This is a genomic window from Neobacillus niacini NBRC 15566 (assembly GCF_001591505.1).
Lineage (GTDB): Bacteria > Bacillota > Bacilli > Bacillales > Cytobacillaceae > Neobacillus > Neobacillus niacini.
In genome coordinates, this window is the sequence record NZ_BCVA01000015.1 from 57,672 (window position 1) to 108,897 (window position 51,226).

The 51,226-nt window shown below is 40.1% G+C and carries 35 protein-coding genes (1 of these 35 running past the window's edge); 32 read left to right on the forward strand and 3 right to left on the reverse strand.

Going from position 1 to position 51,226, the window contains the following annotated elements; all coding sequences use genetic code 11:
• Together BANA01_RS13535 and BANA01_RS13540 are read left to right on the forward strand one after the other, a co-directional pair.
• A protein-coding gene (locus BANA01_RS13535) for a Gfo/Idh/MocA family protein (protein ID WP_034673834.1) crosses the window boundary here: on the forward strand, window positions 1-55 show its 3' portion. It extends 1,025 nt beyond the left edge of the window; 55 of the gene's 1,080 nt are visible here — the last part of the coding sequence; its start codon lies off the left edge, out of view; the stop codon is at window positions 53-55.
• A 46-nt stretch (window positions 56-101) separates the two neighbouring features.
• Window positions 102-980 (forward strand): sugar phosphate isomerase/epimerase family protein, encoded by an 879-nt coding sequence (locus BANA01_RS13540; protein ID WP_034673836.1) that lies wholly within the window; start codon window positions 102-104, stop codon window positions 978-980.
• 647 nt (window positions 981-1,627) lie between these two features.
• Here the strand turns inward: BANA01_RS13540 and BANA01_RS13545 are convergent.
• Both BANA01_RS13545 and BANA01_RS13550 read right to left on the reverse strand, forming a co-directional pair.
• Window positions 1,628-2,749 carry an ABC transporter permease gene (locus BANA01_RS13545; protein WP_235847138.1) on the reverse strand — a complete coding sequence of 374 codons (1,122 nt, stop codon included), beginning with the start codon at window positions 2,747-2,749 and terminating at the stop codon, window positions 1,628-1,630.
• A 2-nt stretch (window positions 2,750-2,751) separates the two neighbouring features.
• Entirely contained in the window at window positions 2,752-3,681 is a 930-nt protein-coding gene (locus BANA01_RS13550; RefSeq protein WP_034673838.1) for an ABC transporter ATP-binding protein, read from the reverse strand.
• 235 nt (window positions 3,682-3,916) lie between these two features.
• Here BANA01_RS13550 and BANA01_RS13555 point away from each other — a divergent pair, with 235 nt between their 5' ends.
• Window positions 3,917-4,420 carry a DoxX family membrane protein gene (locus BANA01_RS13555; protein WP_034673840.1) on the forward strand — a complete coding sequence of 168 codons (504 nt, stop codon included), beginning with the start codon at window positions 3,917-3,919 and terminating at the stop codon, window positions 4,418-4,420.
• Between the two features lie 60 nt (window positions 4,421-4,480).
• On the opposite strand, the gene BANA01_RS13560 is transcribed toward BANA01_RS13555, so the two are convergent.
• Complete coding sequence (locus BANA01_RS13560) at window positions 4,481-7,603, reverse strand: glycoside hydrolase family 84 protein (RefSeq protein ID WP_034673843.1); 3,123 nt, start codon at window positions 7,601-7,603, stop codon at window positions 4,481-4,483.
• 429 nt (window positions 7,604-8,032) lie between these two features.
• Between BANA01_RS13560 and BANA01_RS13565 the strand changes: the two genes are divergently transcribed.
• The 29 genes from BANA01_RS13565 to BANA01_RS13695 all read left to right on the forward strand — a co-directional run bounded on the left by BANA01_RS13565 (window position 8,033) and on the right by BANA01_RS13695 (window position 51,006).
• Complete coding sequence (locus BANA01_RS13565) at window positions 8,033-11,050, forward strand: endo-beta-N-acetylglucosaminidase (protein WP_052106308.1); 3,018 nt, start codon at window positions 8,033-8,035, stop codon at window positions 11,048-11,050.
• Window positions 11,051-11,311: 261 nt separating this feature from the next.
• Window positions 11,312-14,008, forward strand: coding sequence for an alpha-mannosidase (locus BANA01_RS13570; protein WP_034673845.1), 2,697 nt, complete (start codon window positions 11,312-11,314; stop codon window positions 14,006-14,008).
• Between the two features lie 12 nt (window positions 14,009-14,020).
• The gene (locus BANA01_RS13575) at window positions 14,021-15,346 is read left to right on the forward strand and encodes a glycoside hydrolase family 125 protein (protein WP_052106309.1); all 1,326 of its coding nucleotides are present in this window, start codon (window positions 14,021-14,023) and stop codon (window positions 15,344-15,346) included.
• Between the two features lie 37 nt (window positions 15,347-15,383).
• A complete protein-coding gene (locus BANA01_RS13580; protein WP_034673847.1) occupies window positions 15,384-16,004 on the forward strand; it encodes a YesL family protein in 621 nt (206 codons plus the stop codon).
• Window positions 16,005-16,051: 47 nt separating this feature from the next.
• Window positions 16,052-17,932, forward strand: coding sequence for a beta-N-acetylhexosaminidase (locus BANA01_RS13585; protein WP_034673850.1), 1,881 nt, complete (start codon window positions 16,052-16,054; stop codon window positions 17,930-17,932).
• Window positions 17,933-17,963: 31 nt separating this feature from the next.
• Window positions 17,964-21,074, forward strand: a complete 3,111-nt coding sequence (locus BANA01_RS13590) for an alpha-mannosidase (RefSeq protein WP_034673852.1) — start codon at window positions 17,964-17,966, stop codon at window positions 21,072-21,074.
• Window positions 21,075-21,254: 180 nt separating this feature from the next.
• Complete coding sequence (locus BANA01_RS13595; protein WP_034673854.1) at window positions 21,255-22,184, forward strand: ABC transporter permease; 930 nt, start codon at window positions 21,255-21,257, stop codon at window positions 22,182-22,184.
• Window positions 22,185-22,333: 149 nt separating this feature from the next.
• Window positions 22,334-23,266, forward strand: coding sequence for a carbohydrate ABC transporter permease (locus tag BANA01_RS13600; RefSeq protein ID WP_034673868.1), 933 nt, complete (start codon window positions 22,334-22,336; stop codon window positions 23,264-23,266).
• Between the two features lie 24 nt (window positions 23,267-23,290).
• Complete coding sequence (locus BANA01_RS13605; RefSeq protein WP_034673855.1) at window positions 23,291-24,745, forward strand: ABC transporter substrate-binding protein; 1,455 nt, start codon at window positions 23,291-23,293, stop codon at window positions 24,743-24,745.
• Window positions 24,746-24,804: 59 nt separating this feature from the next.
• Window positions 24,805-26,607, forward strand: a complete 1,803-nt coding sequence (locus tag BANA01_RS13610; RefSeq protein WP_063253506.1) for a sensor histidine kinase — start codon at window positions 24,805-24,807, stop codon at window positions 26,605-26,607.
• The gene (locus BANA01_RS13615; RefSeq protein WP_063253507.1) at window positions 26,600-28,105 is read left to right on the forward strand and encodes a response regulator transcription factor; all 1,506 of its coding nucleotides are present in this window, start codon (window positions 26,600-26,602) and stop codon (window positions 28,103-28,105) included. Before BANA01_RS13610 ends, BANA01_RS13615 begins: the two co-directional genes overlap by 8 nt.
• 43 nt (window positions 28,106-28,148) lie before the next feature.
• A complete protein-coding gene (locus BANA01_RS13620; protein WP_034674111.1) occupies window positions 28,149-29,561 on the forward strand; it encodes a glycoside hydrolase family 1 protein in 1,413 nt (470 codons plus the stop codon).
• Between the two features lie 65 nt (window positions 29,562-29,626).
• Window positions 29,627-30,532: an ROK family protein gene (locus BANA01_RS13625; RefSeq protein ID WP_034674109.1), complete on the forward strand. Its 906-nt coding sequence runs from the start codon at window positions 29,627-29,629 to the stop codon at window positions 30,530-30,532.
• A gap of 184 nt (window positions 30,533-30,716) precedes the next feature.
• Window positions 30,717-31,952: an MFS transporter gene (locus tag BANA01_RS13630; protein WP_052106322.1), complete on the forward strand. Its 1,236-nt coding sequence runs from the start codon at window positions 30,717-30,719 to the stop codon at window positions 31,950-31,952.
• A gap of 21 nt (window positions 31,953-31,973) precedes the next feature.
• Entirely contained in the window at window positions 31,974-32,108 is a 135-nt protein-coding gene (locus tag BANA01_RS30595; protein ID WP_268875084.1) for a hypothetical protein, read from the forward strand.
• Between the two features lie 17 nt (window positions 32,109-32,125).
• Complete coding sequence (locus BANA01_RS13635) at window positions 32,126-32,767, forward strand: endonuclease/exonuclease/phosphatase family protein (RefSeq protein ID WP_052106321.1); 642 nt, start codon at window positions 32,126-32,128, stop codon at window positions 32,765-32,767.
• A 104-nt stretch (window positions 32,768-32,871) separates the two neighbouring features.
• Entirely contained in the window at window positions 32,872-33,765 is an 894-nt protein-coding gene (locus tag BANA01_RS13640) for an ROK family protein (protein ID WP_034674107.1), read from the forward strand.
• Window positions 33,766-33,786: 21 nt separating this feature from the next.
• A complete protein-coding gene (gene manA, locus BANA01_RS13645) occupies window positions 33,787-34,731 on the forward strand; it encodes a mannose-6-phosphate isomerase, class I (protein ID WP_034674105.1) in 945 nt (314 codons plus the stop codon).
• Between the two features lie 237 nt (window positions 34,732-34,968).
• Window positions 34,969-35,091 (forward strand): hypothetical protein, encoded by a 123-nt coding sequence (locus BANA01_RS30600; protein WP_268875086.1) that lies wholly within the window; start codon window positions 34,969-34,971, stop codon window positions 35,089-35,091.
• A 1,118-nt stretch (window positions 35,092-36,209) separates the two neighbouring features.
• Entirely contained in the window at window positions 36,210-37,268 is a 1,059-nt protein-coding gene (locus tag BANA01_RS13650) for a LacI family DNA-binding transcriptional regulator (RefSeq protein WP_034674101.1), read from the forward strand.
• A 250-nt stretch (window positions 37,269-37,518) separates the two neighbouring features.
• Entirely contained in the window at window positions 37,519-38,670 is a 1,152-nt protein-coding gene (locus BANA01_RS13655) for a Gfo/Idh/MocA family protein (protein WP_034674099.1), read from the forward strand.
• Window positions 38,671-38,780: 110 nt separating this feature from the next.
• The gene (locus BANA01_RS13660; protein WP_082799518.1) at window positions 38,781-39,677 is read left to right on the forward strand and encodes an ABC transporter permease; all 897 of its coding nucleotides are present in this window, start codon (window positions 38,781-38,783) and stop codon (window positions 39,675-39,677) included.
• A gap of 37 nt (window positions 39,678-39,714) precedes the next feature.
• Window positions 39,715-40,572, forward strand: a complete 858-nt coding sequence (locus tag BANA01_RS13665; RefSeq protein ID WP_063253512.1) for a carbohydrate ABC transporter permease — start codon at window positions 39,715-39,717, stop codon at window positions 40,570-40,572.
• A 15-nt stretch (window positions 40,573-40,587) separates the two neighbouring features.
• A complete protein-coding gene (locus BANA01_RS13670) occupies window positions 40,588-42,204 on the forward strand; it encodes an extracellular solute-binding protein (RefSeq protein ID WP_063253508.1) in 1,617 nt (538 codons plus the stop codon).
• Window positions 42,205-42,297: 93 nt separating this feature from the next.
• Window positions 42,298-43,167, forward strand: a complete 870-nt coding sequence (locus BANA01_RS13675) for a metallophosphoesterase family protein (RefSeq protein WP_063253509.1) — start codon at window positions 42,298-42,300, stop codon at window positions 43,165-43,167.
• A gap of 76 nt (window positions 43,168-43,243) precedes the next feature.
• Window positions 43,244-43,885 (forward strand): YesL family protein, encoded by a 642-nt coding sequence (locus BANA01_RS13680; RefSeq protein ID WP_063253510.1) that lies wholly within the window; start codon window positions 43,244-43,246, stop codon window positions 43,883-43,885.
• Between the two features lie 667 nt (window positions 43,886-44,552).
• Complete coding sequence (locus tag BANA01_RS13685) at window positions 44,553-47,219, forward strand: endo-beta-N-acetylglucosaminidase (RefSeq protein WP_235847139.1); 2,667 nt, start codon at window positions 44,553-44,555, stop codon at window positions 47,217-47,219.
• 215 nt (window positions 47,220-47,434) lie between these two features.
• Window positions 47,435-49,189, forward strand: a complete 1,755-nt coding sequence (locus BANA01_RS13690) for an ABC transporter ATP-binding protein (RefSeq protein WP_063253514.1) — start codon at window positions 47,435-47,437, stop codon at window positions 49,187-49,189.
• Between the two features lie 8 nt (window positions 49,190-49,197).
• Window positions 49,198-51,006 carry an ABC transporter ATP-binding protein gene (locus BANA01_RS13695; protein WP_063253511.1) on the forward strand — a complete coding sequence of 603 codons (1,809 nt, stop codon included), beginning with the start codon at window positions 49,198-49,200 and terminating at the stop codon, window positions 51,004-51,006.
• The last annotated feature ends 220 nt before the right edge of the window (window positions 51,007-51,226 follow it).

The following is a 51,226-nucleotide window of genomic DNA, read 5'->3' on the forward strand; positions in this document are numbered from 1 at the left end:
GTCTAGTGAAACAGGTAAGGAAATCACATTTGATCGATCAAATGTGACCATATAGAGGTTTCGTCGAAAAGGAATTAATTTTGGGATGAGGTGAATGGTTCATGAAGTTAGCAAACAAAATTGGAATTATTGTTGATAGTCTTCGGGTGCCAGTACGTGAAGGTCTAAAACTGGCAAAGGAGATGGGCGCGGATGGCGTTCAAATTTATGCTGTTGATGGGGAGATGGCCCCGGAAAATTTAACTGCTGCTGCGCGACGTGATTTAAAAGACTATATCTCTTCATTAGGGTTAGAAATATCGGCACTTTGCGGCGACCTCGGGGGACACGGATTTCAAGATAGCGAAATGAATCCGCAAAAAATTGAGAAATCAAAGAGAATCCTAGATTTGGCTGTTGAATTAGGAACCAATATTGTTACTACCCATATTGGAATTATCCCGGAGGATCCTGCCTCTCATGTATATGAATCGATGCAAAAGGCCTGTGAGGAATTAGGCGTATATGCCAAAAGCTTATATGCTTATTTTGCGATTGAAACAGGTCCGGAAACGTCCTTACGACTGAAGACATTTTTGGATACTCTTAGCACCAATGGTGTTTCCGTCAACTTTGATCCAGCGAATATGGTCATGGTAACCGGGGATGATCCTGTTGAGGGGGTTAAGCTTTTGAAGGATTATATCGTTCATACTCATGTAAAGGACGGGGTTAGGAATAAACCTGTAGACCCGCGTGATGTTTATGGCGCACTCGGTTATGGCGGCGGAGTGGACCATGAGCAAATTTCCAAGATGGTAACCGAAGGAGAATATTTCCGCGAGCTTCCGTTAGGCGAGGGAAAGGTTAACTTCCCAAGCTATTTCGCTGCCCTTCAGGAGATTGGTTATCAAGGCTACTTAACGATTGAGAGAGAAGTAGGGACGAATCCCGTTCATGATATTCGTGAGGCGATTACCTTTATCCGGAGATTTAAATAATAGACATTAAAAAAGGAAGGGAATTCCCTTCCTCAGGCTGTCGGAAAAGTCCTCGACAGACACTTTTGCGCTGCTGTTTTCTTATATAGATGCGTACGATTTGTCCTCAGACTCTGGATTGAGGACGAATCATTCTAGTGGAGCGTACGATTTGTCTTCAAGACCCTAGAATTGAGGACAAATCCCGTTGTCGGAGCGAACGATTTGTCCTCAAGACCTTGGATTGAGGACAAATCCCGCAGTAGGAGCGAACGATTTGTCCCCAAGACCCTAGATTGAGGACAAATCCCGCAGTCGAAGCGAACGATTTGTCCCCAAGACCCTAGATTGAGGACAAATCCCGCAGTCGGAGCGAACGATTTGTCCCCAAGACCCTAGCTTGAGGACAAATCCCGCTGGCGGAGCAAACGATTTGTCCCCAAGACCCTAGCTTGAGGACAAATCCCGCAGTAGAAGCGAACGATTTGTCCTCAAGACCCTAGCCTGAGGACAAATCCGCAGTAGGAGCGAACGATTTGTCCTTAAACAGCACGTACAATATTTAATAAAAATCGATAGTTCAGACTCAGGAAAAATAAAAAGACGCCGAGACAAATCCACTTTCTCGACAATTTGAGGAAGGGTATCCCCTTCCTTTTTCCAATCCATCACCTAGCAGCAACGATCGATTTTCTTTTATACAGCCAAGACCCAAGTAAAAAGGTAATAACTCCCCAGATAACTAATACTCCAATCCCAAACCATAGTGTCCCCGAAAGCACACCTGTCTCATAGACCATACTATCACGCAAGCCTTCTGCAAAATAGGTGAGCGGCAGGATATTGGATACTGGCTGCAGCCAATCCGGCATTGTTTCAATCGGAAAGAACACACCGCTTAAAAACATCATGAGGAAGCTGACAATGTTTGCTACTCCCATATAAGCATTTTGTGTACTGCTAAAAGAAGAAATAAAGTAACCTAATGCATTAAAGGAAAGTGCTCCTATTAAAAAGATGATCGTCAGGCTGAAAAAATTGATGTAGAGGTTTGCCCCAAAAATAAAAACCCCAATGAGTGACAATAACAGAATCTGAATAATACTGAATAACAGCCGCATCACCATATCACTTAGACCGAAAATCCCCATTTTTGCGGGTGTCATCCGCAGCCTTTTGATCAATCCTTTGCGGCGCATTTCCACTAAATCAACCATACCAAACATACCGCCCTGGGCAATCGACAGGGCAATCATCCCGGTTAACAGAAAATCTGTATAGTCCAATTCATTTGTACTAGCCGTAACCGATTCAAATTGAATGTCATAGGTCGGGGTTGCACCAACCGCCGACAGGTTTGCCTGCTGAACAATTTTATCAAGAATCGCTGATAGGGCTTGGGTTGTTACCCCTTGTTCATCTTCTTTGTTTACGACCAGTACGAAGGAGGTGTCTTCTGCGGATTCAGGCAAGACGATGGCCGCATCCACTTCTTGGTCTTTCACCCATTGCTCGGCAGTGCTGCGACTAACCGGTTCGCCCGATTTAACATCCAGAATAGGAAGTTGATTAATCTGGGTTAACAGCATTTCTGAAGCAGGATTTGGATTATCTGCTACAATGGCTATTTCAGACTGAAATTCATCATCAGAGCTGCCGCTAAAAATAACCATGAAGATGACCATTAGAATGACGGGGAAAAAGATCCCCCAAAACCATGCTTGTTTTTCGCGAAGGGTTAATTTTAATTGCGCAGCGAACATTTTTTTAAATTGATTGAAATTGTTCAAGCCTAATCCCTCCATTCCTTCCCTGTAAAAGCAATAAAGACATCTTCGAGACTCATTTCACGGATGGAAACCTGTTCGACTTGGTATTCCTTTTCCTTTGTGAATTTGAACAAATCCAACAGCGTATCCTCAGGTTTGATCGCCCATAACTTTAATGCTGCTCCATCTTGCTCGGTACGGGAGACTGAGGTAAGCTGGTTCGCAAAGGTGTCTGCTTCTTTAGCTGCTTTCTCCCCATCCAGAAAGGCTAATCGTATTTCTCGCTCTTTTGTAAGTTTTTCAATAAGGGCGGAAGGTGTATCGATAGTCACGATATTACCTTGGTCCACAATACATACACGATCGCTCAGTTTTTCTGCTTCTTCCATATAATGTGTGGTTAAAATAGTCGTTTTACCTAACTTTTTTAGTTCGAGGATGATATCCCATATGTGACGGCGTGCCTGCGGGTCAAGACCAGTAGTCGGTTCATCAAGGAAAATAATGTCAGGGTCACTAATCATCGCCAGTCCAATCGCAAGCCGTTGGCGCTGACCGCCTGAAAGTTTTTTTACTTGATTTTTACGATGTTCGGTTAAGTTGATAAGTTGAAGAATATCTTCCGTTGGCCTTGCCTTTTCGTAGAAAGTAGCAAAAAGATCTAAATTTTCTTCTGGTGTTAATAAATCAAACATTGCACTAGATTGCGGTTGAACGCCAATTTTCATCTTTATCGCAACTGCATGTTGTCCCCAGTTCATGTCCCCAAAGCGGATTTCACCATGGTCAGGTATTACCAAGCCTTCAATCATTTCCAGTGTAGTCGTTTTTCCTGCTCCATTTGGCCCAATGATGGTGAATACTTCTCCCGCCTCTACAGAAAAGCTAATGTCCTGAACAGCCTTGATTGATCCGAATGATTTTTGTAAGTTTTTCACTTCTAGAACGTTCATTTCGTCTCCTGCCTTTCCTTGCACCTACGGACTATTGCCCTGTTTTTCTATATGTTCTATTTAAGGAAATCATTCGAACTTTATGCTAAATTGCTGTGGTTCAGTGCTGTTCAACATTCTGCCATATCATTTCAAACAAACTGTGAACTTAACACTATACCCATGTTACTAATTGCCAAAATCCAATATAGTGTAAGTATAAAGAACAAGTAAATTTTGAAAGGCGGAATGACTTATGTTTAACACCTTTTTAAGAGAAAATAAAATCTCAGCAGCGATCTTAACTATTCTTCGTTTATACCTTGGCTATGCTTGGTTCACAGCAGGTTATCATAAAATTACAGGCGGATTTGACGCTTCAGGATTTCTGAAAAATGCAGTAGCGAATCCAGTAAAGGGTCCAGATGGCAACATGGTGTACAGCTGGTATGTAAGCTTCTTAGAAAACTTTGCGTTACCAAACATTGATGTGTTTAACTTCATCGTTCCTTGGGGCGAACTATTAATCGGTTTAGGGCTTATGCTTGGATGTTTAACAACTGCAGCTATGTTTTTCGGTCTAGTAATGAACTTCTCTTTCTTCTTAGCCGGAACTGTATCTCATAATCCAACAGACATTTTCTTAGGCTTCATCATCTTGACAGCAGGCTTCAACGCAGGTAAATATGGTTTAGACTACTGGGTAGTACCATTTATCAACAAAACTGTTAGAAAAAATAAAGCAAAAGTAGCAGCCTAACTCTAGGCAGCAAAAAGACGATTCGAATCACCCTCGAATCGTCTTTTTTTACTGAATAGCTTATTTTTTATCTACTTTTATTTCATAAATAGCTGGGTTTTTTCCTTCCGGCCATTCAATCTTTAAATCTAGCACAGGTGGGATATGATCCGTTGAGAAAAATTGGTAACCGGAATCAATGGTACCAAGCTTTCTCCAACCTGTTACAGTTCGTACAGAAACTTCACTGCCTGATAAGTCGTTTGGATTTTCTAAAATAGTAATCCCCGTTACAGTCTTTTCTGCCTCCCCAATATGATAAAGAATTTCACCAGCTTCTGTTCCTGCGGGTTTGAACTTCGTATTGAGATTGCCATCGATTAGATAATCCTTGGTATTTCCGTTTGTATTTGCTGCAGTGGTTAAAATTGTTGGATTATTGACCTCAGGGTAATACTTGCCATCATTGATGACCAATTCCTGCATCCGCACCCACTTATCTGAACCAACCTTTGTTCTTGTCATCTTAAATCTTAAGTACTTGATTTTTTGGTCTAAATCTCTGACTTCTTTTGCTCGGTATGGGGATTCGTGCTGGTCAAATATCGCTTCGGCCAAGTCTGCATTTGATGCTTCACCCTCATTTGGCCCATCTTGACTGCCAAAGGTCATGACGGTCGTCCAATCATTACCATCTAATGACGCTTCTAGAATAGCGTGCCTTGGGAAATCATGCTCACCCTCATTAATTACTGCTTTTAGGCTATTAAGTGTAATTTCTTGACCCATATCGTAGGTAATATACTTGCCGGCTGTTTGACTATTCTTAAACCAACCAGGCGTATTGAAATCGCCATCAAAGAGGTCAAGCGGGTTTTCTACACTCGTATAATTTGTATCTTTGACGGATTTAGGTTCAACCTCAAAGGAAGTTACAGTTAGACGATCTAAAGTAAACTCTACGGGCTTTGCTTGTTTATTAAGCAGCCTGATATATCTGGCATCAGCGAGAGAAGCGTCGCTTTTTACCTTCTCCCACTTTAAGCCATTTAAGGATGTTTCTAGTGTTAATCTTTTTACAGTAGGAGCTTCAATATCAATAATATCTTTCACTCTGCTTAATTTTACGCCTAGGTATTCACCTTTGTTTAGCGTAATTGAACCAGCCGCATTAATGGAAGTGGTTGTCTTGTTTTCTGTTAGTTCAACGTTTTTGTACGCTTCTACATTCGTAAAGATACTTGCTGTTGTTTCTGCCTCCTGAAGTTCCAGCAGTTGTGCAACCTTTGGTGAAATTTTAGACTCTAAGTTATCGGTAAATGGCTGCAATCTCTTTTTAGCTGGTTTTGCTTTCATCGTGCCGCTTAATAATGGACGATCATAGTCCAAGCTTTGCTGGCGTAGAGCCGTTGCTTTTGCAAAGTGATTCCAGGTGTCTGATTTATTTCCTTTTTCAATGGCAAGGTCTGTTTTAATAAACTCGATGTCAGCTAATACCATGTCTCTTAACGCATTGACAAATGGCGCTAACTCTTCCTTTAACTTTTCATTCTTTGTTTTTGCTAAAAATTCGTTAGCGGCGTCAGCAATTATCTGGAGCTGTGCAATTGCTTCTGGTGCAACGTCCTTTAATGATTCCGCGTTATTCACTTTAGATGTAATAGAATCTAACAAACTCCTAATATCTTCACTCTCTGACAGTTTAAGCCCATTAGGATCGGCATCGGACATATGTTTTGCTAAGATATGAAACTCTTCTGCTGCATCTGGTTCGATATAGTGAAAGCTATCCTCCCAGCTTTTTTGTGCGTCAAACTTTTCTGTATTCCACGCATAATCAGCAACAGCGAAGATGGCGATTTTTGAAGCTTCTGCTTCCTGCATTGGGTTAGTCACAGCACCAGCGAGATTTTTAATCCCAGTCTGAAGCATTTCCCCTTTTCCTAAAAACACCCGTGACATATCGACATCATTAACAGGCCAGTTGAGCCAGAATAATGGATCTCGTCTTGTGACACCATTATTACTTCTGTTCTTAAATGTATCAATGGTCGACTGGACAATCGGGGCACAGGTCGTCGAACCAGTCCAGAAAATTTGTATATTTTCATCAAATCCCTTTTCATAGGCATTCAGCTCCGCAGCATTCCACGCCCAGCTGGAATTATAGCTTGCCGGACAATATAGAATATCATAAACATCGCCTTTTGCCTTTGCCCATTGGGAGACAGCATTCATCAATTGGACCACATAATCAAGTGGCAGATTTCCAACGTCATCACCTAAAACACCAAATTGACGTACTCCCACATCATATAATTGATCAAATTTTGTAAGCATTTTTTCTGTATTTTCCGGAAGTAGGTTCATAGCGGCTTGTTGCCCTTGTGTTCGAGCGATATGTGCCACCTCTCCTAATGGGGAGATTGTCCAAACAAAACGAGTTTTTGTCTCATTCCCTACTTGAGCCATTTCGCCAATTTCAGCTAACATTTCTGCTGGATAAGGCTCTCCCCATTTTTCTCTATGATACGGGTCGTCCTTTGGTGCAAAAACATAGGAAGTTGCCTTAAATTGACCGCCAAACTTCATGAGTGACATACGGTCCTCATTGCTCCACGGAATTCCGTAGTAGCCTTCAATAAAACCTCTGATTTCTGTATTGGCATAGTCATTAATAGTTAATTGCCGGACAACCTTGTCAGGGGATTGTGCCAGGATCGCGTTTAATGTCACCACACCATAGAAGCTTGCGTCTGTGTCTTTACCTAGAATTGTGATCGCATTCTCTTGAATGTCTAATTGGTAGGCATCAATTTTTGAAAAATCGCTGCCCTCGCTATTTGTATTTGCTGCTGCATAGGAATCTACTGGACCATTTGAGCCTTTTGTTCCTACTAAAATATTTATTTTATCATCTGCTGGTTCGGTCCCACTTTCGGGGGCAGCATAGCCATTTTGCTTAAAAATCGTTTCTACTTTTTTTCTTGTAACGGAATCTATGGTGTTGTCGTAAATGACTTGAATGGTTTTGTCTAATGTAAGAGAGCCTTCATGGTAGGTTATATCTTGGGGTAAAGGGTATATTTCATATTCCACAGGTGAATCCTCCTGTGCTGCTGCAGTAAAGGTGCTCATGCTCATTACGGTTGAAAACAACATGGTAAAAATGATGGATAAATGGAGCCAAAACTTGGTTTTCAAAAACGTTCCCCTCTTTCTTTTGAAATTTTAAGCCTATGTTTTTCTGCCATCCTCCTTTTATTTTTTATATTTTGGTTGTTTGCTAGAAAATAAAAAGGCACAGAAAACTCACGAGAGATCCTCTCGTTCTGTTTTCCATGCCTAGTATAATCCAGTCACATGAAACCAAATATATACCACAATTCTAAAACGCTTACATCATAAAGGTCAATACATTTCCTATATTTGGTAATAAAGTACCACAAAGAAAAATCCAAGTAGGTGAAAAGGATTAACTGATATTCTAGCAACTATCATCACCCCAATTTGCTTCTTTAATTTAGACAGCAAATCTATTAATACTCCACTATTATAAAAATGGACCGAATTTTATAATAATTGGAAGTGCTTCCATAATTGAGGGGCAATAAATGTTAGAGGAGGAGCAATATGAGAAGAAAAGGAAATAAGTTGTACAGCCGCATTTTATCTGCATCGGCGGCAATTATGTTACTTGGTTCAATGGGTGCGCCTGGGGCAGAAGCCGGTGTTAACGGGGATGGAACAGTCGTGGTCAATGAGAACTATGCGGACAAGCTTAGTCTAAAGCCGCTGGCACCCGCTTTCAACGTGGATTCAATCATGAAATGGTCTCCTGAAAATGATCCTGATGCAGAATTGAACCGCGCCAGCGTCCCTTTAAACAAGGACCGATTCAAAGGAGGTCAGATTAATCCATTAGCCAATCCAAAGGCTGGTATCACCTCTGCAGCAATCACAACGTGGAATCATGATGAAGCGAGTTCGGTAGGCAGTAATGACTTCAATGTATACGCTTTCGATAACTGGCAGCTGCTAGATTCTTATATTTACTGGGCAGGAACAAATGAAGGGATTTTCGCCATCCCTACACCAGATATTGTGGATGCGGCTCACCGAAATGGAGTGCCTGTTTATGCAACACTTGGATTTCCATGGGGCAGATCAGCGGAAGGACTTGCTGAAATAGAAAAGTTTACAAAGCAGGCTTCTGACGGAAGTTTTCCGGTTGCAGACAAGATGATTGAAGTAGCCGAGTATTTTGGATTTGATGGATATTTCTTTAACCAAGAAACGTATGGTGTAAATCAGGAAACAGCTATACGCATGAACGAAATGATGCGCTATATCAAACGGAAATCAGAACTTCAGGTCAGCTGGTACGATGCCCAAGACAATACCGGAAATGTCAACTATCAGGATTCCATCAACAGCCAAAATGACATGTATGTGAAGCCTGCAGAGGACGGGGAATACGCCGTTGATGAGTTCTTTTTAAACTATAACTGGAATACCAGTAAGATTCAAACAACCGTTGAAACAATGAATAGTCATAATCGCAACCCTTTTGACGCGTATGCAGGTTTCGAAATTCAGCAGAATTCTTATAATACAAAGATTAACACGGAAGCACTGTTGGATGATCATAAACAGCCAAAGGTTTCCATCGCTCTTTATACACCAAACTCAACAATGGGGCTGGCGGAAAATCCAGCTGACTTCCACGAAAAAGAAAAAAACCTCTGGACAGGACCGCAGGGTGACCCGACCCTTGCAGATGATTCTTCCGATTGGAAAGGAATGGCTCGGTTTGTGACCGATTCGTCCGTAATTCAGGAAATGCCTTTCACCACAAACTTTAATAGCGGCCATGGAAAACAATACTTTGTGAATGGAAAAATCGCTAGTAATCTTGAGTGGAACAATCGCTCTATCCAGGATATTATGCCAACCTGGCGTTGGTGGATTCGCAGTAAAGGCAGCACAATGAATGTATCCTATGATTTTGAAAAAGCATACAACGGTGGTAATTCGCTGAAATTTAGCGGTACGCTCGAGGCCAACTCCGAAAATGATACGATGCTTTACAGCACCAAACTGCCGCTTACCGACAGTACAAAGGTCCGAGTTGTCTACGAAAATCAGTCAGGTGCAGATGTTTTGCTTGGTGTAGCATACAGTGAAGATTATTCGCAGGATAATATGAAATATTATTCACTACCAGCTACAGAAAAGGGCTGGCAGACTGCCATCGTTGATTTGGGAGAAGAGGCAGGAAAGACAGCGTATGCGGTAAGTCTAAAAATTAGTAATGCTGAAAAACTTGAAAACTATGCTTTTCATTTAGGTCAGCTATCCATTTATGATTCAGCTGAAGCAGTTTTATCCAAACCAGCAGATGTGAAAATTTTAGAAGAAATGACGATGTCAGCATTTGAGGCGGAAGCACGTCTAAGCTGGACTGAGCAGAAGAACGTATTGCATTACGAGATCTACCAAGAGAATGCCGATGGGGTGGAAACACTCTTAGGCGTTACACCAAATAACTATTTCTACACACCAAATATTACCCGGACAAATGAAAACGCTTCGAGTGATAATCGCACATCCATAAAAGTTGTGCCGTTAAATCAAGATTATGTACGAGGTGAAGCTGCTGTTGTTGACTTTGATTGGAAAATGGGTACGGATGCTACGGAGATTGAACAAAACCCAACCTCTGAGAATGTTGTTCTTGGCGCGCAAGTAACAGCTGTGTCCGCAGAAAATGATGCTGAGCCTGCTGCGAAAGCATTAGATGGAACAGCAATCGGTAATAGTAAGTGGTGTGCAACAAATGCAAAGACTGGTTATATGACGATTGATATTGGTGAGGAGAAAACAATTAAACGCTGGCGCGTCGAACATGCTGAGTCTGGCGGGGAAGCAAGTAATATGAACACCGTTGATTTCGAACTGCTTTATAAAAATGACAACGGGGATTGGGTCAGTGCAAAAAGGATTACAGATAATACGAAGGCTGTGACCGATATTGTTTTAGACCAGCCTATCACGGCTAGGGAGTTTAAACTACAGGTCTACAATAGTGGTACTTCTCCTTGGGGCGCGATTCGAATCTATGAATGGCAGATGTTTGAAAGTGATGCGCTTCCAAGAACGGAAAATATTATGATGCATTTTGCAAATGCTGAAAATAATACTGGTGCAAATGACCAAGTAACCATTGACAGAGTTCAGCAGGGACAAACCGTTAGATTATATAGCTCCTTGGAAGCAAAGAATGTTCTAGCAGAAAAGACTGCTGATAAAGACGGAACGATTTCCTTCGATCAGTTGGATTTTGGACTTGAAGGCGGCAGAGTCTATTATACGGTTCAAAACGAAGGTGAGAGAGAAAGTCTAAGATTCAGCACAGCTTACTTGAATGAAAAGGTAACGGAAGTGATTCTTCAAATCAATAACCTTCCTGCTGTTGCTGATTTGACGTTAGAGAATAAGGATGTTGTCAATGACTGTAAAGTTGCCTACAACAAGCTTCACCCAACATTAAGAGAACAGGTTGCTAACTATGATACCTTGGTTAAAGCGATGAATCGTATACAGGAATTGAAAAAGGATTTTAATAATGGAAACAAAAAAGAAGAATAACGGGAAGCTCTGAAACTCATATTCTTCTTACACCAAAAGGGTCTCGTTTTTCACTGTAACAATGCAGTGGAAAACGGGACCTTTTTAATAGATCATTCATTTTATGGATTAATTTTATATCGACTGTAATAACTTTATGACTTGCCGACATTCTATTGCTGTTTACGTCCGGTTTTCTTATTGTAAGTACTAGAAGTATTTTATTTATTAATAATGACAGCGTTTTCGCATTATGAAAATCGTTAAAGGAGTGGAAGTCTCGTGAACAAGACAGCCCATATTATATCTCATTCCCATTGGGACAGGGAATGGTACTTACCTTTTGAGAAACACCGCTATTATTTCATACAGCTTATGAATAATCTTATTGAACAGTTCAAAAAAGAAGGAAGCGGCTTTCAATCGTTTCATCTAGATGGCCAAACGGTTCTGTTAGAGGATTATTTCGCGGTTCACCCGGAGAATCGGGAAATTGTAAAGCAATTAATAGAAGAGAAAAAGCTTCATATCGGTCCTTGGTATGTACTGCAGGATGCGTTTTTAACAAGCTCCGAAGCAAATGTCAGAAACCTGCTGATTGGTATGAATGATACGAAGGCCTATGGACATTTTTCAAAAATAGGTTATTTTCCAGATACTTTCGGTATTTATGGGCAGGCACCGCAGCTTTTAAAGCAAGCGGGGATTGACACAGCTGCCTTTGGAAGAGGTGTGAAGCCGACCGGCTTTAATAACACGGTATCAGACGTTCCTGACTATGAATCACCTTATTCCGAAATGATTTGGAAATCACCTGATGGATCAAGTGTTTTAGGCATTCTTTTTGCCAATTGGTATTCCAATGGAAATGAAATCCCGGTGGAGGAAGAGGAAGCGAAAGCGTTCTGGGATAAGAAGCTCCAAGATGCTGAAAAGTATGCTTCAACGAATCAGTTATTGTTTATGAATGGCTGTGATCACCAGCCGCTGCAAAAGAGTATTCCACAGGCGATTGAAACGGCATCTGCCCTATATCCAGATTATCAGTTTAAGCATTCTAGTTTTGATGAATATACTGAAGCGTTAAAACAAGTATTGCCTGAGCAGCTGCAAGTAATCGAAGGGGAATTGCGCAATCAGCGGACAGATGGCTGGTCCACCCTTGTAAATACTGCATCAAGCCGTATTTATTTGAAGCAAATGAATCACCACTGTCAAACACTTTTGGAAAAGAACGCAGAGCCGCTGGCGGCCATGGTCGCTTTAGCAGGTGGTGCATACCCGAGGGAATACATCCGCTTTATGTGGAAATCACTGATGAAGAACCACCCCCATGACAGTATTTGCGGCTGCAGTGTCGATGAAGTCCACCGTGAAATGGTGACTCGTTTTGAAACTGTAGCGCAAATGGGAGAGGTATTTGTTGAGGAAAATGCAGCTACGCTTGCACAAACAGTGGATACTTCACAGACACCTGAAGGCGGTATTCCGCTAGTAGTCCTGAATACGACCGGATGGGAGAAAAATGAAGTTGTTTCACAAGTAGTCGATTTGGAAAAAGTGTATTTTTCACAAATGCACTTTGAAGATATTCCCGTTTATTTGCAGGATAAACCAATGGCGGGATACAAACTGGTTGATGGTGAAGGCAGAGCGGTTGACTATCAGCTTGAAAGTCCTGCCGTCGAATTTGGCTATGACTTACCAGATGATAAATTTCGTCAGCCGTTTTTTGCCAAACGTGCAAAGGTTTCTTTTTTCGCAGAAGGAATTCCTTCATTTGGTTTTAAAACATTCTACCTTGTGCCAGGTGCCAAAGAAAAAGAGCAGGAGTTTGTGTCTTCTCAAGAAACCCAGTTGGTAATGGAAAATGAATATGTTCATCTACAGTTTCATGAAGATGGCAGCTATGACTTAATGCATAAAGATACCGGTGAGTCCTTCCATCGTCTTGGAATTTACGAAGACACTGGTGATATTGGTAACGAATATATGTACAAGGAAGCTAAGGGGCTTGAGGCTATCACAACAAAGGGTGTACCAGCGGAATTTAGATTCCTAGAAAGAAGTACACTCAGAACAGTTTTAGAGTTTAAGCACAAATTATTGATACCGGTTTCTGCAGATGATCGCTTAGCAATGGAACGAAATAGGCTTATTTGGCATAAGGAAAGAGAAGCCGGAAGATCGGACGAAATAACAACAATCACCTTGCAAACGGTTGTCACACTGGAAAAGGGAATGAAGGGTCCAGCATTTAAGTTGACGATGGACAACCAAGCAACCGATCACCGTCTGCGTGTCTTGTTCCCAACCGGTTTACAGACCGATACACACAAAGCTGACAGTATTTTTGAAATTGTAACCCGCCCGAATACGCCAGAGAAGGAATGGGAAAATCCGAGCTTTTGTCATCACCAGCAGCGTTTTGCCAGCCTAGCGGATGAAGAAATAGGATTAACCGTAGCGACAGATGGTCTGCAAGAATATGAAATTCTCCCGGAGAATGGCACCATTGCAGTAACCGTGCTCCGTTCGACAGCAGAACTCGGGGACTGGGGTTATTTCCCTACACCTGAAGCACAATGCTTAGGAATGCAAACAGCAGAATGGCAAGTGCTGCCGCATGAAAAAGATGTTATAGAGTCGCAGGCATATGTCGATGCGTATCAATACAAAGTGCCGCTCGTAGCTGTTCAGACAAGCGTCCATAAAGGTGATTTACCTTTAACATATCAGTTTGTTCAAACAGAGTCCAATGGACTGGTATGGACATCAATGAGAATAGCGGAAGAGCATGATGATGTAATAATTCGCTGGTTTAATCCAGCCGAAGAAGAGGCGAATCTTAAGGCTGATATCAAGGATTATGAATCCTTTAAGAGTAACATCCTTGAAGAAAAAACAGACGATACCCAAGATTCATATGAAGTAGGAAAATATGAAATCATCACACTGGGTTTTCAGAAAAAGAGATAGGAGCGGAAAAAAATGACGACAGTAATTCCTGAATCCATGCAAAAACTGATTCAACATGTAAAAGAATTTTTTCCAGAGGATGAAAAATTACAGCACATGTTCGAGCAATGTTTTGTAAATACGTATACCACTACGTTGAAGAAACAAGAAGATGGGAAGACATTCGTGATTACCGGGGATATCCCGGCGATGTGGCTGCGAGATTCAGCCGCACAGGTAAGACCTTATTTACTGGCTGCTGAAGAGGATGAAGAAATGGCTTCGCTGCTTGAAGGGGTAATTCGCCAACAGTTTGATTTTATCTTACATGACCCGTATGCCAATGCGTTTAATCAAACAGCAAATGGGAAGGGCCACCAAACGGACCTGACCAATATGACACCGCATATTTGGGAGCGGAAGTATGAAATTGATTCCTTGTGCTATCCCATACAGCTTGCCTACCTATTTTGGAAGTCAACAGGACGCACGACTCTTATAAATGACACGTTCAAACAGGTAATGGAAACGATCATTCATGTATGGCGGACAGAGCAGGATCATGAAAATCTTTCACCTTACCGCTTTGAGCGTACGGATTGCCGCCAGTCTGATACGTTAATCCGCGAGGGCAAAGGAGGGCGAGTTGTTCCAACAGGGATGACGTGGAGTGCTTTCCGTCCAAGTGATGACGCCTGTACTTATGGCTACCTTGTCCCCGCTAATATGTTTGCCGTAGTGGTCTTAGGGTATGCAGCGGAAATGTGTGATGTTCTTAAGGAGGCAGCATTGAAAGAAGAATGCCTAAAGCTTCGTGAAGAAATTCAAAAGGGTATTGAACAGTACGCTAAGCTGGACCACCCGATTCATGGAGACATGTATGTATATGAAACGGATGGAGAAGGAAGAGTGAATGTAATGGATGACGCCAATGTTCCGAGCCTGCTTGCAGCCCCTTACTTAGGCTATCTTCCATATGATGATCCGGAGTATTTAAACACACGGTCCTTCCTTCTAAGCAGGGATAATCCCTACTATTACGAAGGAAAATATGCAAATGGAATTGGCAGTCCGCACACTCCTGACCATTATATTTGGCATATCGCGCTGGCGATTCAAGGAATGACCACAACGAGTGAAGAAGAAAAACAAGAAATTTTAGCTTATTTTAAACAAACAGACGGCGGTACCAATTTTATGCACGAAGGCTTTAATGCCGATTGCCCTGAAGAATTTACCAGAGACTGGTTTGCCTGGGCAAACACGATGTTTAGTGAATTTGTTTTAAGTTTAACTGGGAAAGCAGTGAAAGGCAGTCCGCTTTATGACCAACTAATGAAAAGCCATAGTAATCTATAAAAATAGTCAAGTTCATACTTTGAAAGGGTGATGGATCATGAAAAAAGTTCCATGGATGATAGTTGTTTGTGAATGGATCTGGAGGGCAATCTTGGCAAATCTATACTGGGTTGCCTTTACCATCCTTGGGTTAGGGGTCTTTGGCTTTTTTCCAGCATCCATTGCCCTGTTTACCATTGTCAGAAAGTGGCTAAGGAAAGATAGTGATATACCTGTCTGGGCGACGTTTAAGCAAGTTTATTTTAAAGAATGGAAAAGAAGCAATAAAATAGGCCTTGTTTTTTACAGCATTGGCCTTTTTCTCTTTATTGATATTCGCATTACAGAGCAAGTCATGACAGGGATTTTTGCTAGTTTTCTATTAATCATTTTATATATCTTAGTATTTGTCTTTCTATTGGCTGTTGGTAATTTCCTTTCGCTTTATGTCCATTATCAACTCTCAACGAAAGAATATATAAAACAATCCTTTCTATTTACCTTAACGGGGTTACCATCCACGATATGGATCGGAGCAGGGTTATTTGTTATTGGCATGCTTTTACTTAGGATGCCAGGCTTACTTCCGTTTATTTCTGGAGTTGCTCCTGCATATTGGATGATGAGAGTCAACTTGATTCGCTTTAACACGCTTGAAAAAAGAATGTCTCTTTCTTAGGGACGCACCGTACTTGTTATAAAAATGAAACGAAATGAGGGAGAGAGATGAAACTTCACTTAACCGGTGACGTAACCTCCATTGCCGAAGGGCTTAATCTTGTAATAGAGAATATAACGGTTCAACTTTCAGAGGATGGCTATCCAGTACATGTGAAACAGCGAAAGGGTCCATTGCATGTTATGAATCACAATGGCCAGGCGGAAATTAGCTATGAAAAGCCTATTCACTTTTTTCGCGGCTTAGGATTATTCCTTGAACATTTTAGTAAAGAGGAAGAGTTTGACTTATCAGAGAATCCACAGTTTACAATGAGCGGTGTTATGTTGGATGCGTCTAGAAATGCAGTACCAACACTTTCTGATGTAGAAAAACTGCTGCAAAGAATGGCTTTAATGGGACTAGATACCTTAATGCTATATACAGAGGATACGTACGAGGTAAAGGAACATCCTTATTTTGGATACATGCGGGGAAGATATACGGCTGAGGAGTTAAAGGCATGTGATGACTATGCGATGAAATTAGGGATTGAAATGATCCCTTGTATTCAATCACTGGGCCATTTACGGGAAGCGCTTAAATGGAATTATGCTTCTAATTTTAAAGACACAGATGACATTTTATTGGTTGATGAGCCAAAGACATATGAATTCTTGGAAAACTGTATAAGGGCAGCCTCTCTGCCTTTCCGTACCAAGCGTATTCATATCGGAATGGATGAAACGTTCCAGCTTGGCTTAGGGAAATATTTGGAGAAACATGGTTATGAGAATCATATTGATATCATGAATAGGCATTTGAAAAAGGTGGTTTCCATAACGGATAAGTATGGTCTAAAACCAATGATCTGGAGCGATATGTACTTTCCATTATTTCAGGAAAACAGTAAATATCGAGATGAGTTCGGCAAGATTCCGGAAGACATACTAACTTCCATCCCTGATGTAGAGCTTGTTTATTGGAATTATTACCGGAGAGAACAGGAAGTTTATGAGAAGGATTTTCAACATCATAAGCTGCTAGGTCAGACTCCGATTTTTGCCGGCGGTGCGTGGACATGGAATGGGATTGTCCCAAACTACGGCAAAGCTATTGCAACGACAGAGGCTGCTATGGCAGCGTGTAAAAAAGAAGGCATAAAAGAAGTGTTTGTTACATTGTGGGGCGACAATGGAGCCGAAACACCATTCTCAACATCCTTACCAATCCTGCAATTATTTGCGGAGCACACCTACCATAAGGAAGTCACACTAGAACAAACAGCGAAGCGCTATTCCTTCTGTGGTGAAGGAAACTTTGAGGATTTCATGGTCTTGAAGAAGTTGGATGAAACCCCTGGCGTCATGAAGGACAATATGAATACATCAATGACCTCTAAAGTATTGCTGTACCAGGATATACTAATTGGATTATACGATGAAAATAGTAAAGGATTATCCTTAGGTGAGCATTATGAAAAACTAGTTTCTGAGATTGAAAAAGCAAAATACAACAACCCAAAATGGGAAAGCCTATTTGACTTTTATGAACAATTGGCAAGGGTTCTAAGTGTGAAGGCGGAAATCGGCATTAAGATAAAAGAAGTTTACGATAGTAAAGATTATGAGCGGATGAAATCATTCTTAAAAGAGCTGGATTGGATTCAAACCAATGTGGACCAATTACGACAAAAGCACCGAAAGGTTTGGTTCGAATCGTACAAGCCGTTTGGCTGGGAAGTCATTGATATTCGATACGGCGGCGTCATTGTCCGAATTGACTCCGTAAAATATCGGATTCAAGAATGGCTCGCGGGCAGAATTACTGTTATTGAGGAATTAGAAGAAGAACGATTACGCCATGATGGGCCATGGGAAATTGTTGACGGCTTAGTTGGCGGCAATGTTTATCATCGTATCGTCACTGCAGGAAACTTTTCATTATAAAGGATAGAAATATCTAAATGGGGTGATTGGAATGTTTTTAACGGAAAGAAAGTTTGAAGCGCGTATTCAGGAATTAGAAGGTTACCGTTATCGTGATTGCATTACGATTAATCAATTTACTACACAGGAAGACGACGGCAAGGTTGGAGCCTACCCGCCTGAATCTTACGATGAAAAAAAAATCATGAAATTAGGCGATTATTGGAAAGGCCGTGATCGATATATTTGGCTGCATGCGGACATTGATTGTCACCTGTCAAACAACAGCAGGCAGGTTGTCGGTTTGTTCTCCTTCGGGAAGACGGGAGGGGGGCATAATTCAGGTTTTGAATCCTTACTATTTGTAAATGGAAAACCCTATCAAGGTGTCGATTCAAATCATGAAGAGGTTCTCTTTGATGAACAAACCGCGAGTGGGCCGATGCGTTTAGATTTTAGACTCTGGTCGGGACTAGAAGGCGGCGGAGTTCCAGTTGAAAATGAATTTAAGCTGGAGACGGCGAAAATCGGCTGGCTTGATAGGCGGGTTGATAACTTATATTACACCCTTTTGGCGGCCTATGAAGTATTGATGGAAACAGGTGAGGCGGAGTCAGCCTATACGATTTTGAAGCAAATCATTTCTGATGCCTTACAGCTTATTAGTTGGACGGAACCTGGAAGTCATGAATTTTATGAATCCTGTTATGCAGCGGAGGCGAATCTAACCAAGGCACTTCAATCAATCACCAAAACATCAGATATAACAGTGCACACTGTTGGCCATACACATATAGATGTTGCCTGGCTTTGGAGATTAAGAAATACAAGAGAGAAGTCAGCACGTTCCTTCTCGACTGTCTTGCATTTAATGAAGCAATTTCCGGAATATTTATTTTTACAAACACAGCCGCAGCTTTATGATTATATCAAAACGGATTATCCTGACATCTATGAACAGATGAAAGCTAGAATTGCGGAGGGTAAGTGGGAAGCAGGGGGTGCGATGTGGCTGGAAGCGGACTGTAATATTCCTAGTGGTGAGTCACTTGTCCGCCAGATTCTGCATGGAAAAGCCTTCTTTAAAGAGGAATTTGGGGTTGATTGTGAATATTTATGGCTGCCGGATGTGTTTGGGTACAGCTGGGCATTGCCGCAAATCTTAAAAAAATCAGGCATTAAAACGATGATGACAACGAAAATCAGCTGGAATCAATACAACCGCATGCCACATGATACCTTCTATTGGAAGGGAATTGATGGTTCAGAGATTTTAACACACTTTATCACAACACCGGAACCATGGAACGGTCCGGACTCTTGGTTCTACACGTATAATGGCTTTATTACAGCCAAAACGGTTAAAGGAGCATGGACGGGTTATCGTGATAAGGATCTGTCAAAAGATCTGCTGCTTTCATACGGGTATGGCGACGGCGGCGGCGGAGTCAATCGTCACATGCTTGAAATGCGAAGCAGACTAGACATGCTGCCTGGTATGCCGAATGTAAAGACGTCAACGGCTGGAGAGTTCTTTGAAAAGCTTCACCGAAATGTAGCACAGTCTAACGGCTATATCCATAAATGGGATGGTGAATTGTATCTGGAATACCACCGGGGTACGTATACAAGCCAGGCATTTATGAAAAAAACAAATCGTAAATTGGAACTTTTATATAGAAGAGCTGAATTCCTATCTTCCTGGATATCTGAAAATGGCGAGTGGATTGGGGATAAGGAGCTTAAAGACGGCTGGAAAATAATCTTACGAAATCAATTCCATGATATTATTCCAGGTTCGTCTATCCATGAGGTTTATGAGGACGCGAAGGAAGAATATAAGGAAGCACTGGAACTAGGCGAAAGTGCAGCTTCAAGTGTGATCATGAACGGAATTGAACAGGCTGACCGTTCTGTGGTTCTATTTAACGCTTCACATCATAAGGGAATGAGAAATGTGTTGGTCCCTCAATTTTCTGATTTTCAAGCGGGGGTATGGAAGGATCAAAACGGAACCGTATTATCACATCAAAAGCTTGCTGCTGGCTGGCTTATTGAAGTGGATACACTTCCATCCTTTGGAGCTAAAACTTTATCTTTTGAACCGCAGGAAGCTAATCACGAAGAGAAAACATGCTTTATCTATCATGACCGCAAATTAGAAACACCGTTTTATCTGGTTGAATGGAATGAGTTTGGACAGATGACAACGATCTATGATAAAGAGGCAGAACGGCATGTTCTAGCCGCAAACGAAAGAGGAAATGTTCTGCAAATCTTTGAAGATAAACCACTCGCACATGATGCGTGGGATATAGATATCTTCTATCAGGAAAAAATGGAAGAAATTCGCGAGCTGGTCTCATTTGAAGTAGTTGAAAATGGCGAACTTGCCTTTACGATTCATGTAAAGTGGAAGTATCATCATTCTGACATTTCACAGACGATTGTTTTTTATCAAAATGATCGCCGTATTGATTTTGATACAAGTGTGGATTGGCACGAAAAGAGGAAGTTGCTAAAGGCTGCTTTCCCTGTAGATGTTCGAACAACGGAAGCAACCTATGATATCCAATTCGGGAATGTAAAGCGTCCTACTCATTGGAATACAAGCTGGGACATGGCAAAATTTGAATCAGTTGGACACCAATGGGCTGACTTATCAGAACCGGATTATGGTGTAAGTTTATTGAATGATTCCAAATATGGGTATGACATCAAAGAAAATACAATTCGTTTAACGTTATTAAAGTCAGCGATTCATCCTGACACTGAAGCGGATCAAGGAGCCCATTCGTTTGTTTATTCGCTGTATCCGCATATCGGGGACTGGCGGAAAGGTAAGACAGTTGAAAAGGCTTGGGATCTCAATGATCCGATTGTTGCTGTAGAAGGGAAATGGACAAAAGAAGCGTCATTCCTTGATACAAATTCTGACCATGTCTGGTTTGATGCTGTGAAGCCTGCTTATGATGGCAACGGGATCATTGTCCGCTTACATGAGTATGAGGGACGAAGAGGGAAGGTTACACTTGAAGCTGGAAAAAACATCACTTCATGGGTAGAAACCAATCTAATGGAAGAAGCAACGGCAGAAGTATGCCAATTGCCAATTGAGTTCGACATTAAACCATACGAAATTAAGACCATAAGAATCTTATAATATCAAAAAATAGGACCAGCTGCAGTCACCAGCTGGTCCTATTTTTTGATCTCCAAGATCTAAATTTCAGTTATCTAAGATTTTTGCACTTAATCCCAAATTAGTCAACTATAAATAGGGCTCTTTTCGCTATAGAATAAAGGTATGGAAGTGCTTACAACAACTGAGAGGAGGATAAATATGAAAAAAATACTGAGTGATATTTATAAAAACCGAATCTGGCTGTTAATGGTTTTGCCTGGAACGATTTGGCTTCTATTATTTTCTTATTTACCAATGTTTGGACAAGTTTTGGCTTTTAAGAAATTCAGAATTCACCCAGATGGTTTCTTTGCCAGTGTTATTAACAGTGAATGGGTTGGCTGGGAAAACTTCGAATATTTGTTTAGTACAAGTGATGCATGGATTATAACCAGAAATACCCTGGTGTACAATATCATCTTTATTGTAGTGGGGTTAATTGCGGCTGTGGCAACGGCGATCATGCTTAGCGAGCTAGTGAATAAGAAGTTATCAAAAGTCTATCAAACTTCCATCCTTTTTCCGCACTTTATCTCATGGGTTATCGGGAGCTACTTTGTCTTCACCTTCTTAAGTACAGATCACGGTCTATTAAATCATGTTCTTAGCTGGTTCCATATCGATCCGATTTCATGGTATAGCGAGTCGAAGTATTGGCCGTTTATTCTAGTGTTTATGGCCCTGTGGAAAGGTGTCGGGTACGGAAGTATTGTGTATTTAGCATCCATCGTCGGGATTGATCGAGCGTATTATGAAGCAGCCATGATTGATGGTGCCTCGAAGTGGAAGCAGATTAAGCACGTTACCCTGCCAATGCTTAAACCATTAATGATTATCCTTACAATTATGAATATCGGAAGAATATTCAACTCTGATTTTGGACTATTTTATCAAGTTCCAAGAGATTCAGGGGCACTGTATTCCGTTACAAATGTTATCGATACATTTGTATACCGCGGTCTGATGAATTTGGGCGACATTGGTATGAGTACGGCAGCCGGTCTATATCAGTCAGCCGTTGGATTTACCCTTGTCATGATCACGAACTATATTGTAAGAAAAGTGGATGATGAAAGTGCATTATTTTAAATTATTTAATAGGTTTTGAGAAATGGCTGGCTTTGCACCTAGAAGCTTGTGCTTTTCTAAGAAGGGAGGGAAGGTCGCTTAGCGGCTAAACTATGCCAAAGAAACTGCAAACTCAATCATCTATCGCTTTGTCACAATCAACGAATGATATGAAAGGGGCTGGGGTTAAGATTTTAAGGAAGAAGTATAGAGACCCTCAACACCTGCACCCAGTCGTAAATACCATTATTAGTGTTTTGCTAGGAATTTTAGCGATTATGTGCATTTTTCCCTTTTTCTATGTGATCATTATTTCGTTTACTAGTGAAGAGAGTATCGTGAGGAATGGTTTTCAATTGTTCCCGAAAGATTGGAGCATTGATGCGTACCATTATCTATGGGGAATGAAGGCGCAATTCTTCCGCTCTTACGGTGTGACAATTTTTATTACGATTGTTGGCACAATAATTAGTGTATTTATGATAACGTTTTATGCTTATGCCATTTCAAGACCACAATTTAAGTATCGTAGATTTTTCACGTTTCTAGCATTTTTTACAATGCTTTTCAGTGGCGGTCTAGTACCTACTTACATTGTTGTCACCCAGTTTTTAGGTTTGAAGAATACCATTTGGGCGTTGATTCTGCCCCTTGCAATGAATGCGTTTTATATTATCATTATGAGAACCTTCTTCTTAAAATCAGTTTCTGAGTCAATATTAGAATCAGCAAGGATTGATGGAGCAAGTGAATGGAGGATCTTCTTCCAAATTATCTTCCCGCTTTCCTTACCGGGAATTGCGACGATTGCCTTGTTTAGTACATTAGGTTATTGGAATGATTGGTTTACAGCGTTACTGTATATCGATGAACCCAATTTAGTACCTTTGCAATCGCTGCTCATGAAAATCGAAGCAAATCTTGAATTCATGAGGCAAAATATGGATGTAGCCATCATGCAGTCAAGCTTGTTTGATACCATTCCACAAGAGTCAGCAAAAATGGCCATGGTTGTTATCGCCACTTTACCAATTGCAGTTTCGTACCCGTTCTTCCAAAAGTACTTTATTAGCGGACTGACTATTGGCGGCGTTAAAGAATAAAATATAGAATGAGGAGAATTTGAAATGAAAAAAAGATTAATGCTTCTTCTTGTATTGGTTCTTACCATTGGAACGATTCTTTCAGCGTGCAGCGGGAAAGAAAATGCATCCTCAGAAAAAGAGGGAAAAGATGGTCAGCCATATGAAATTAAATGGTACACAATTGGAACTCCACAAAAGGATACTGCTAAGGTATTCGAAGAGGTAAACAAATATCTAAAGGAAGAAATTAATGCCACAGTAAAAATGACCCAAATTGATTGGGGAGATTGGGCACAAAAATCACAGGTAATGATTAATTCAGGGGAACCATTTGATATTATTTTTACAAATGGTACTGACTATGTACAAAATTCCCAAAAAGGGGCTTTCCTTGCGATTGATGAGCTGTTAAACAAGGAAGGTAAAGATCTAAAAGAAGCGATTGACCCAGCTTTATTAGAGGGTATTAAGATTGACGGAAAAGTTTATGGTGTTCCTACTAATAAAGAGGCCGCAAGACAAACGGTTTATACATTTAATAAAGGTCTTGTTGACAAATACAACTTTGATATTTCAAAGGTACAACGCTTAGAAGACCTTGAGCCAATGCTAAAGGTTATTAAAGAAAATGAACCTTCAATTACACCAATGGCAACATTTAAAGCGTATCTTCCATATGACTATGTCTTTAATAATGAAATGCCATTTGCATTCCCAATTGATGGTGACAGAGAGCATGTTATTAACCAATTTGAATCTGATTTAGCGATGCAAACCTATAAAACCATGCATAATTATTATAAGGCAGGATACCTTAAAGAGGATGCTGCAACAAGTAAGGACAGCTGGCCAATGGATGTAGAAAACTGGTTTGTCCGCATGGGAGATTCCCAGCCATATGCTGATTCATTATGGTCTCGTGCAGCTAAATATGATGTAGTTTCTGTACCAGCTGAAGAACCAACTACTTTTAATGATTCTGTATCAGGTTCTATCCAGGCGATCTCAGCAACATCAAAAAATCCTGAAAAAGCTATGGAATTCTTAAACCTGCTTAACACAGATCCTTATCTTCGCAACCTTGTTGATAAAGGAATTGAAGGAGTTCATTACGAAAAGAATGAGGATGGAACGATTAAAGATCTTCCAGCACGTATTGAGCGATACAACTTGCCAACGTATTCTTTAGGTAACCACTTCATCCTTAATCTATATGAAAACGATCCAAAAGATAAATGGGAAAAATTTAAGGAGTTTAATGAATCTGCAAAGCCAGCACCAACACTCGGTTTCCACTTCAATAGTGACCCAGTGAGATCGGAACTTGCATCGATTACGAATATCTCTAAAGAGTTCTATCCAGCCTTGGCAACAGGATCTGTTGATCCAGAAGAATATCTTCCAAAATACAACAAAAAGTTAGAAGAGGCTGGAATCGAAAAGGTATTAAAGGAAATACAAAAGCAATTTGATGAATGGAAGAGCAAACAAAAATAATAAAAAATCAAGCTGAGCGGCGACTCTCAGCTTGATTTTATTGCAATTGGGGAATTCAAATGGATATCAGAAGAAAAGGCCGATTCACTCAAAACATCTTTAATAAACTTTTTTTAACCTCGTCTTTAACAATCATTGCGACTGTTATTATCTTAATCGTGACGATTACCAACTATTACTCTGATATTATTATTCAAAAAGAAATCAATATCAACACAAGGACAATGGAAAGGGTAGAGGATTACCTTTCTGCAAAGGATGCTGATATTGAACGAGCTAAAAGGGATTTATATGTGAATGGGGACATGATTGATGATATCTCCTTTGCCCTTAACAATGGATATGAGGAATATTTAAAATATCGTTTGGACAAATTCTCTGAAAGTCAGTCATTTGTACCAAGTAATATCGATACTTATTTAAATGCTTATTTCGGACAAGACGCTGATATTAATGCAGTTGGTATCCGCTCGTTTGAAAACCCTTCAATTGAGTATTTGCACATCTATCATAATTTAAAATGGAATAAAAGCATAGTTAACCCCTCATCAAGCTTAGAATCTTCACTTCTTGCAAGAGGTATTCCTAACCTTAGTGGAGATGGGCTGCCTAAAGGCCGTAAGTTAACGAATACGATTACCAAAAAGATGATTATTAATAATCCATTTTTGTTGAAGAAAATTGGTGAAATTACCATTTTTTATTCTACTGACACTTTAGACAAAATTGTTAAAAAGCATGATGAATCCCCTGCCTCTTTCTTTTTGATTGATGGGGAAGGGAGTATCGTTTATTCGTGCAATAACGGTGATGTTCCCTTAGAACTAATCAATCAGATAAAACCGGAAACAAATGAGATAAAAATGGATTGGCAGGATAGAGGTTTTTATATAAATACCATCGCGAACAAAGGAGATTATACCTATGTAAGTGTAATCCCTGATAAAGGGTGGCAAAAGCTAACGATTATCAGGGGCACCATGTGGATTGCGATCATCTTTTTCATCATTATCTCAATTTTAATCACTTATTCCTTTACCCGAAATTATTCGCGGCGAATTCATAACATTGTTTCGATTATTCGCCAGGTTGAGAAGGGAAACTTGGATGCTCGGATTCCAAAATCGAAGCATGAAGATGAACTATCGAAAATCGCTGTTAATATTAATTCGATGTTAGATGAATTGAATAATTATATTGAACAATTTTATCTCTTAACTCTAAAGCAGCAGGAAGCGGAATTAAAAGCACTTCAGGCACAAATTGACCCGCATTTTCTATTTAATACGCTAGAAGCGATCCGGATGGTAGCTGTCGTAGAGGGTTCAAAAACTTCTAGTAAAATGATATTCCATTTATCCAAACTGTTCCGCTATTCGTTAGAATCGATCAATACAGTTCCTTTATATACTGAGATTGAGTATGTGAATCAATATTTAAAATTAATGCAATTTAAATACCCTAACAAATTACAGGTTTCCTTTGATATTCCTAGTGATGTTGAACGAACACCTGTGCAAAAATTAATTTTGCAGCCAATCATTGAAAATTATTTCGTGCATGGTTTTAAAAAGGATCGGACAGATAATCAGTTATTTGTACGTGCCAGGAATCTTGGTGATTTGGTAGAAATCAGTATTGAAGATAATGGCAAAGGGATGACAGAACAAGAGCATTCTAGAATTGTCCATCATATCAATTCTGAAGAGGGGGATGAAATGAAATCCATTGGATTAAGAAATATTCATCAACGATTAAAATTAAAATACGGAAATCAGTTTGGAATTTCCTTAAATAGCATCCAAAGTAAAGGGACGATTGTTACCCTGTCAATTCCAGTAAGGGGGACCAGCCATGTATAAGGTACTTCTAGTTGACGATGAACCTTTAATTACAACCGGGCTTAAGGCGTTGTTGGATTGGGAAGATTATGGCTTTGAGGTTGTGTCTACAGCTGAGAGTGGCGAAGAAGCTTTATCCTATCTGAAAGAAAATCAAATTGATATTCTCGTTACGGATATCATGATGGCAGAAATGACTGGTTTAGAATTAATAAAAGAAGTGAAAATCCTTCAGCCGAAAGTAAAATGTATTGTTTTAACAGGATACCAAGAGTTTGAGTTTATTAAGCAAGGATTATTGTTAGGGATAGAAAACTATTTAGTGAAGCCTGTTGATGAAGAAGAATTATTAAAGACCATCCAAATTATAGGCGATAAATTGAAGGACGTGACTGAAGGCAATCAGGAACAGGAACCGTCAACACTAAAGGATAATACGTTATGGCGTTTTTTAAATGGTGAAATTGATAAGAATGATTGTCTTGAAAGATTGTGCTTTTACAATATTCAATTTAATCAGCCGTATTATAGTGTATCAATCTTAAGTTTTGAGAATTATCATAAGTCTGAGATTTCCAAGGATATAAGGAATTATATTGAAGAACAATTTTCAGCACTATGTCTATATAGCCCGAATCAGGAATTACTGATTATTTTTGGAGGTACAAGCGAAGAAGAATTAATCCAATTCAACCAAAGTCTTGTACATGATTTTAATAGTGAAAAAAGTATGGCAGGTATATTCTATTTATCGATGGGAAAGCCGGTTAAAACAGTAGAGGAATTAGAAGAAAGTTTTGCGATTGCAAGGGAATTTAATTTACTTCAATTATATTCAAATCCTAATGTACTTATTTCTGAACGATTAACGGTAGATAAACAAGAGGAAATGAAGAAGCAGCAGGAATTCAAAGATAATATTGTAAAGTTGATACTGAAAGCGGATGAGGAAGCACTAAAAATAGTAGATTCATACTTTCAGGATATTACTAGTAAATCATCCTTTATTTCACCCCAAGCAGTGAAAAAATACACCTATGATTTAATTTCTTATATTCATTATTCACTGCAGTCTGACGATCTTACCTATTACACAGTTGCCGTTGAAAAGGTTGTTTATAGTAAAGACATTCATCAGATGATGACCATATTAAAGGAATATTGCCGAGAATTAATTCTTTCCATCCTTAATCAAGTCAATCTGAGGAGTCCTATTGTACAAAATGTCCTTGATTTCATACATGTGCACTATGATCAAGGAGTCTCATTAAAGACATTGGGTCAGCAATTTCATGTCAATGCCATTTATCTAGGGCAATTATTTCAAAAAGAAGTCGGTGTTGTGTTCTCTGAGTATTTAAACCGATATCGCTTGGAAAAGGCAAAGGAACTTCTCAAAACAACCCATTATCGAGCAGGTGAAATTGGCAAAAAGGTTGGGTATTCCGATACCACTTATTTTTATAAACAGTTTAGAAAAACGGTAGGCACAACGCCAAGTGAATGGCGAAAACTATAAAACTTCTATGTAATGAAAAAGTAAAAAGAGACGGTGATAAGCAATGGAAAAACCTATTCATGAAAAAACCCTAACCTATCATTTTCCAAAGAATTTTTGGTGGGGAAGTGCTGCTTCAGGTCCGCAAACAGAAGGTGCGGCCTTGATTGACGGTAGAAAAGCTAGTATATGGGATTATTGGTATAGCAAGGAGCCGGAATGTTTTCATAATGAGGTAGGACCGGGGAACACATCCGATTTCTATCATCGCTACAAAGAGGATATTCAACTGATGAAGGAAACGGGTCATAATTCCTTCCGCACCTCAATTCAATGGTCAAGGTTGATTCCAGATGGTGTGGGCAAAATTAATCAGCAGGCAGTGGATTTTTACAATCAGGTTATCAATGAGTTGATTGCCAATGATATCGAGCCGTTCATGAACTTATACCACTTTGATATGCCCATGTGCATGCAGGAAAAAGGCGGATGGGAGTCCCGGGAAGTTGTCGATGCCTATGTAAACTTTGCCGAAATCTGCTTTTCCTTGTTTGGGGACCGGGTAAAGCATTGGTTTACCTTTAATGAACCCATTGTCCCTGTTGAGGCCAGCTATTTATATCATTTGCATTTTCCGAAAGTAGTAGATTTTAAGCGAGGGGCACAGGTGGCTCACAATACGATTGTTGCTCATGCCAAAGCGGTTGCGTCATTTAGAAAGATGAATCTTGATGGCCAAATTGGGATTATTCTAAATTTAACGCCCTCCTATCCAAGAAGTGAGGAAGCAGAGGATGTGAAAGCTGCTCATATTGCCGATTTGTTCTTTAATCGCAGCTTCCTTAATCCGGTAACAAAAGGAGAATACCCGAAGGAGTTAATTGATATTTTAAGAGATAGAGAGCTATTGCCGGTGGTAGAACAGGGAGATTTGGAAGTCATTCGTAATCATCCCATAGATATTCTTGGTGTGAACTATTACCAGCCCCGCCGTGTGAAAGCGAAGGAGCAGCCGGAAGCAAAAGACGAACCGTTTATGCCAGAACATCTCTTTGATCCGTATTTGATGCCGGGGCGGAAAATTAATCCGCATCGCGGCTGGGAGATTTGTGAAGAAGTTATATACGACATCATGATCGATATTCGCGATCATTATGATAATATCCCTTTCTTCATTTCAGAAAATGGAATGGGTGTCGAAGGGGAAGAGAAATTTCGAAATGATCAGGGTTACATCGAAGATGATTATCGCATCGAGTTTATCCAGGAACATTTGAAATGGGTTCATAAAGCGGTTGACGAAGGAGCCAATTGCCTAGGATATCATCTTTGGACATTTATGGATAACTGGTCATGGACAAACGCCTATAAGAATCGTTACGGATTAGTAGAAATAGACTTAAAGAATAATTTAAAGCGGACGATTAAGAAATCAGGCAGATGGTATAAACGATTGTCTGAAAATAATGGCTTCTAATTAAATAATCGAGCAGGGCGTAATCCTAGTAAATCTATTGATTCAGCAAAAAGGAAGTGGCAGGAATGGAGAAGTATCTTTTAGGGATTGATTTAGGGGGAACAAATTTAAGGGTCGCAGTCGTAACATCTGAAGGCCAGCTGGTGGAAGAAATAAATGTAAAAACAGAAAGTGAAAAAGGTCCTTATTATGTCATTGATCAAATGATTCAGCTTTGTGAGAAAATCATGCAGGAACAAAACATTGCTGCCATTGGAATCGGATCCCCTGGTCCTTTAGATGTGAAAAAAGGCTTAATCCTAAGTCCAAACAATTTGCCTGGGTGGGACAATATCCCATTAGTAGACATGTTAGAGAAGGCTTTACAGAAAAAAGTTGTCCTGGATAATGATGCAAATGCAGCCGCACTTGCCGAGGCCATCATTGGCGCTGGTAAAGGGAAAGAGTCTGTTTTCTATATTACCGTTAGTACGGGAGTGGGCGGCGGCTTTGTCTTCCGGAAGCAATTGTTGCAAGGTGCGAATTTTTGTGCCGGTGAAATAGGCAATCTCATTGTGGAATCAGACGGACCTTCGCACCATGCTTTGAATGTTGGCGCTTTAGAAACATTGGCTAGCGGGACAGCGGTGAAAAAACGTGGAATAGAAGAGCTTGGATTGACAGGGCATGCAGGGGAAGTATTCGCACTGGCTATGAACGGAGACAAGGAAGCGCAGAAGATTGTTGATCAAATGATTACCTCCCTGGCAAAAGGGATTGCAAACATTGTTCATACGGTTGATCCGCATATTATTGTACTTGGAGGCGGAGTGATGCAGTCAAGGGACTACATTATGCCGTTGCTTGTTGAAAGAGTGAATGACTTCTTATATCCACAGCTGCGGAATAAGGTAGAAATGGTGAATGCTTCCTTAGGTACAAAAGCAGGTGTGATAGGGGCGGCTTTACTGACACAACAAGCAGCGTTTTAGAACAATACATTGCAATCAACCTGGAGCCAAGTGGCCTCAACAAACGCTCTCGTTCAAGAAGTTGAACGAAGGAAGTCCTTGGAAAAGGTAATTTACATTAAAATTGCTGGTGCACCGCTCTAAAAGGAAATATATTTTAAACATGGCGTCAAGCGATTAATCTTCGAAATCTTAGTAGAAGGGATTGACGTATCTGAATAATCCTTCAAGGAAACCAATTATCTCCATTGCTGTTGTAACAGCTGTTTGTCTGTTGGGAAACGAAATGCTGTTTATTGTAATGCCATTATATTGGAAGTTTTTTGGACTGACATCGCTCTGGCAGGTTGGAATGTTATTATCGGCTAATCGAATCATCAGGATCCCGCTTAATCCGCTTGTAGGTTGGTGTTACGAACGGTTTGGGAACCGTTTGTGTATCATGGTAGCTGTTGTACTAGCAGCTGCCTCTACGTTTTCCTACGGTATAGTAAAGGGTTTTTGGCTGCTCTTATTTGCCCGATGTATGTGGGGGATTGCGTGGTCCCTTTTCCGGATTGGCGGCTATTTAACAATCCTTTCTTCAAGCAATTCAAAAACGAGAGGTCAGTATGTCGGCTTATATAACGGGCTATGGGGCCTTGGAACATTAATTGGAATGCTGGTTGGCGGCGTACTTGCAGACCTTATTGGGATCCAAACAGCAACGAATCTTTTCGGGGTCCTCGCTGCCTGTAGTATTCTGATTGTTTTCCGATTTATCGAAAACACGAAGGAGCGCGGACCCATCCGACTAATGAAGAAAACGAAGGATTTCTCGATTTGGCAAAATAAACGAATTGTATCCGCACTTGTAACGGGGTTATTGGTTGCTTTTGTCGTTTATGGAGTTTTTGCCTCATCATTAAGTAAGTTAATAGAATTGCAACTAAATAAAAATGTATTAATTCTAGGCATATCCATCGGGGCAGGCTCCTTAACTGGTTTCATTCAAGCCCTCAGGACAGGCTGGGATCCTTTCCTTGCCCCCTATCTCGGCAGAAAGGCTGATCAAAAATGGGGAAGACTTCCGATTTTAATTATCGCCATATTTGCTGCTGCTTTTTGTTTGGGCCTGCTTCCCGTGAAATTGCCAATGGTTCTTTTTATCGCTCTGTTATTGTTATTTCAACTGGTAACCACCATCTTAATCACGATGAGTGATTCAATTGCTGCCGATTTGGCAGAAGGGCACTATCAAGTGACGGTCATTTCCTTTTATACATTTTTTTCTGATATTGGGGCGGCATTAGGGCCATTGGTAGGGTTTGCAATGATTGATGTCTTTGGAATTCAATCGCTCTATTGGTTAACCAGTATCATCATCATTCCTCTTGCCGTGCATTGGTTCATCATAATTAAGAGGGAAGGCAGTATGGCAGTTCTAATGAAAAAGCAGTAAAAAAAGGAAAGGGAGAAAAATATGACTGGAAGTAATATCCTTAAACTAATGATTTACAATATAAAAAACGCAGCAGATATACTGCCTCATCCTCATTCATGGGAAGAACGTAAAGAGATGATAAAAGAGCTTATTCAGCTTGAATCCCCAATTTAATAGGGATGCAGGAATGCTTGGTTAATCAGGTGTATGACGCGGCAGACATGTTACCGGAATATGACTGGGTCGGTCTTGGCAGAGAGGGAGGGAGTAAGGGCGAATACACTGCCATCTTTTTCAAAAAGGATCGCTTTAAAGTGATGGAGTACGATCACTTCTGGCTTTCGGAAACGCCTAACGTCATCGGCTCCACTTCTTGGGGGAATCCTGTCACTCGGATGGTGACCTGGGCACGCTTTGTTGATGTGAAGACAAATCTCCAGTTCTATCATATGAATACACATTTTGACCATGAATCGTCAAATGCAAGGGTGAAAAGTGCACAATTAATAATTAAAAAAATAGACGAATTTGATCCAAATCTCCCCATTATTGTAACAGGTGATTTTAACGAGAATATCAATACGAAGCCGTATGAAGTCTTTTTAACAGTAGGGGCATTTTTAGATACTTGGAATATGACAAATTTGCGGTATAACGAAGAGTTAGGAACGTTTAATGATTTTCGGGATCCTCACGGCGGGAAAGAGCGTATTGATTGGATCCTTGTTCAAGGTAACATGATCGTTGAGTCTGTAGGGATTGTGGCCAATCATTCCAATGGCCGGTTTCCAAGTGACCACTACCCTGTCGTCGCAAAATTGTACATGAAATAGAATACTAATAGAAGTGAATGACTTCAGAAATGGTGAATGCCCCTTAGGTACTGGGGTAGCATTATTGACACAACAAGCAGCGTTTTAGCAAGAGGGGGGCGGACATGAAGGCTTATATGGTATTTGATATCGGAGGAACGTATATTAAATATGCGGTAATGAATGAGCAAGGAATGAAGCTTGAAGGCGGGAAGGTTCCTACTCCTCAGGAAGGATTAGAAACTTTTCTACAAAAGACTTCCGAAATTGTTACCCAGTATCGACAATCTTATGTTTTTCAAGGGATTGCCCTAAGCTCTCCGGGTGCAGTGGATGTGAAAAGCGGATATATTGGGGGAGCAAGTGCTATTCCTTATATCCACGGTGTACCGATGACAGACTTGATAAAAGAACGGACAGGTCTGGACGTTTCGATAGAAAATGATGCGAACTGCGCCGCATTGGCAGAAGGCTGGCTCGGAGCTGCCAAAGAAACAGATTACTATATTTGCATTGTTATTGGCACGGGAATTGGCGGCAGTATTGTGATGAATCAAACCATTATACGCGGCGCTTCCCTTCACGGGGGAGAATTTGGCTATATGATTATGGGCGACCCGCTGAACAATCCAATGCGGTCAACCTGGAGTCAAGTGGCTTCAACCAATGCTCTCGTTCAAGAAGTTGAACGGAGGAAGTCTCTTGATAAAGGAAGTTTGGATGGGGAGAAGGTATTCCGGATGGCTGCAGAAGGTGACTCCATTGCCAATGAATGCATAACGATATTCTACAAAAAGCTGGCAGCTGGAATCTATAATATAAAATACGCTCTTGACCCGGAGAAAATTCTGATTGGTGGGGGAATTAGCAAACGGCCGGAAGTGATTGAGTGCATCAATCAGGAATTAAAACGATTGAAGGACGACATCTCAACACTAACTATTTCTGTCGAAGCCTGCCAATTTGACAACGATGCCAACTTAATAGGTGCGCTGTTTCACTATTTAAATCGAAAATAATATTATTTGGAGGTAGGGAATTTGGAACCATTATTTTTACAGCCAGTCTTTAAAGATAGAATTTGGGGAGGTACGGCCTTACAAGAGGTATTTGAGTATGACATTCCTACACCACATACTGGAGAATGCTGGGCTATTTCGGCACATCCTAATGGACCTTCTATGATTGTAAATGGACCTTACAAGGGGATGACCTTGGATAAATTATGGAAGGAACGCCCTGAATTATTTGGAAATCCCGAAGGAGAGGTCTTTCCCCTTTTAACAAAGATTTTGGATGCTAATATGGATTTATCTGTACAGGTACATCCAAATGATGAATATGCTATGGTAAATGAAAATGGCGAATTAGGAAAGACAGAATGCTGGTATATCCTTGATTGTAAGCAGGGCGCTGACATGATTTTTGGCCATTATGCCCTTTCCAAAGAAGAGCTGGTCCAGCAATTAAAGGAAGGAAAATGGAGTGAACTACTTCGTAGAGTGAAAATTAAACCAGGTGACTTTTTTTATGTACCGAGTGGAACCATTCATGCCTTATGTGAAGGAACGCTTGTATTAGAAACTCAGCAAAGCTCAGATACAACCTATCGTGTGTATGATTACGACCGTAAGGATTCTGCTGGGAATCTACGTGAACTTCATTTAGAGAAGGCCATTGATGTCACAACTATTCCTCACCAAGATACAGGGGTTGCTCCTCGTTTTCAGGAACAGGAGAATGTCACAATAACTACTTTTGTAGATTCTGAGTTTTTCTCCGTATATAAATGGGAGATTCATGGAAGAGCTTTATTCTCCTTTAATCAACAATATTTGCTATTGTCTGTGGTAAAAGGTGAAGGGTCTTTTGTACATAATGGGGAGCAATATGTCTTGAAGAAAGGAACACATCTTATCGTCCCTGTTGGATTTGGTGAGTTTGAAATTAACGGAAATTGTGAATTGATTGTATCACATTCGTAAACATGGTAAATACAGAAGTAAAGATCCCAACCCTATTAAACACGTTATTAAATGACGGTTTATATATATATTTCCGGTGCTAACTGTCTTTTTTGCTGGACCAATGATGGCCTATCCCATCAGGTGGATTGGGAACAAGATGTTTGGAGCATTGGAAAATCATAAACAACATACTCCTAAAAAAACAACATATTCAGGTCCGAAAAAATTAACATAAATACAGAAGTTAATTGAAGGATGGACTATGTTGAAGTAAGAGACGGTTTTGTTGGCGCCGGTGGAATTGCTGTTTGGGATCATTTGCCGCATCACGGCAGAGTTCGTCCTGAAACAACACGTCATTTGGATTCAAAAAGCTAATGAAGGTGCCAGTACTCGCTGCATTATTTGCGGCGGAGTACTGGCACCTTTTCAAGGTTACGTACTTGTTTTATTTTTAACGATAATTCCACTAGGTCGATAGATTGTCATTCATGGCCCAAGCAAGAATCTTTTTAGTCCTTTTATCGCCCAAATTTAATACATTGCCACTGAACTTAAATGGAATATTAGTTTCCATGGATTCAAAGATTATAGAACCATATTCATGTGAACGTGTGTGGATTAGATTTGCATTTCTTGTTAGGGATTCTCGCATATTCTTCCAGCCGCGGATTTGATTTTCACATCGTCTTGGGTATTCGTTGAGGCAGTCTCATAGAACATTTTTAACAAAAATAGCACTTCCCGTACCAATAAACGTGATTTTCGGCAAATGTCATCCCCCTAAAAAAATGTTTTAAAAAATTTTTTACAAAAATAGTAAAACCCACGATCAGAAAGTTGTCTACTCGCGCTGGTATCGGAGTGAATTTTCTTGGAATCCAAGTAATGGCTCTGTGGTTAAGGTCCGCTAAATCATATGAGTAAAGGTACCTCTGGGTAAATAGCCAATGTTTATGCAGGTAATGAACATTGGACCACAGGCGAACTATAAAATTCAGCATCGTTGTTAAAAGAGCAAAATGAGTATTATTTTTGATGAAGACGGGCAAGTGCCAGAACCATATTGTGATTCATTCGTATACGCCAGTGGCAGTAGAGGATCATATTCAAGGGAAGGTAGTCTATTCACGTTAATTCATAAATGCTTATGGCAGATTTTCATAATTAAATAGTTTTGACCGTATATAAGCAGTTTGTACTGAAATAGAAGGAGTAGAATGATGGTGGAGAAATATTTGATTCTCTTAGATCAATAGCTCCGTCCTTTTTATGAATTTTTACTAGTTAGTGGATTGACACATTTAAATGTCAGACGTATAATCAAATTAATCAAAATATTCAGCTAAATTTTTGTGATTTTAAACTTGTACCAACAACCTGTTGACTCCTTCTGGTGGAATCTTCTACCAAACCAAATGCTCTTACTATCATTGGGATGTAGATATTACAGTCACATAGAAGGAAATTGCTTACATAAAAGAAGGGATTTATTAATGGTTAGACTCAAAGATATTGCAGACTATGTTGGTGTATCCATTTCAACTGTTTCAAGGGTCATCCAAAGCGACCGGACTCGAAATGTAAATCCGGAAACCAAAAAGAAAGTTTGGGATGCTGTAAAAGAATTAGGATATACGCCAAACCAAAATGCTAGAGATTTAGTTACGAACAATCAGAAAAAAAATAGAAAGCGAACCATGAAAATAGGCTGGGTTGCGGATTATAAAATTATAGAAATGTACCCTTACTATTCAAGTATGCTTCATGGTGTTAGTGATTACGTAGACCATGCCGGATATACCTTAATAAACATTAATAAAGAGGAACTTCAATACGATCCGCTGCTTCATAAAACGATCCATGAATCCGGGATAGAAGGTCTTATATTATTCGACAAAATCGATGAAGATATTTTAGATTATGCCTTAGAACACATACCTATTGTAGGTATCGATTTTAGTTATGCAACTACGAAATTGAAAATATCTTTAATTGATTTCGATGGTGAGGCAGCAGGAATAACGGCAGTCGAGCATTTAATTCAACAGGGCCATAAAAAGATAGGGTTCCTTGGCGGAGGTGTTGGCGAACAATTTGAGAATTTACAAGAAGAAAGCCGATATAAAGGCTATCTTAAAGCGATGCAAAATGCTGGCTTAATCATTCAGCCAAAGTGGACGGGTAACACTAAATGGTCAATGGACAGCAGCTATGAAATTATGGCAAAACTGTTAGAAGAGTGTTCCGATGATTTGCCCACAGCGATGTTTTGTGCAAGTGACATGATGGCAATTGCCGCAATGAGGGCCGTTAATAAATATAATTTAAAAATTCCAGAAGATATTGCCTTTATCGGTCTTGATAATATTGAAATGTCTAAGTACTCATCCCCACCTCTTTCGACGATTGATATTCCAAAGTATGAAATGGGGGAGCTGGCAGCAAAAACAGTGATCGATAGGATTGAAGGGAAAACAAGGTTATCCCTTAAAATTCATATTCCTTTTGAGTTGGTCATTCGTGAGTCGTCAAAAATCAGTATAGGCAAGTAATTTTTTTTGACCATTCGGAAAACGTTCTCACATAATTTTGGAGAATTTACGGAAAACCATCGTGAATTCCTATTAAATTAAGTAATTAGGACAAGAAAAAAGCTATTTAAAACAAAAATTTAGGAAAATAGATGGATAATGGTTGGATAATGGTTGGAAAATGGTTGAAGTAAACAGAAAGGGGGGTGGTTAAGAACATATTGTTTCACATGATTGATTAGATATTCTGAATTGATAAGGAGTGAAAAACATGGAAACAGTTAGACTTGGCATAATTGGTGCCGGACTTCGAGGCGGAATTGCAAAGTACTGGCATAAGCCTGACGGAAAATCAGTGGTTGTAGGTGTTGCTGATGTTTCGAAAGATAGACTGGAAAAATTTCAAAAAGAAGTGAACGAACATGCCTTTGTTACGACAGATTATCATGAATTATTAGCTCGTAAGGATATTGACGCAGTATCGATTTTATCACCAGATTATTTACATGAAGAACATGCTATCGCTGCTCTAAGAGCTGGAAAACACGTTTATTGTGAAAAGCCGCTTGCCATTACGGTCGAAGGCTGTGACCGGATCATTGAGGAATCGAAGAAAGCTGGGAAACACTTGATGGTTGGTTTCAATATGCGTTATATGAGTATGTACCAAACAATGAAAGAGATAATCGACTCTGGTGTCATAGGAGATCTTAAAGCCGTTTGGGTTCGGCACTTTGTAGGATACGGCGGTTACTTCTACTATCACGACTGGCATGGAACAGCTAAAAATACCACATCCCTACTGTTACAAAAGGGTTCGCATGATCTTGATGTCATCCACTGGCTTACTGGTAAATACACCAAAAAGGTTTCTGCCTTTGGCAGCCTTGATTACTTCGGCGGTGATAAGCCTAACACCCTAACTTGCCCTGAATGTGAGATTAGAGATACGTGTCCTGAGGCAACTCTGAATTATTTTACTCAATGTGCTTTCAGGGAAGAAATTGATGTTGAGGATAACAATATGCTGATTATGGAGCTTGAAGGTGGAATTAAGGCCTCTTACCTGCAATGTCACTTCACACCGGATTATTCAAGAAATTATACCTTTATAGGGACAAAAGGGCGCTTAGAAAACGATGATGTAAACGATAAAATTATTGTCAAAACACGGAAATCTAATAGTTGGCATGAATTTAGCGACATCACCTATGACATGAAGAAGGAAGAAGGAAGTCACGGCGGTGCAGACCCGAAAATATGCCAAGACTTTATCGAGTTAGTTCTGCACAACAAGCAGCCATTGACCACCCCGTTTGCTGGTAGAATGAGTGTCGCTGTTGGCTGTGCGGCAACAGAATCGATTCGTTCCGGTGGTAAGGTTGTCGAGATTAGCCAAGAACCAACGGTACATATATGTTAGTAACTCCCACTAAAGGAGGAGAAGGTTTGGAAAAAATCGTTGAAAACAAACACAGTATTCAATTTGAAATCCTACCGGCAGTAGAAGAAGTCTCTCCGTCAAAGTGGACAATGTTAAAGAAATCTTTTCGCAAAAATTGGGATCTTTATTTATTGATTTCCCCAGTCATTATTTATTTCATTGTCTTTCATTATCTGCCAATGTATGGAATTCAGATTGCCTTTAAGGATTTTATTGCCACAAAGGGAATTTGGGGAAGTGAATGGGTTGGAATGAAGCACTTCCAACGCTTTTTTGATAGTTATTATTTTTGGCGGCTTATTAAAAATACATTGGGAATTGGAATTTATACACTAGCTGTGTCGTTCCCTATTCCAATTATTATTGCCCTTATGCTGAATGAAGTGCGTAATGACAAATTTAAAAAGTTTGTACAAACCGTTATCTATGCTCCACACTTCTTATCAACCGTGGTCATCGTGGGAATGTTGGTCCTTTTCTTAAAGCCGGACGGCTTAATCAATCAGGCCATTACGTTAGTTGGCGGAAATCCGGTCGATTTTATGACGGAACCCGCATGGTTTAAAACGATGTACGTTTTATCGGATGTTTGGCAAACAATGGGCTGGAGCTCGATTATTTACTTGGCGGCCCTTACGGCTGTTGACCATTCCCAGCATGAGGCCGCAATGATTGACGGTGCTTCAAGGCTGCAGCGAATTTGGCATATTAATATTCCGGCGATTATGCCGACAATTGTCATCCTCTTCATTTTAAATGCAGGCTCTGTTATGTCGGTTGGATTTGAAAAAGTATTCTTAATGCAAAACACGCTGAATATGTCCGCTTCCGATGTTATCTCTACCTTTGTTTATCGCAGCGGTATCTTGGATGCACAATATAGTTTCTCGGCAGCCGTTGGATTATTTAACTCAGTTATTAACTTCATTATGCTTGTGATGGTGAACTCCATTGCAAAGAAAATCAATCATACTAGCTTATGGTAGGGGGTGAAAGCGATTGCAGAATTCTACATCAGATAAAATGTTTTCCTATGTGAATATCGTGCTTCTTTCGATTATCGCATTGCTCGTTTTGTATCCCTTATATTTTGTTGTGAGTGCTTCTTTCAGTAATCCTATCTATATTTTAAAGGGAGAAATGTGGCTTTGGCCAAAGGGTTTCAATGTGGAATCTTATACGAAGGTCTTTGAAAATAAAGATATTGTCAACGGATTTTTAAATACCTTAAAATATACAACTATTGGAACTCTGATTAACCTGATCATGACGATTATGGCGGCCTATCCGTTATCTAGGAAAGATTTTTATGGAAGAAACGTCATAATGGCTATTTTTGTCTTCACGATGTTCTTTGGCGGTGGATTAATCCCCACTTACTTGCTTATTCGTGACCTTGGAATGATAGATTCCTTCTGGGTAATGGTGATTCCCAATGCAGTTGCGGTTTGGAACATCATCATAATGCGTACCTTTTTTCAAGAGACTATCCCGCTTGAGTTACAAGAATCCGCGCAAATTGATGGCTGCGGAAATATTCGGATTCTACTTAAAATTGTATTACCGCTTTCGATGCCAGTTATTGCCGTTATGATTTTATTTTATGCAGTCGGACATTGGAATTCCTATTTTCAGGCATTAATCTACCTATCAGATAAAGAAAAGTTTCCACTTCAGTTAATATTAAGAGAAATTTTAATTAAAGGGGAAATGGATGAAATGATTAAAGCCACTTCAGAAACCTTTTTGAAGCAGAAATTAAGTGTTGAAGGGTTGAAATATGCTGTCTTAATTGTAGCCAACCTACCAATGATGATGCTTTATCCATTCTTGCAGCGATATTTTGTAAAAGGTTTTATGGTAGGGTCTATTAAAGGTTAATAAGGGGGATGTCAAATGAAGAAGAAAAAGGTTGTAACAAGTTTACTTACAGGTGCATTAGCTGTTTCTGTTTTATTGAGCGGGTGCAGTGACAATGAGAAGACGGCTGTTAAGGAAAATAAAAAAGATAGTGGGAATATAAATAAGACGGGAATGCCAATCGCAAATAAGAAAATTGAAATGGAAGGCTTTGCAGCAAAATTTTATTCTTCGCAAGATTGGAATAAGCTTATGCTTTGGAATGAGTATGAAAAAATGAGCAATATTCATATCAAGTGGACCACAGTTTCTACAGAAGCATTAGCTGAAAAACGAAATCTTATGTTAGCAAGCGGGGAATATCCTGAATTATTATTTGCTGCAGCCCTGCCGAAAACAGACCTGATTAAATACGGTCAGCAAGGTGTTTTCCTGCCGCTGAATGATTTAATTGATAAATATGCTCCGAATTTGAAAAAGATTATGGAGGAAAACCCGCTTGTTAAGCAAGGAATTACCATGGCGGATGGCAACATTTATGGATTCCCAACCTACTATGATCCTAATTTTAAAGGGTTGTCTATTGGAACTCCGTGGATTCAATCGGAATGGTTAAAGAAATTAAGTTTGGAAGAACCAAAAACATGGGATGAACTTTACACAGTGTTGAAAAAGTTTAAAGAGGGCGACCCAAATGGTAACGGCAAAGCCGATGAAGTCCCAATTGGCTCAGCATATGGGATTAACCCAATTCTTAATTGGCTTAAAGGATCTGTTGGTTTAAATAATCATGGCACATCGAATGGTCATATTGATTTAAATCCAAAAACTGAGAAATTAAGATTCCAGCCCACCTCAAAAGAATATAAGGAACTTTTAACCTTTGTAAATAAATTGTATACAGAGGGGTTGATAGATAAGGAAGTCTTCACTACAGACTCCGAAAGATTCAATGCTGTCGCACAGGAAGGGGTCATTGGGGTTCTGCCGGATATTGATCCGAAAACATGGCTGAATTTAGATGGCTATATCGGCACTCCTGTCTTAGAAGGTCCTAATGGGGATCGAATCAATACAGCCATTGGTTCACCATTAGGGAATGTAGGAATGTTTGTCATTACGGATAAGAACAAAAATCCAGAAGCGAGTGTTCGCTGGATTGACCATTTTTACGGTGATGAAGGGATTAAAATGTTCTTTATGGGCTTTGAAGGGGTAACGTATGAGGAAAAGGATGGCGAATTCAAATATACGGATGAAATCACGAAAAACCCTGAAGGACTAAATCTTGACCAAGCAATCAGTAAATATTTGACATGGCCTGGAGGATATTATCCAGGGGTAGTGAAAGAGAAGTATTTCCAAGGTGCCGAGGGGTCCGATGCCACATTAGCGAATGCTGAGAAGGCAGAGCCGCTTACTCTTAAACAAAGTGATATTTGGCCAAACTTTAACTTCACTGTCGATGAGTCAAGTGAGCTGGCTACCCTTTCAACCGATATCAACACGTATGTGACGGAAATGACTGCAGGCTTCATTACAGGCAAGAAGCCCATGAGCGAATGGGACGACTACGTGAAGACATTGGAAAAAATGAACCTAGAACGCTATATGGAAATCTATGAAGCTGCTTATAAGCGATATAAAAAATAGTAGACTAGTGAAGCAAGGGAATGGTCTCTTGCTTCAATTTTATTCTTGTTCGCCAAGTGTCCAGCGAGAAAAAAGGTAACTAGGGGTGATTTGATGTATAAGAAGAAACCGATCAATTCCTTTTTTGTCATAAGTGATATTCAATTAACAGTTAAAAATGAAGTTTCTCATCAAAAATTTGCACGTGCTTTACAAGACCTCAACGAAATAGATGCGAATGCCTCATCATTAATTATTAATGGAGACTTAATTAACGATGGAAGGAAAGAAAGTTACGACAAATTCCAAGAAATTTTAAACAATAATCCCCATCCAGAGGATGTTTTTTTCACGATTGGTAACCATGAATTCTTTAAAAATGACGGGAATGAACCTTCCATCCGCCGTTTTTTGGAGTTCAGTGGTCTTGAAAAAGTTTATTATCAGAAAGAAATAAATGATTGTACGTTTTTATTTCTAGGAACAGAAAGCTGGGGACCTGTTGGAAGTCCTACGAAAGATTCTGCGGTCTTAAGTATGGAACAAATAAATTGGTTAGAAGGCAAGATTGAAAACATAAAACAACATCATCAACCTGTTTTTGTTTTCTTACATCAACCGATTCCCTTTACATTATATGGAACAAATCTAGAATACTATCAAAATAGTATTATCGCCTACCAAGGGTTGGTGAATCGTTTGACTCAGATGAAAGATGTATTCTTCTTTTCCGGGCATTCTCATTTTGATCTTCGCTTTCCGAACACGTTTGTCGAAACTCCCTTTAAAATGATTAATACGGGTGCTGTGTATAATACATATGGGCCCGACGGAAAAGGTGGAGAAACGGTCATTGATGAAGAAGGAAGTCAGGGATTATATGTAGAAGTATTCGCAGACCGCGTATCGATCAGGGGACGTGATTTCACAAATAAAAGGTGGATTCAGGAGTACCAATTGAATATTACAATGAATGGAGCTTAGCAAACAAAAGGGCGATGATAAAAGGGGAGCGGAACGGATCATTGCCTTGCTCCAATTATAGAAATGGGGAAAAACAGTGAGAAGTATCAGCTTAATAAACGGTTTTTATCAACTTGCTGAAAAGGTCATGAGATTGATGCAGTTTCAACTGCTTTGGATACTATTTTCACTTTGCGGCGGATTAATACTTGGTTTTATGCCCGCCACGGTTGGTCTATTCACTGTAATTCGAAGATGGATGCTCGGAAATGAAGATAATAAGTCCTATACAAGTGTTTATTGGACTACTTTTCGAAAGGAGTTTTGGAAAGCAAACGGATTAGGTCTGATTCTATCTATTATGGGCTTTTTATTATATATGAATTTTTCCCTTATCCGTTTTTCTCATGGAGTAATCTATTGGTGTCTCCTTATTCTTGTGATAATGGCTAGTATATTGTTTATCGTCCTGATGCTTTATATTATTCCGGTATATGTTCATATTGAAAATCGATTCAGCAGATACTTTAGTATTTCATTATTAATGGGTGTTTCATTTCCTTTTCATACCCTTCTTATGGTCATTGGATTTTATCTTTTATTGCTATTATTTAAAACTGTCCCAGGGTTGATTCCCTTCTTAAGTATAGGTCCGATTTCATGTCTTTCCATGTGGATTTCAATGAAGGTATTTACACTTAAGGATGAGAGGAAAGCTATTCGGCAAAAACACATTTAATTTGAAGTTTTCTGGATATTTCAGCATTTGCATCTATTACATATAGGAGATTTATGCTAAAAATTTTACAGGGCACGCTTATTTCGGAAGAATGCGGAGTGCTATTTTAAAGGGGAAATGCCAAAGAGTGATGACCCTTGTCCGTACGGAAACAGAAAAAATACAAACAATATTGTGCAGATTTACTTTTGTATCGATTGAATAAAAAGGAACTAGGGTCTTTAGTATACTCATGACGCTTTAAATATTTATTATTGAAGGATTAGTCCTTTAATAGATGTACTAGGTATATACAAGTTTCAGTCCAAGAAGACTTGGTGCCATCTTCGACAATATAGATTCCTCCGACCTGGTATCTCCTATCCTAATCTCTCAAATCTGCTTTGTCTTGCCAGTATTCCGCAGTAGTGCAACATTTTTTCAAATTCCATTATTTCTGTATTGAAGCAATTTCCAATGAACTAATTATAGAAAGGGTGGAAAAACCTTATTACATTTTTCTAGTCCATTGACGGAGCATACGGTTCGGAATATTGTAGGGAAAAGTGGATTGATAGAGTATTCGAAAAAATGACAGCGCTACCCATATCTTAATTGGGTTGAAAAGGTAGAAGGAAGCTCGCTCAAAAAAGCTTCAATATAAAAACTAGAATAGGAGAGATGGAAAATGATTGATTGGAAGAAAAGCCAATTGTTGATGGCTGCCTTTTTCGGCTTGTGTTTCATCCTGTTATGGCCGAATGCAAGCTTTGCGAAACAACCAGAATCATCTTACTGGTATCCTGAACAACTATTAAACTGGACTCCAGAGAAGGATCCAAGCGCTGTGTATAACCGCAGCCAGATTCCACTAGCCAACCGGGAAGTGTTATACCAAATCAATGAACATGCACAATCTGATGCAAAGTTAGTGGCTTTGTCTGCCTTAAACCCTACGACGAGCGGGGTGCCTTCTCAAGGCGGGAAGGATTTTTATGCAAATACCTTTAGTTATTGGCAGTACGTTGATCTCATGGTGTATTGGGCTGGCTCTGCCGGTGAAGGTATTATTGTGCCGCCAAGTGCAGATGTGATTGACGCTGCCCATAAAAACGGCGTACCGATTTTAGGAAACGTTTTCTTCCCTCCTGCTGTTTATGGCGGAAAGGCTGAATGGGTCAGCCAAATGCTTGCTCAGCAGGCAGATGGATCCTTCCCTGCAGCGGACAAACTGTTAGAAGTTGCAAACTACTATGGGTTTGACGGCTGGTTCATTAACCAAGAAACCGAAGGCGGAAACGCTCAGACTGCTGAAAAAATGCAGGAATTCCTAGTGTATCTTCAAAAACATAAACAGAAAGATATGCACATTATGTGGTACGATTCGATGACGAAGGACGGACAGATTGATTGGCAAAATGCTTTAACGGATAAAAATAGCAGCTTTTTACAGGATGGCAACAAACGTGTTTCTGACAGCATGTTTTTAAACTTTTGGTGGCGTGATCAACAATCATCCGCTGCAAAAGCGAAAGAACTCGGCAGAAGCCCATATGACTTGTTTACAGGGATTGATGTGGAAGCGAAAGGAACAAGCACAAATATTCCATGGCAGGGAATCCTCCCTGAGGGCAAGGCACCAGTAACATCTTTAGGCATTTATCGTCCGGACTGGGCGTTTAAAACATCTGAAACAATGGAACAGTTTTATCAAAAGGAAAATGAATTCTGGGTTGGCAAATCCGCAAATCCTGCGTCAACAAATGATAACGGTGCGTGGAAAGGAATGGCACATTATTTCACAGCCAAAACCGCCATTGAGAAATTGCCATTCGTCACTCATTTTAATACAGGCAGCGGGAAGTTTTTCGCTGTTGATGGGAAACAGGTAAGCGAACAGTCATGGAATAACCGCAGTCTTCAGGATATTCTGCCGACCTGGCGCTGGCTGAAAGAGGGCGGACAAGCTGTTGGCGTTGATTTTGATTGGGAAACTTCTTATTACGGCGGAAGCTCATTAAAGCTTTCAGGTGCTATTGATGCAAACAATCCAACACATATTAAACTTTATAAAACCAATCTGCCGATTCAAAAGGAAACGGAAATCGCCTTGACATACAAGACAGATTTGAAAAAGCCAAACATGAAGCTTGGGATCAGTTTTACCGACACACCTAATCAATTTATCTATTTCGATGTGAAAAAACAAAGTCATAATCAATGGATAACCGAGACGGTTAAACTGAAAAAATTTAGCGGTAAAAACATTGCAGCCATCTCGCTATTAATTGAAAGTGACAACGAGGTGAAAGACTTTACAACAAATATTGGAGAAATTAAGGTTTATAACAAGCAAGAGAAGCCTCATGCTATTCATTCTCCAAAGCAGGGAAGGGTAAGTAAGATTGAGTTTACCAAAGGAATTTATGCAGATGCCGCGCTTATTTGGGAACCGTCTGATTCCGATGTGAGTCACTATGAAATTTACCGGACGCTGCCAAACAATGAGAAGGAATTTGTCGGTGCTACGCCGAATCATGTGTATTACCTTTCCAATTTAAAGCGGGATGGGAAAGAAACTATCACCAATTTAGAAATTGTTGCGGTGAACAAAGAATTCAAACGAAGCAAGCCTGCGGCTGTTAAGTTTGAATGGCCGCCATATCCAAAGCCAGAAGCAGATTTCCGGACTGATCAAACGGTAGCGGCACCGGGAGAGAAGATTCAATTTTTCAACACATCTTCGGAGGTAACGGACGCAGTGGAATGGCATTTTGAAGGTGGAACACCATCTGTGAGCATGGAGGAAAACCCGGTTGTCATCTATGAGAAAGAAGGCGTTTATCCTGTTACCCTAATTGCGAAAAACAGTGAAGGTGAAAGTGTCCTGACAAAGGAAGCGATGATTACCATTTCCGAAGCAGCAAAGGATATTAAAAATATTGCGTTGAATAAGATGGCCATTGCGAGTGGACAATGTGCTCCGAGTGAAGCGGCACAATATGCTTTTGACGGGAACGTAAAAAGTAAATGGTGCGCATTAGGGGATGCGCCTCATTGGTTAAAGGTGGATCTTGGCAGTCAATATGCTATTTCAAAATTTGTTGTTCATCACGCACAAGCTGGCGGGGAGCCGGGTGCCTTTAATACCCAGGCATTTAGAATTGAAGTAAGTACGGATGGTGAAAACTGGACAGAGGCAGTGAGGGTAACAGATAATACAGCAGCTGTCTCAGAACACAGCATTACCTTGACGAATGCACGCTATGTCCGATTATGGACTGACAAGCCAACACAAGGCAGCGACCAAGCTGCTAGAATTTATGATTTCGAGGTTCATGGATTTCAAAAATAGTTGTTAATAGCTGTAAAGGGTTGGTCCTTCGCTGCTTTTATCCAGCGGGGGACTATCCCTTTTTTAATGTTGACCCTTACGTAGAAAAAGCAATTAATAGCCAAGTTTAATATTGTTGAAATTTCGGAAGCTGAAATATTAAAATATCGAAATAAATTTGGAGTTTTCATTATATGATTAAAGGTATGAAATTTTATCTTAAAGAGGAGGAAGCAATGTCTGTTTTTAAAAAGTTAAAGTCCTTCTATCTTCCTTATAAAAAGGATTTCATCTGGTCAACGCTCTTTTTAATGATTATGGCAGGGATTACGGTTGTTTATCCGATTATTTTGCAGTTGACCATTGATGAAGTAGTTTTAGGCGGACAATATAGCTGGGTGCCTTGGATTTCCTTAGGATTTATCGCGGTGATGGCAGTCAAAGGATTGTCGGCCTTCATTCAGCATTATTTAGCGGATATGTTTGGCATAAAATCCGTGTACAGTTTGCGAAACGCTCTGTATGAGAAATTGCAGCGACTGTCATTCAGTTACTATGATAATGCAAAGACAGGAGATTTAATGTCACGCTTAACAGCGGATGTTGAAGGATTTCGTTTTTTTGTATCATTCGGATTTGCGGAGGTTCTGCGTTTTGTCATTGTAGTCGGAGCCAGTTTATGTGTAATGTTGTATTATTCTGTGTCCCTCACGTTGGTTACCATTATGGCTTTACCGTTTATTAGCATTGCAGTGTACAAATTCGACAAGGCTGTACATCCTGCTTTTCGTGGAATTCGCGAATCATTTGGGCGCTTAAATACAAAGGTACAAGAAAATATCAGCGGCATACATACCGTTAAAGCTTTATCCAAAGAACAGGTGGAGATTGAACGGTTTAATCAGTCCAATCAAGACTACAGAAGCAAACAGCTTTATACGGCTTCCATTTGGGCGAAGTACTTCCCGCTGATGGAGTTGATTGGAAATATTTCAGTTGTACTATTACTAGGTTTCGGTGGCTATCAAGTCATCAATGGCAGCTTAAAACCAGGTGAACTAGTCGCATTTTACAGCCTGATTTGGTATATTTTATGGCCGATTATGCATCTCGGTTTCACTATTAATATGTTTTCTCAGGCAAAGGCTTCCGGTGAGAGGCTCTTAGAAATTTTAGAAGCCGAGGAAACCATTTTTGATGAAGAAGATGTAAGGAGCTCCGAAAAAATTGATGGTGATGTTGCATTTCAAAATGTAACCTTTCAGTATCAAAATGAGGATACACATGCTCTCTGTCAGATCAGTTTCAATGCACCTTCTGGTTCAACCATAGGTTTAATTGGGGCCACAGGTGCTGGAAAAACCAGTATCATCCAGCTTCTGTCACGCTTTTACGAACCGACAAGCGGGGATATTCTAATCGATGGCCGTCCAATTAAGGAATATGGGTTAAAAACCTTAAGATCTCAGATTGGAGTAGTATTGCAGGAGACCTTTCTCTTTTCATCAACGGTTAAAGCTAATATTGCATATGGGAATCCGGAGGCATCAATAGAAGAAATTATTGACGCTGCTAAACGTGCCGACGCTCATGGATTTATTATGGAGCTCCCAGATGGATATAACACGATGCTAGGGGAGAGAGGAATGGGTCTTTCTGGAGGGCAAAAGCAGCGGATTGCCATTGCCCGGGCCATCTGTACGAATCCAAGCATTCTCATCTTAGATGATGCAACAAGCGCTGTAGACATGCAAACAGAATTTCACATTCAACAAGCACTTCAAGAAGTCATGAAGGGGAGAACAACCTTTATTATTGCCCACCGTATTTCTTCGCTGCAGCATGCAGATGAAATCTTGGTCTTGGACAACGGAAGCATTGTTGAACGAGGAACACATGAGCAGCTTCTAGCCAGTAATGGAGCATATCGAAGAATTTATGATATTCAGTATCAAGACCAAAAGACTATTATGCAAAAGGCAGCAAGGTAGGTGAAAATATGAGAGAGATTCAGAGGAATAAACAGATATTGGAGCGGTTTCACTACTCGCAGGATCAGGTGATTGATAAATCATTTAACTGGAAACAAATGTGGCGGTTATTACAATATATAAAACCATATGCAAAGAATTTACTGCCGCTCTCGTTCATGACCGTAATCATTTCAGCAGCGATCCGCCTGCTTATTCCTATTTTGATTGGGGTGTATACTCTTGACCGCGCCCTTATTGAAAAAGATACAACTCTATTAATTCAGCTTGTATCTATCATTACCGGGTTATATGTATTGTCCTATATCGTCAATGCATTAAGGATCCGCTGGATGAACCAGCTGGGGCAAAATGTCATTTATGATTTGCGTAAACACTTATTTACACATGTACAGTCCCTATCCCACCGATTCTTTGACCAGCGCTCAGCCGGGTCTATTCTTGTGAGGATTATGAATGACATTAACTCCCTGCAGGAGTTGTTTACAAACGGGGTTATTAATCTATTAACAGATATTCTCTTATTGGTTGCAACTATTTTTATTTTGTTTTCAATCAATGCGAAACTTACGATTGCTATCATGGTCATCCTGCCGATCATGTTTTTCATCTCTACAAACCTGCGTAAAAAAATCCGCTTGTCTTGGCAACAGGTGCGTTTAATCCAGTCAAAGATAAACTCACATTTAAATGAAAGTATTCAAGGCATTCGCGTTACGCAGACATTTACTCAAGAATCAGAAAACAACCAATTCTTTAAGGAAATGAATAAAGATAACTTCGTAACTTGGCAGCAAGCGGTCCGGAAAAATGCCATGTTTGGCCCATTTGTTGAAATAACAAATGCTATCGGTACAGCTATACTCATCTGGTATGGGGCGGTTCTTATCATGAACGGGGAATGTACCATTGGCGAATTTGTCTCCTTTGCCTTTTATTTAGGAATGTTCTGGGAGCCAATATCCAGAATGGGTCAGTTGTATAACCAGCTTTTGATTGGAATGGCGTCATCTGAGCGGATATTTGAGTTTTTAGATGAACGACCGATTGTGGCAGAGGCTGCTAAGCCGTTGGTACTTCCCTCCATCGAGGGAAATATTGATTTTGAGGATGTAGAATTCTCCTATAACGCAGAACGAAAAGCGTTAAACGGCATTTCTTTTTCTATCAAAGCGGGTCAGACAGTAGCTCTTGTTGGACACACGGGCTCTGGAAAGACGACCATTGCGAATTTAGTCAGCCGATTTTATGATGCGACTGCAGGTGTGGTCAAAATTGATAACCATCCGATTCAAGAACTGTCTATTGCAAATCTTCGTTCACAAATTAGCGTGGTCCTGCAGGATACATTTATCTTTTCAGGGACTATTATGGAAAACATTCGGTTTGGGAACCCGCGGGCGAGTGATGAAGAAGTAATTGCCGCAGCAAAAGCAGTAGGGGCGGATACATTCATAACTAAGCTTTCCAATGGCTATCAAACAGAGGTTGAAGAGCGGGGGAATATTCTGTCTGTTGGTGAACGCCAGCTGCTCTCCTTCGCGAGGGCACTCCTAGCGTATCCGAAAATCCTTATCCTTGATGAAGCAACTGCCAGTATTGATACAGAGACGGAAGTAAAGATACAAAATGCCCTAAGGACTTTATTAAAAGGAAGAACAGCGATTATGATTGCGCATAGGCTCTCAACTATTAGAGAAGCTGATAAGATCATTGTCCTAGACCACGGGAAAATCCTGGAGCAGGGAAATCATGAGCAATTAATGGAGAAGCAAGGGGTTTACTATGAATTGGTAAGGGCGCAATATAAGATCTAAATCCGTTTCTTTCTGCTCGTTTTTTCGTCATCAAGTAATTGACATGATTGGTGGATGTTCACACAAAACTCCAGTATTTAGAGGAGTAGAAATGAAGTCAAAGCAAAAAGACGATTCGGTCTTCCTCGAATCGTCTTTTTGTTCTTTCAACTAAAATCTTGAGCATATCTGTGAACTTGGTACTAATCTTAGGTGCCGCAAGAGTGTTAGTCCATAGTCT

Excerpts from the sequence above, each read along its gene's own strand:
- BANA01_RS13540 (WP_034673836.1), top strand. The coding sequence starts at position 102 with ATGAAGTTAGCAAACAAAATTGGAATTATTGTTGATAGTCTTCGGGTG.
- BANA01_RS13550 (WP_034673838.1), bottom strand. The coding sequence starts at position 3,681 with ATGAACGTTCTAGAAGTGAAAAACTTACAAAAATCATTCGGATCAATC.
- BANA01_RS13555 (WP_034673840.1), top strand. The coding sequence starts at position 3,917 with ATGTTTAACACCTTTTTAAGAGAAAATAAAATCTCAGCAGCGATCTTA.
- BANA01_RS13565 (WP_052106308.1), top strand. The coding sequence starts at position 8,033 with ATGAGAAGAAAAGGAAATAAGTTGTACAGCCGCATTTTATCTGCATCG.
- BANA01_RS13575 (WP_052106309.1), top strand. The coding sequence starts at position 14,021 with ATGACGACAGTAATTCCTGAATCCATGCAAAAACTGATTCAACATGTA.
- BANA01_RS13580 (WP_034673847.1), top strand. The coding sequence starts at position 15,384 with ATGAAAAAAGTTCCATGGATGATAGTTGTTTGTGAATGGATCTGGAGG.
- BANA01_RS13585 (WP_034673850.1), top strand. The coding sequence starts at position 16,052 with ATGAAACTTCACTTAACCGGTGACGTAACCTCCATTGCCGAAGGGCTT.
- BANA01_RS13590 (WP_034673852.1), top strand. The coding sequence starts at position 17,964 with ATGTTTTTAACGGAAAGAAAGTTTGAAGCGCGTATTCAGGAATTAGAA.
- BANA01_RS13595 (WP_034673854.1), top strand. The coding sequence starts at position 21,255 with ATGAAAAAAATACTGAGTGATATTTATAAAAACCGAATCTGGCTGTTA.
- BANA01_RS13600 (WP_034673868.1), top strand. The coding sequence starts at position 22,334 with ATGAAAGGGGCTGGGGTTAAGATTTTAAGGAAGAAGTATAGAGACCCT.
- BANA01_RS13605 (WP_034673855.1), top strand. The coding sequence starts at position 23,291 with ATGAAAAAAAGATTAATGCTTCTTCTTGTATTGGTTCTTACCATTGGA.
- BANA01_RS13610 (WP_063253506.1), top strand. The coding sequence starts at position 24,805 with ATGGATATCAGAAGAAAAGGCCGATTCACTCAAAACATCTTTAATAAA.
- BANA01_RS13615 (WP_063253507.1), top strand. The coding sequence starts at position 26,600 with ATGTATAAGGTACTTCTAGTTGACGATGAACCTTTAATTACAACCGGG.
- BANA01_RS13620 (WP_034674111.1), top strand. The coding sequence starts at position 28,149 with ATGGAAAAACCTATTCATGAAAAAACCCTAACCTATCATTTTCCAAAG.
- BANA01_RS13625 (WP_034674109.1), top strand. The coding sequence starts at position 29,627 with ATGGAGAAGTATCTTTTAGGGATTGATTTAGGGGGAACAAATTTAAGG.
- BANA01_RS30595 (WP_268875084.1), top strand. The coding sequence starts at position 31,974 with ATGACTGGAAGTAATATCCTTAAACTAATGATTTACAATATAAAAAAC.
- BANA01_RS13640 (WP_034674107.1), top strand. The coding sequence starts at position 32,872 with ATGAAGGCTTATATGGTATTTGATATCGGAGGAACGTATATTAAATAT.
- BANA01_RS30600 (WP_268875086.1), top strand. The coding sequence starts at position 34,969 with ATGGACTATGTTGAAGTAAGAGACGGTTTTGTTGGCGCCGGTGGAATT.
- BANA01_RS13650 (WP_034674101.1), top strand. The coding sequence starts at position 36,210 with ATGGTTAGACTCAAAGATATTGCAGACTATGTTGGTGTATCCATTTCA.
- BANA01_RS13655 (WP_034674099.1), top strand. The coding sequence starts at position 37,519 with ATGGAAACAGTTAGACTTGGCATAATTGGTGCCGGACTTCGAGGCGGA.
- BANA01_RS13660 (WP_082799518.1), top strand. The coding sequence starts at position 38,781 with ATGTTAAAGAAATCTTTTCGCAAAAATTGGGATCTTTATTTATTGATT.
- BANA01_RS13665 (WP_063253512.1), top strand. The coding sequence starts at position 39,715 with ATGTTTTCCTATGTGAATATCGTGCTTCTTTCGATTATCGCATTGCTC.
- BANA01_RS13670 (WP_063253508.1), top strand. The coding sequence starts at position 40,588 with ATGAAGAAGAAAAAGGTTGTAACAAGTTTACTTACAGGTGCATTAGCT.
- BANA01_RS13675 (WP_063253509.1), top strand. The coding sequence starts at position 42,298 with ATGTATAAGAAGAAACCGATCAATTCCTTTTTTGTCATAAGTGATATT.
- BANA01_RS13685 (WP_235847139.1), top strand. The coding sequence starts at position 44,553 with ATGATTGATTGGAAGAAAAGCCAATTGTTGATGGCTGCCTTTTTCGGC.
- BANA01_RS13690 (WP_063253514.1), top strand. The coding sequence starts at position 47,435 with ATGTCTGTTTTTAAAAAGTTAAAGTCCTTCTATCTTCCTTATAAAAAG.
- BANA01_RS13695 (WP_063253511.1), top strand. The coding sequence starts at position 49,198 with ATGAGAGAGATTCAGAGGAATAAACAGATATTGGAGCGGTTTCACTAC.